Source organism: Brachyspira innocens ATCC 29796 (assembly GCF_000384655.1).
Classification (GTDB): domain Bacteria; phylum Spirochaetota; class Brachyspiria; order Brachyspirales; family Brachyspiraceae; genus Brachyspira; species Brachyspira innocens.
This window is the reverse complement of the sequence record NZ_ARQI01000119.1, coordinates 1-57,671: the sequence shown is the minus strand read 5'-3', so window position 1 is coordinate 57,671 and position 57,671 is coordinate 1. Positions and strand designations below refer to the sequence as shown.

46 protein-coding genes, 4 tRNA genes and 1 pseudogene are annotated in these 57,671 nt (G+C 26.5%); 26 read left to right on the top strand and 25 right to left on the bottom strand.

The genetic code is table 11. The annotated features are described in order from the left end of the window. Positions 1-117: 117 nt before the first annotated feature. A complete protein-coding gene (locus tag F811_RS0110235; RefSeq protein WP_020005151.1) occupies positions 118-2,298 on the bottom strand; it encodes an ATP synthase subunit B family protein in 2,181 nt (726 codons plus the stop codon). A 75-nt stretch (positions 2,299-2,373) separates the two neighbouring features. On the opposite strand from F811_RS0110235, the gene F811_RS0110230 reads away from it, so the two are divergent. After that, positions 2,374-2,844: a hypothetical protein gene (locus tag F811_RS0110230; RefSeq protein WP_020005150.1), complete on the top strand. Its 471-nt coding sequence runs from the start codon at positions 2,374-2,376 to the stop codon at positions 2,842-2,844. A gap of 81 nt (positions 2,845-2,925) precedes the next feature. Next, complete coding sequence (locus F811_RS0110225; protein ID WP_020005149.1) at positions 2,926-3,426, top strand: type 1 glutamine amidotransferase domain-containing protein; 501 nt, start codon at positions 2,926-2,928, stop codon at positions 3,424-3,426. A gap of 85 nt (positions 3,427-3,511) precedes the next feature. On the opposite strand, the gene F811_RS15740 is transcribed toward F811_RS0110225, so the two are convergent. The 4 genes from F811_RS15740 to F811_RS0110205 form a co-directional block, all read right to left on the bottom strand. Continuing rightward, positions 3,512-3,940 (bottom strand): hypothetical protein, encoded by a 429-nt coding sequence (locus F811_RS15740; protein ID WP_020005148.1) that lies wholly within the window; start codon positions 3,938-3,940, stop codon positions 3,512-3,514. Between the two features lie 100 nt (positions 3,941-4,040). Next, positions 4,041-4,826, bottom strand: coding sequence for a hypothetical protein (locus F811_RS0110215; protein ID WP_020005147.1), 786 nt, complete (start codon positions 4,824-4,826; stop codon positions 4,041-4,043). A gap of 68 nt (positions 4,827-4,894) precedes the next feature. Further along, a complete protein-coding gene (locus F811_RS16080; RefSeq protein ID WP_020005146.1) occupies positions 4,895-6,547 on the bottom strand; it encodes a hypothetical protein in 1,653 nt (550 codons plus the stop codon). Between the two features lie 798 nt (positions 6,548-7,345). Continuing rightward, positions 7,346-7,720 carry a hypothetical protein gene (locus tag F811_RS0110205; protein ID WP_020005145.1) on the bottom strand — a complete coding sequence of 125 codons (375 nt, stop codon included), beginning with the start codon at positions 7,718-7,720 and terminating at the stop codon, positions 7,346-7,348. Positions 7,721-7,853: 133 nt separating this feature from the next. On the opposite strand from F811_RS0110205, the pseudogene F811_RS17150 reads away from it, so the two are divergent. Continuing rightward, a pseudogene (locus F811_RS17150) lies at positions 7,854-9,255 on the top strand (phage terminase large subunit). Positions 9,256-9,496: 241 nt separating this feature from the next. On the opposite strand, the gene F811_RS0110195 reads toward F811_RS17150, so the two are convergent. Continuing rightward, positions 9,497-11,437 (bottom strand): fructose-bisphosphatase class III, encoded by a 1,941-nt coding sequence (locus F811_RS0110195; protein WP_020005144.1) that lies wholly within the window; start codon positions 11,435-11,437, stop codon positions 9,497-9,499. A 150-nt stretch (positions 11,438-11,587) separates the two neighbouring features. Between F811_RS0110195 and F811_RS0110190 the strand changes: the two genes are divergently transcribed. The 6 genes from F811_RS0110190 to F811_RS0110165 all read left to right on the top strand — a co-directional run bounded on the left by F811_RS0110190 (position 11,588) and on the right by F811_RS0110165 (position 14,053). Next, positions 11,588-11,661 (top strand) — tRNA-Pro (locus F811_RS0110190). Positions 11,662-11,663: 2 nt separating this feature from the next. Continuing rightward, a tRNA-Arg gene (locus tag F811_RS0110185) sits at positions 11,664-11,737 on the top strand. An 81-nt stretch (positions 11,738-11,818) separates the two neighbouring features. Further along, positions 11,819-11,894, top strand: a tRNA-His gene (locus F811_RS0110180). Positions 11,895-11,977: 83 nt separating this feature from the next. Then, positions 11,978-12,694, top strand: a complete 717-nt coding sequence (locus F811_RS0110175) for an outer membrane beta-barrel protein (protein ID WP_020005143.1) — start codon at positions 11,978-11,980, stop codon at positions 12,692-12,694. Positions 12,695-12,735: 41 nt separating this feature from the next. Beyond that, a tRNA-Arg gene (locus F811_RS0110170) sits at positions 12,736-12,809 on the top strand. A 74-nt stretch (positions 12,810-12,883) separates the two neighbouring features. Continuing rightward, positions 12,884-14,053 carry a tetratricopeptide repeat protein gene (locus F811_RS0110165; protein WP_020005142.1) on the top strand — a complete coding sequence of 390 codons (1,170 nt, stop codon included), beginning with the start codon at positions 12,884-12,886 and terminating at the stop codon, positions 14,051-14,053. 3 nt (positions 14,054-14,056) lie between these two features. On the opposite strand, the gene F811_RS0110160 is transcribed toward F811_RS0110165, so the two are convergent. From F811_RS0110160 to F811_RS0110115, 10 genes are all read right to left on the bottom strand, one after another. Further along, entirely contained in the window at positions 14,057-15,232 is a 1,176-nt protein-coding gene (locus tag F811_RS0110160) for an AAA family ATPase (protein ID WP_020005141.1), read from the bottom strand. Positions 15,233-15,432: 200 nt separating this feature from the next. After that, positions 15,433-16,098, bottom strand: a complete 666-nt coding sequence (locus tag F811_RS0110155; protein WP_020005140.1) for a flavin reductase — start codon at positions 16,096-16,098, stop codon at positions 15,433-15,435. A 140-nt stretch (positions 16,099-16,238) separates the two neighbouring features. After that, positions 16,239-17,612, bottom strand: coding sequence for an alanine/glycine:cation symporter family protein (locus F811_RS0110150; RefSeq protein WP_020005139.1), 1,374 nt, complete (start codon positions 17,610-17,612; stop codon positions 16,239-16,241). Between the two features lie 72 nt (positions 17,613-17,684). Next, positions 17,685-18,794, bottom strand: coding sequence for an alanine racemase (alr, locus tag F811_RS0110145; protein WP_020005138.1), 1,110 nt, complete (start codon positions 18,792-18,794; stop codon positions 17,685-17,687). Positions 18,795-18,972: 178 nt separating this feature from the next. Further along, the gene (locus tag F811_RS0110140; RefSeq protein ID WP_020005137.1) at positions 18,973-21,846 is read right to left on the bottom strand and encodes a methyl-accepting chemotaxis protein; all 2,874 of its coding nucleotides are present in this window, start codon (positions 21,844-21,846) and stop codon (positions 18,973-18,975) included. A 114-nt stretch (positions 21,847-21,960) separates the two neighbouring features. Beyond that, complete coding sequence (gene flgF, locus F811_RS0110135) at positions 21,961-22,809, bottom strand: flagellar basal-body rod protein FlgF (protein ID WP_020005136.1); 849 nt, start codon at positions 22,807-22,809, stop codon at positions 21,961-21,963. Between the two features lie 20 nt (positions 22,810-22,829). After that, complete coding sequence (murA, locus tag F811_RS0110130; RefSeq protein WP_020005135.1) at positions 22,830-24,107, bottom strand: UDP-N-acetylglucosamine 1-carboxyvinyltransferase; 1,278 nt, start codon at positions 24,105-24,107, stop codon at positions 22,830-22,832. A gap of 202 nt (positions 24,108-24,309) precedes the next feature. Next, the gene (mcrC, locus tag F811_RS0110125) at positions 24,310-25,368 is read right to left on the bottom strand and encodes a 5-methylcytosine-specific restriction endonuclease system specificity protein McrC (RefSeq protein WP_020005134.1); all 1,059 of its coding nucleotides are present in this window, start codon (positions 25,366-25,368) and stop codon (positions 24,310-24,312) included. Between the two features lie 171 nt (positions 25,369-25,539). Continuing rightward, positions 25,540-26,847, bottom strand: a complete 1,308-nt coding sequence (locus tag F811_RS15725) for an AAA family ATPase (RefSeq protein WP_020005133.1) — start codon at positions 26,845-26,847, stop codon at positions 25,540-25,542. Positions 26,848-26,900: 53 nt separating this feature from the next. Beyond that, complete coding sequence (locus F811_RS0110115) at positions 26,901-29,039, bottom strand: tetratricopeptide repeat protein (RefSeq protein ID WP_020005132.1); 2,139 nt, start codon at positions 29,037-29,039, stop codon at positions 26,901-26,903. A gap of 234 nt (positions 29,040-29,273) precedes the next feature. Between F811_RS0110115 and F811_RS0110110 the strand changes: the two genes are divergently transcribed. From F811_RS0110110 to F811_RS0110100, 3 genes are all read left to right on the top strand, one after another. Continuing rightward, positions 29,274-30,557, top strand: a complete 1,284-nt coding sequence (locus tag F811_RS0110110) for an adenylosuccinate synthase (RefSeq protein ID WP_020005131.1) — start codon at positions 29,274-29,276, stop codon at positions 30,555-30,557. 88 nt (positions 30,558-30,645) lie between these two features. Continuing rightward, positions 30,646-32,367 carry a DUF262 domain-containing protein gene (locus F811_RS0110105; protein ID WP_020005130.1) on the top strand — a complete coding sequence of 574 codons (1,722 nt, stop codon included), beginning with the start codon at positions 30,646-30,648 and terminating at the stop codon, positions 32,365-32,367. Between the two features lie 274 nt (positions 32,368-32,641). Then, positions 32,642-33,073: a PepSY-like domain-containing protein gene (locus F811_RS0110100; protein ID WP_020005129.1), complete on the top strand. Its 432-nt coding sequence runs from the start codon at positions 32,642-32,644 to the stop codon at positions 33,071-33,073. A gap of 148 nt (positions 33,074-33,221) precedes the next feature. Here F811_RS0110100 and F811_RS0110095 read toward each other — a convergent pair whose 3' ends face one another. The 6 genes from F811_RS0110095 to F811_RS0110070 all read right to left on the bottom strand — a co-directional run bounded on the left by F811_RS0110095 (position 33,222) and on the right by F811_RS0110070 (position 41,262). Then, a complete protein-coding gene (locus F811_RS0110095) occupies positions 33,222-34,013 on the bottom strand; it encodes a hypothetical protein (protein WP_020005128.1) in 792 nt (263 codons plus the stop codon). Positions 34,014-34,064: 51 nt separating this feature from the next. Then, positions 34,065-34,871, bottom strand: coding sequence for a HinfI family type II restriction enzyme (locus tag F811_RS0110090; protein ID WP_020005127.1), 807 nt, complete (start codon positions 34,869-34,871; stop codon positions 34,065-34,067). Then, complete coding sequence (locus F811_RS0110085; protein ID WP_020005126.1) at positions 34,864-35,946, bottom strand: DNA-methyltransferase; 1,083 nt, start codon at positions 35,944-35,946, stop codon at positions 34,864-34,866. The genes F811_RS0110090 and F811_RS0110085 overlap by 8 nt, the downstream gene beginning before the upstream one ends. 151 nt (positions 35,947-36,097) lie before the next feature. Continuing rightward, positions 36,098-37,279: an AGE family epimerase/isomerase gene (locus F811_RS0110080; RefSeq protein WP_020005125.1), complete on the bottom strand. Its 1,182-nt coding sequence runs from the start codon at positions 37,277-37,279 to the stop codon at positions 36,098-36,100. 206 nt (positions 37,280-37,485) lie between these two features. Continuing rightward, positions 37,486-38,073, bottom strand: coding sequence for a thymidine kinase (locus tag F811_RS0110075; RefSeq protein ID WP_020005124.1), 588 nt, complete (start codon positions 38,071-38,073; stop codon positions 37,486-37,488). A gap of 135 nt (positions 38,074-38,208) precedes the next feature. Further along, positions 38,209-41,262 carry a tetratricopeptide repeat protein gene (locus tag F811_RS0110070; RefSeq protein WP_020005123.1) on the bottom strand — a complete coding sequence of 1,018 codons (3,054 nt, stop codon included), beginning with the start codon at positions 41,260-41,262 and terminating at the stop codon, positions 38,209-38,211. A 167-nt stretch (positions 41,263-41,429) separates the two neighbouring features. Here F811_RS0110070 and F811_RS0110065 point away from each other — a divergent pair, with 167 nt between their 5' ends. Together F811_RS0110065 and F811_RS0110060 are read left to right on the top strand one after the other, a co-directional pair. Next, positions 41,430-42,383, top strand: coding sequence for a CobW family GTP-binding protein (locus tag F811_RS0110065; protein WP_020005122.1), 954 nt, complete (start codon positions 41,430-41,432; stop codon positions 42,381-42,383). Positions 42,384-42,567: 184 nt separating this feature from the next. Then, positions 42,568-43,905, top strand: coding sequence for an NfeD family protein (locus tag F811_RS0110060; protein ID WP_020005121.1), 1,338 nt, complete (start codon positions 42,568-42,570; stop codon positions 43,903-43,905). An 86-nt stretch (positions 43,906-43,991) separates the two neighbouring features. Here F811_RS0110060 and F811_RS0110055 read toward each other — a convergent pair whose 3' ends face one another. Continuing rightward, positions 43,992-44,228, bottom strand: a complete 237-nt coding sequence (locus F811_RS0110055) for a hypothetical protein (RefSeq protein WP_020005120.1) — start codon at positions 44,226-44,228, stop codon at positions 43,992-43,994. Between the two features lie 291 nt (positions 44,229-44,519). Between F811_RS0110055 and F811_RS0110050 the strand changes: the two genes are divergently transcribed. From F811_RS0110050 to F811_RS0110040, 3 genes are read left to right on the top strand one after another with little or no spacing between them, the layout of a single operon-like run. Then, entirely contained in the window at positions 44,520-44,723 is a 204-nt protein-coding gene (locus F811_RS0110050; RefSeq protein WP_020005119.1) for a hypothetical protein, read from the top strand. A gap of 37 nt (positions 44,724-44,760) precedes the next feature. Then, positions 44,761-45,357 carry a hypothetical protein gene (locus F811_RS0110045; protein WP_020005118.1) on the top strand — a complete coding sequence of 199 codons (597 nt, stop codon included), beginning with the start codon at positions 44,761-44,763 and terminating at the stop codon, positions 45,355-45,357. Positions 45,358-45,404: 47 nt separating this feature from the next. Beyond that, positions 45,405-45,896, top strand: a complete 492-nt coding sequence (locus tag F811_RS0110040) for a hypothetical protein (protein ID WP_020005117.1) — start codon at positions 45,405-45,407, stop codon at positions 45,894-45,896. Positions 45,897-45,999: 103 nt separating this feature from the next. Here the strand turns inward: F811_RS0110040 and F811_RS0110035 are convergent, their stop codons facing one another. Next, a complete protein-coding gene (locus F811_RS0110035) occupies positions 46,000-47,574 on the bottom strand; it encodes an aryl-sulfate sulfotransferase (protein WP_020005116.1) in 1,575 nt (524 codons plus the stop codon). Positions 47,575-47,861: 287 nt separating this feature from the next. Here F811_RS0110035 and F811_RS0110030 point away from each other — a divergent pair, with 287 nt between their 5' ends. The 9 genes from F811_RS0110030 (at position 47,862) to F811_RS0109990 (ending at position 55,738) form a co-directional block, all read left to right on the top strand. Beyond that, positions 47,862-48,914, top strand: a complete 1,053-nt coding sequence (locus F811_RS0110030; protein WP_020005115.1) for a methionine ABC transporter ATP-binding protein — start codon at positions 47,862-47,864, stop codon at positions 48,912-48,914. Further along, a complete protein-coding gene (locus F811_RS0110025) occupies positions 48,895-49,575 on the top strand; it encodes a methionine ABC transporter permease (protein ID WP_020005114.1) in 681 nt (226 codons plus the stop codon). The genes F811_RS0110030 and F811_RS0110025 overlap by 20 nt, the downstream gene beginning before the upstream one ends. Positions 49,576-49,631: 56 nt before the next feature. After that, on the top strand, positions 49,632-50,600 hold the full coding sequence (locus F811_RS0110020; RefSeq protein WP_020005113.1) for an L-lactate dehydrogenase: 969 nt from the start codon (positions 49,632-49,634) through the stop codon (positions 50,598-50,600). Between the two features lie 67 nt (positions 50,601-50,667). After that, positions 50,668-51,465, top strand: a complete 798-nt coding sequence (locus F811_RS0110015; RefSeq protein WP_020005112.1) for a MetQ/NlpA family ABC transporter substrate-binding protein — start codon at positions 50,668-50,670, stop codon at positions 51,463-51,465. 28 nt (positions 51,466-51,493) lie between these two features. Beyond that, positions 51,494-52,291, top strand: a complete 798-nt coding sequence (locus F811_RS0110010) for a MetQ/NlpA family ABC transporter substrate-binding protein (protein ID WP_156821997.1) — start codon at positions 51,494-51,496, stop codon at positions 52,289-52,291. A 17-nt stretch (positions 52,292-52,308) separates the two neighbouring features. Further along, a complete protein-coding gene (locus F811_RS0110005; RefSeq protein WP_020005110.1) occupies positions 52,309-53,118 on the top strand; it encodes a MetQ/NlpA family ABC transporter substrate-binding protein in 810 nt (269 codons plus the stop codon). Between the two features lie 21 nt (positions 53,119-53,139). After that, on the top strand, positions 53,140-53,964 hold the full coding sequence (locus tag F811_RS0110000) for a MetQ/NlpA family ABC transporter substrate-binding protein (protein ID WP_020005109.1): 825 nt from the start codon (positions 53,140-53,142) through the stop codon (positions 53,962-53,964). Positions 53,965-54,037: 73 nt separating this feature from the next. After that, positions 54,038-54,838: a MetQ/NlpA family ABC transporter substrate-binding protein gene (locus F811_RS0109995; RefSeq protein ID WP_020005108.1), complete on the top strand. Its 801-nt coding sequence runs from the start codon at positions 54,038-54,040 to the stop codon at positions 54,836-54,838. Positions 54,839-54,928: 90 nt separating this feature from the next. Next, on the top strand, positions 54,929-55,738 hold the full coding sequence (locus tag F811_RS0109990) for a MetQ/NlpA family ABC transporter substrate-binding protein (protein ID WP_020005107.1): 810 nt from the start codon (positions 54,929-54,931) through the stop codon (positions 55,736-55,738). A 103-nt stretch (positions 55,739-55,841) separates the two neighbouring features. Here F811_RS0109990 and F811_RS0109985 read toward each other — a convergent pair whose 3' ends face one another. Further along, positions 55,842-57,227 (bottom strand): MATE family efflux transporter, encoded by a 1,386-nt coding sequence (locus tag F811_RS0109985; protein WP_020005106.1) that lies wholly within the window; start codon positions 57,225-57,227, stop codon positions 55,842-55,844. Positions 57,228-57,671: the final 444 nt, after the last annotated feature.

Genomic DNA, 57,671 nt, shown 5'->3' with positions numbered 1-57,671 from the left:
ACCCATAGGTAATTATTTATAAATTCATTATAGGAAATAATTATAAATATCTCCTTATTGGTACAGCGATGTACCTAATTAAAAAGTGAATTTTTTTTAAAAAATTTTTTTGAAATTTTATTCTACTGAAGAAAAAAGTACTTTGGCTAATTCTATATCATTAAACATAAATACATAATGATATGTGTATATAAAAATATTATTATAATCTATCATTTTATTATGAACCAAATAAGATGTATAAGACTGTAATTTGTATAAATACTCAATATTTTTTATAAAATTTTCTTTAATATTATCTTTATAAAAATATTTTGTTATCATCATAATCATAGAATTATTCATTTTGAAGAATGCTTCTATTTTTAATTTAAAATCTATTTTGTATCTATCATTATATCCATTAAAATCCTTCTCTAATTCATCAAACATTTTTTTAGTAAATATATCCAAATTATCATCTGAAAGATTTTCTAATTTTTTGTTTATAAATATTTCTTTGACTTCATCAATTATTTCTGATTCATTTAATGAGAAATTGGAAGTATAATCATCAATAATTTTTTTCTCTTTTATAATCTTTTTAGAAAAATAATAGTCTACAGGAGATAATAATTTATCTGTTTTCATACTATCATAAAAATCTATAATACTATTAAAAATATTATCATAGCTTTTTAATATTCTCTTTTCATCTTTAATATAATTTTTAATAGTTTGTGTATGAGTATATGCTAATTCTATAAGCAAATCATTTAATAAAGTATTTATCATTCCGTATTCTTCTAAAGTTATTAATTTAAGAAAATAAAATCTCTCTGCTATTTTTCTAGCTATTTTTGTACCTTCTATTTGAATAATAATATTATTAATTGTATTATCTGATTTTTTAAAATTCTTTTCTTTATATTCATTAATAAATATATTTTCCTGATAATCTGCTAAATTAAAATATATTCCAAACTTTATTTTGTTGCATAAAAATAAAATAAAATTATAATAATCTTTATCATCTTCAAAAAATAAATCTCTATAATCATTATATTTATCAGTAAGATGCAAATAACTGTCATTTTTTAAATAATCATCATGGTTTAGATTTTTTAGCTCATACTTCTTTGCTATATCTGAATTATATGCTTTGTCAAATAAAGAAGATTTTTCTTTTTTAAGAGTATTATATTTTTCTATATATAAATTAATAATCTCTTCATACTCTTTATTATCAAGTCTTTTTTTATTATTAAGAGTGTATATTATGAATATAAAATAATAAAAATGCAAATCATAGTATATAATGTTTTTATCTAAATAAATATTATCAAATAAATTATTAATTTCTTCTCTTTCAAATATATAATAAAGACAAAGTATATATTTCTTTATTGTGTAATAGTTTATATAATTAAGTTCTTTAGATGAGCTTATAAGCAGATTTATATTTTCTATAGCTTTTTTCAATTCATCAAATCTCATATTTTTTATATAATCTTCGTCAGTGTGAATTGATTCTTTTTTTAATATTGGAAGTAAATCGGCATGTAATTTTAATTGTTTTTTAGTTTCTTCTAATTCTTTTTCTGCTTCTGATTTTTCTATTAAAATATTATTCAATTCTTTTTCAGTATTATCTTTTTCAATCGAAACTTTTTTTAATTGTTTTTTAGTTTCCTTTAATTGTTTACTCGCTTCCTTATTCCTTTCAATATTTTTTATATAGTCCAAATGTATTTTTGCTTCAGCATCTGTACCATATAATATAGCTTTTATATCTTTAAAATCTAATTTATTCTCATAATAATAATTTATATTATCTGCTATGATGAGCATTTCTAATTTATAATATATTGTATTTCTAAAAAGTTTATAACCTTCAAAAAGTTTATTTTTATGATACTCTCTATACTTTCTCACTTCTTCCCTAACAGATTTTTTATTATGAAGAAGTTTTTCATTATCATTTATTAGTTTTATTAAAGTTCTGTATTTTAAATCTTTGTTTTCTAATTCTTTAAAAATATTATTATATACATCTATAAATAAACCTATTTCAAAAAGATAAATATTTTTACTGTTGAGTTTAATTTCTGAAATATATTCTTCTTCTTTTTTATCAAACTTTCCATTTTCATAAGTTAATTTTGATATAGAAAAATCTTCATTCTTTTTACCACTTCTAGTTTTTTGAATTATATATACATTTTCTTTTTCTTTTTTTAAAATAGTCTTTATATCTTCTTCACTTGTATAAGATATTGTTTTTATTTTGCCGTTTACATATATTCTTACTTCTTTCATAATTAACTTATATTCGCTTATATTTTTTGATTATTTTATATTATAAATTTTATTTTAAAAAATTACAGAGGCATTATGAACAAATATAATATAAAAATAGAAAATCAAATATATGACCTTATAAAAAAAGAGAATCTCACATTTGAAGATATAGCTAAAAAACTAAATATAAATTATGATGATTTAAAAGAATATATTAATAAATCGAGTAAGAAATATAAAAAGAGTTTGGTTAAAAAAATAAGAAAGGCAAGAGTAGAATATTTTAATGATGCCAAAATAAAAATAGAAAATGCTGTAATAAAAAAAGCATTAGGCTATTATAGTAAAGATATTGTAAGAGAAATAAAAACCGATAAAGAAGGCAGAGAATCCAAAACCAAAAAAATAGTTTATAAATATAATCCTCCAAGCGAGAGGGCTGTTATAGTATTTTTTGAGATATTAAAAAATAGGAAAAATAAAAGACTTGAGAGAGAAGAATTAAAAAGAAAGGTTCAGGAAGAAGAGAACAGAATAAATATCAGAGTGGGATTTGATAATTAGATTATATTTTTACTTCTGGTAATAATTAAAAAAATGTTATATTATTATACGCATACTAAAAATTATAAAGGAATTATAAAAATGAAAGCATTAATTATTACAGACAATTTCTTTGAAGATTCAGAATTGTTTTATCCATATTTCAGACTTATAGAAGAAGGCATTGATGTTGATATAGTAGCTCTAAACAAAGGTGAGATTAAAGGAGAATATTTCTTCAAAGTAGAAGCAAAATTAAATTTCTCAGAGGTTGATCCTTCAAATTATAAAGCATTAATAATACCGGGCGGAAGAGCTCCTGAAGCTATAAGAGGAAGTGACGATGTAAAAAGAATCATAAAATATTTTGTTGATAATAATCTCACTATAGGAGCAATATGCCATGGACAGCAGACTTTGATATCAGCTAAAGTTTTGGAAGGCAAAGACGCTACCTGCTATATAAGTATAAAAGATGATTTGATAAATGCTAAAGCTAATTATAAAGATGAAAAAGTAGTGGTATGCGGTAATATTGTAACTTCAAGATGCCCAGACGATTTGCCTTATTTCGCTAAAGAGATAATAAATAAACTCAAATAATATTTTGATATTATAAAAAAACCTCATGCTTAAAAAACATGAGGTTTTATTATATGATTAATCTTTAATTAAAAGAAAGTCATTTTCATTGTCTTTTTAAAGTACCAGAACCGCCTTCATATTTATTTCCATCTGGTGATGAAACAAATATTTTGAAACTTCCGCTATTATCACTACTGAATGTAAACTCATAAATCATACTATATTCTGACATATTAATTTCATAAGTTTCATTTCCTCTGTCTGTTATTTTGTCTTTGGTGATAGACTGTCCTTCACCAATAATACCTTGTACATTTCCTGTTATAGTGCCGTCTGAAGATATATTAATGGTTCCGCTTACAGTTTGTCCGCTTGCATCTTTGCCTTCAACTTTCCAGTTACCCTGATAAGTTTGTATTCCCTTATTAGGTGTAGGAGGCGTAGGGTCTGTGCCTTTCTTATCTCCGCAGCTTACTGCAAATATGCTTATTAAAATTAAGAGTGAAATAATTGATAAAATTTTGTTCTTCATTTTTATTTTCCTTTTTTATATTTTGAATATTATTAAATAAAAAATAATAGACATGAATATTTATTGAACATGTCTATTAATTTTATTTGCTATTAAAAAATTAATTAAAAGCCTTTGGTCCGAATCTGAATCCTAATTGCAAACCTATATCATAGCTGAGTAATGGTGCTTCGCTATGAGCTCCCTGATTTAATGATGTATTATTAATAGTTGTATTTATAGAACTAATAGCATCAACTCCTGTGTATAAACCTATATTCATTGCTATTTTTTCTGTGAAGAATATTGAATAATCAAAAGTTAATTTACCATAAAAACCTACAGAACTCATAAACTTTGTACTAGCATTTTGAAATAAAGTTTTTGCAGCTTCATCTTTCCAATTTTGTGTTATAGCCATAGGTATTATAACGCCAAGTCCAACACCTATAGAAAATGCTTTTATATTAAACTTTGGAAGTATACCTATTTTTAGATTATGAGTATAGAATGAAGCACTTCCTAATTTTTGGGTACCCTCTGGAGCGTCAATTTGTCCTGTGATATCATTTGGATTTTCTATTTTTGCTGTGTCAAAATTAGCATTAAAGCTGTCAAAACTATATCCTAATTCTCCTAAAAGACTTATTCCAAAATTATCCTTTATCTGCCACATATAACCTATTTGAGCAGAGGCTCCAATATCAAAACCCACTTTATTGCCTGAATAATAGTAGATTTTATCTTTTGCTTCTTGAGTTGCATACATGTGATATTGAGGAAGTAAATTTATATTAAGTCCGAAAGGTACATTAAATATAAACTCAAATCCGCTTGCAGCAAATGCTCCTGTACTTAATGACATTATCATAATAGAAGCAAAAATTATTTTTTTAAAGTGTTTCATAATAAACCCCTTATATATTTTTTATTTATAACAAATGAAGTTTTTTATTCTTCAGTTAGTTATCATTTCTATACATTTTTTATGTCTTTTATATCTTTTGATAAGTCAGCAGTTTTTAATTTTTTATACCTTTCTAAATGGATTTCGCTTTTTTTATATTGATTAGTTAAGTTGGCATTATTAATTATCAAATATTCTTTGTAGTATGATACTCTGTACATATACTCAAGAGCATTTATAAAAGACTCTTCTATATATTTTTTATCATATTCTTCATGTTCTTTTAGTCTGATGTCATACATAACCGCTTTATATATAGTTTTATAATTGGCGTCAAAAAATATTTTTCTCTCCCTATTCTCTTCTTCTTTAAATTTTATTTCTTCATATTCAATTTCTTTCACTTTCTCTTCAAGCCTTTTTTCATCTTCCTCATTATAAATATTTTCCTGATTATAAAAGAATAAAGCGTTATTAATAAATATATCCTCATACTTTTTTACATCTTTCACATCAAGATTTTTTAATTCATTTAAAAGGTTATAGTCTTTTTTATTTTCTTCTGCTGAGCGGTATAAATACATTAAAGATGAATGCAAAGAATCAAGTATATCTTTGTAGCTTTTTGCCATATAAGGATTAAAAAAGTACATGCTCTCTGCTATATAAAAAAATGTATTTATATCATCTATAATAGAATCTATATTATGCATTTTTTTCTTGCCGTATTCTTTACTTTCTATATTAGAAAATACAATATCCTCTCCACTTTCAACAATATCATAATCAATTCTAAACCTTATAAATGAGCATAAAAACTTTAGAAAATCATAATTTTTTAGAATTAAACTAACATAATGATGTCCGTAATTTAAAATGGATTTAAATTTATTTTCATTTTCAAAATAATTTTCATGATTTAAATTATGCATTCCATATATATTATTATTTGAATATAGTTCAGAAAATAATTCTTTTAATTCATTTTTCATTTCATTGTACTTATCTATACATAATTTAATAACTTCATCATACTGATATTTTATTAACTCTTCTTCTGAAAAATCTAATCCTATAGAAAAAATATCTGTATACCCTTCAAGATATAAATATTTTATTTTTTCTGCAAAATGATAAAACATCTTATCAAAATATATAGCATCATTAGAGAAATATTTTGATAATGATAAATACTCTTTAATTTCTGTATCTAGTATTATACTAATGGAACTAATATAACTGTCTTTTAATACGCTATCATGATGAAAAACATAATATAAAGAGAATATATGTTCTATTATTTTAGATAATGAAATCTCTTCAAGATATTTAAAATTATCTATTCTTTTTGTTAATTCAGTATAATTTAAATGCTTAATACTTTCTTCTATTAATTTTATTTTATTAGAAAGAATCTTTTTTAATAAAGATTTATCAATATTTTCATTATTATCATCATTATCATCACTAAAGAAAATATCTGCTATGTCTTTTAAATTTAATTTACAATTTTCAAAATAATATATCTTCTCAAGCACTGGAAGATGATATACTGAGTAAAGCACTTTATTAGAAGGTTTTCTATCTTCTTTTATTATACTATCTTTGATTATACTATCCTGAACTTTATAAGAAGGAAGTATGCAGTTTTTATTATCATCATAATAGTTCTGCATTCTTTTTATAAGTTTATCTTTCTTTATAGGAAGTTTATCAAACACATTATCTTCAATATTAGAAATATCTATTTTTCCGTCATCTGAAAGATAGTTTATTATATCAAGTTCAAAATGACTTCTTAAATAGCTGTATAAATCGGCAAATACTCCTATTTCAAAGAATAGTATTTTATCCTTATAATTAGTTATTATACCTTTTATATCTTCCTTTACTGCCTGAAAATCATTAAACTCGTATGTGAATATACTATCATCTTCTAAAATTACTGCTTTCTCTACGCTGTATGGTTTATCCCCTGATATTTTGGAAACTATAAAGCATTCTCTGTTTTCTGATATTAATGTTTTAAGTGAAGGAAGTACGTAGTTGTATCTTGCATTTTTATCTGAATTACTATAATATATTATATTATATTATATTTTCTGTCGGCTATATTAATGCTTTCTTTTTTCATATAATATTATCCTTAGTTATTCTTGCATATAGATACTTACTATTATAACAGAATTATTAAAAATAATTTGCTATGTCTTCCGAAAGACACCATTAATTTTTGTAATTTTTTTTTAAAAACATGTTTTTTATGTAATTATTATATTAAATAAATACACAGTGTATTATTTTTATTAATGTATTTTTTCAAAAATTTTACCCCCGCACGTAGAATAGTATAAAAATATAATTGTTTAGTCATAAATTTAAACTTTATTAACAAATAAAAATACTCTAAACGTGCGGTTGTATACATGCCAAAATACTAGAAACTTGGATTATGTATTATTGAAGCAATAAATTATAAAGAGTGTTGAGTTGGAATAATATTAAAAATAAATTTAGTATTAATCTTTTGTTAAAATTCCTATACCTAAATTGTCATCTTCAATAGTGCCTTCAGTATCAGATTTGAATTTAATTGTAACTGAAAATGCTTTATCTGAAATTATATCTATTTTATATCTGTCATTACCTAAATCTTTTATAGACGAAGATTTTAAATTATTATATAATATATTTTCTGTATTTTCTACTATAATATCAAAACTGCTGTTATTTGCAAATTTTGCTTTCCAATTTCCTATATAATTTGTAATACCTTTGCTTTCTCTTTTAGGCTCTATATATTTGGCAGAAGCTGATGTAGTGCCGTCATTAGATGCATTGCAGGAAATTAAAAGTATATTAAATAGTATAATAGCAGCATATTTATTTATCATAACATTATCCTAATTTATATTTTTTATTATATAGTAATTATTATTTATAGCAATAGTTTTTATTAATAATCACTAATAATTTTTAATATTTATTAGTGATTATTTATTTTTATAATGGGTAATAAAAAATACTATGGAAATAAAGTTTAATATATTAAAACCATTTGAGAAATGGGCTAATACTGATAAGCGTTTAAAAATAGCATTCGGAGGCAGAGGCGGCGGAAAAAGCGAATCTATTGCTAGGATACTTATAGCTAAAAGTTTTGAGATTAAAGGTGTTATACTTTGTTCTAGAGAGATTCAAAAGTCAATAGCATATTCTACTTATCCTCTTCTTGTGAGTATTATTAAAGAATTAAAACTTGAGAGTTTTTTTAATATAAAAAGAAATGAAATTACTAATAAAATAACTAATAGTAAATTTATATTTTTAGGCATAAGAGAATGTTCTATTGAAGATATAAAATCTATTTACAATGTGAGAATATGCTTTATAGAAGAAGGTCAGACTCTCACACAAAGAAGCTATGAGATATTAGAGCCTTCCATACGTGCTTTAAAAAGTGAGATATGGATAGCATTCAATCCTAGATTTGAAACTGACTTTATTTATAAAATGACAAGTAAGTTTAATTTAGAGAGTTTATTTTACACTGATAAAAATAATAAAAAATATAATTATAGAGAATATGAAGATAATAATATTTTAATAACTTTTATTAATTATGACGGAAATTATTATTTCAGCGATATATTAAATAAATCAAGGCTTTCTACTTTAAGACTTCTTCCTAAAATGTATGCTCATATTTGGCTTGGTAAAATAAAAAATAAACAGGGAAAAGTTTTTCTATATTCAAAATTAAAGTTTTATGATGATAAGAATAATATTAATAATATTTAAGAATAATATTAATAATATTATAGAAGAAATTAATTCGTCTGAACATAAAGCTGTAATAGATCCTGCATTTGGAGAATATAATTGCTTTACTTCGGTTATAATTTATACACAAATAGGTGAGAATATATATTTAATAGATTCTGGTCTTATGCGTAATGATGAAAACTCCACAACAGATGAGAGTATAATTAATTTTTTAATAAATAAAAAAATTAAAAAGGTATTATGCGAAAGTAATTTTGCTCAAAAAGAATTGGTTAAAAGATTAGAGAAACATTTTGAAGTAACACCATTCTATGTGCATAAAAATAAAATAGAGAGAATAGTCAATGCAAGCTATTTGATATATGATAAAGTTTATTTTCCTAAAAGCTGGCAGGAAGTTCCAGAGAGTTCGGATACTGATAAATGGCTTAATACAAATGAAGGAAGAGGATATATTGCTTTAAGGCAGCTACTAAATTTTAATGATTCACTTTCTCAAAGTAATATTAAAGGTGATATGTTCAGCTATTTAGATTTTCCAGACGCTTTATCAAGTTTAATATTTTTTGGTATTGAAGATTTTGTTTCTGAAGATGAAAGTGATAATAAAATAAATATCATAAATTCTATTTTCGGCGAATAAAATTTTTTATAATGCCAGTTATACTGAAAACCTTAAAAATGCAGATCTTCGCGTCTGAGGGCTGTGCATGGGTCACCACCGAGTAGGTGCCTTGCCTACGGCACGCAGAACGGACGGCAAAAGAAGTGTGGGTATTGGCAAAGCAGCACAAACAATAAATTTGAAAAACTAACGTTTGACAAACTTAAAAATTTTCAGTATATCTTAAATTAAATATTACTGTTTGCTTGAAATACACAAATTACATCTTTTCTTTTACTATACCGCTTCTGTATGCTGATAAAAGTTCATGCAAATCATCAATACGTTTTGAAAGCTCTTTGCCTATATCGGTTTCTCCAACAGTAATACGTCTTATAAAACGCTCCACAATTATAGATCTAGGACTTAATTTAAATCCAGATTCTACAACCTCATTAAAAGGTCTATGCTCAGCTATCATCATCATATTTGAATTTGATATTAAAGTATATCCTCCTATTCCAGTGCTTTTATGATATGCCTTTGAAAGTCCGCCGTCTATAACTAAAAGATGTCCGCCTCCTTTTATAGGGCTTTCTCCTTTATGAGTTTTTACTGGAACATGCCCATTGACTATATGCGACATCTCAATATCAAGGTCAAATTCTTTTAATATATTCTCACAATATTCTTTTTTATCTATATGATAATAGTATGGATTATAGCTTTCTTTATGTATTTCTTTATCATCTATAAAATACCTTTCAAAAGTAGTCATTTTATTTTTACCAAAAAGAGGGGATTTAGGACCGCACCATAAATACCAACAGTAATCAAGTGCATTTAACTGCTCTTCGCTTCCTACTTCACAGTAAAATGCTTTTCTTACTTTATCCTCTACTTGTTTTAAATATCTTCTTCCAGATAAATACTGAGAATCTATATAAACCTCATCAAAAGATCCGTCTTCTTTTGTAGGTATGCAGCCATGATAAAGAAGATTGCCGTTAAATATTTTGTATATACTTCCTTTAGCATACATATAATTAATATGTCTTTGTAAAGTAGGACTGTTCGCAAAAGAGAATGCAAGAGTCTGTATTAATGTATTTTCACCTTCACTAAGTTCAAACGGATTATTTTTATCTATAGTAGGGAAATTTTTATCTTTAAGCTCATAAGTTTTTGAGTTTATTGTAATAGTACCTTTATCATAATCTATTTTATCAAGCAGTATTCTGTCATCCATTCCATAATTAGGGTGTCTTTTTATAAGCTGACATTCTAGTTTAAATTGTATTACAGATATAGCCTTATGCATTTTAGCCGCTAAATCTTTATCAACCTCATCATAAATATTTTTGTCTAATGTATTAGGCTTAAATACTTCGCAGGGATCATCTTTATAAACATCATTTGCAAAAGAAGATAATGATCTCAAATTAATTCCATAGCTGTATTCAAGCAAATCAAAATTATTATATCTTATAGCCAAACGCACAGCATTAGCAACACAGATTAAACTCCCTTTAGCAGCTCCCATCCAATGTATATCATGATTACCCCAAGCAATATCCACTTCATTAAAAGTCATTATACTTTCCATTACCTTATCAGGGTGAGGTCCTCTGTCGTAAATATCGCCTACTATATGAAGTCTGTCTACACTGCATTGACGTATGAGCTGACAAAGTGCTAATATAAACTTATCAGCTGCTGCAACTTCTATAATGGAATTTATTATAGAGAAGTAGTAATTTTCTTTATTTTCTTCAGAATCTGTCTGAAGCAGTTCATCTAATATGTATGCAAAGTTTGCAGGCATTTTCTTACGTATTTTGGATCTTGTATATTTGCTTGTAACGAGCTTGCATATTCTAATAAGCCTATATATAGTAATTCTGCACCAATCAGCAAATTCTTTTTCAGATGCTTTATTATTAATCATATTTTTTGTATCTACAATTAATATTTGCAGCTCTACCCTATCATGTTCAGGCAAAGTATTTTTAAAAAGAAGCTCTATTTTTTCACGTATAACCCCAGAAGAAGTTCCAAGCAGATAATCAAAACCGTCCGATTCTCCATGAATATCACTTAAAAAATATTCCGTTCCTTTAGGGAGTTTAGAAATAGCTTCTAAATTTATAATTTCCACAGAAGCATCATCTATAGTAGGATACTTTTTTGATAATAATTCTAAATAATCTCTATCTCTCATACAATATCTCCAAATACTTACTATACATATAGTAGTATATAAAAAAAGAATGGAAAATCTATAATTAAAATAAAATTAATAAGGTTAAAATATATAAAATATGTTGACAAAAAATTATATTGATATATAATAGCTAAACATAAAAGTTTACGGGATGTAGCGCAATTGGTTAGCGTACCTGCTTTGGGAGCAGGGGGTTGTGAGTTCGAGTCTCACCATCCCGAATGCGCTAGTAGCTCAATTGGATAGAGCAACTGCCTTCTAAGCAGTAGGTTACAGGTTCGATTCCTGTCTGGCGCGTATATAAACGTCATTATCCCTTTTGTCAGCGTTTATAGTTTTTATATGATAAAAAATAATAACTCTTTTTAATGTTTAAATGGCGAATGTAGCTCAGTTGGTTAGAGCGCCAGATTGTGGATCTGGATGTCGCGGGTTCAAGTCCCGTCTTTCGCCCTTATCTTTCTCATAATATATATACTTGATATTTTCCTATTATTAATGTACCATATATGTAATTATTATTTACAGAGGTATTATATGAAAAAAATAATTCTAATACTTATTTTAGCGGTATCATTGAGCAATATCAACGCATTTGCCGCAAGCGGTTTTGAAGCCATATTAAATGTGCCTTTGGGTCTATCCGCAGGAATACCTGTTGGAACTTATAGTGATGTAGAATCAATAAAAGGAAAAGCTGGTTTTGATTCTGGAATAACTGCTCAGCTTGGTTATATGATTGGTTTAGGTAAAATAGGTATTAGTATTTTGGGAGAGCTTGGATACAGCTACGACAGCTATAGATATTATTCTAAAGAAAATTTTGGAAGTTTAGCAAGTTATGAATATACTTCTGGTTTGCATACACATAGTTTTCAAATCGGACTGCTCCCTAAAGTGAATATCGGAGCATTTGCTGTAGGTGTGGGTTTTGGTGTAAAAATTCCTGTATCTGGATATTCCACTTACAAAGCAGAAGGTTCTGTTGCAGGAATAGAAGGAAGCACTTCTACTGAAAAACTATCTCTAAATAGGGATAATTTTGAAAATTATGACAGAAACGTTATTCCATATATAAAAGCTACTTTTGACTACTCTTTCTTCTTCACTTCTAAAATAGCTCTAAATGTGGGTGCTTATTTAGGATATGATTTTGGATTGGCTAGTAAAAGTCCTATAGATGGAGAGTATACTGGAATAGACAGTTTTGATATAGGTTTGCAGTTAGGATTAAGATTTGCCCCTAAATTGTAAACTATAGAGTATAATTGCCGATTATATATAAGTATATATTAGCGTCTGTGGCTTAATTGGATAGAGCAGCGGATTTCGGTTCCGTCGGTTGGGGGTTCGAGTCCTCTCAGACGCGTTTTAAAATATATTTGATTATTTCCTAAATTGTGATAAAATTAATTATTATATGGAGATAAAGGTATTAATGGAATGAAAGAAAAAACTTTGAAAAAATTTAATTTTGCTATTTTGATATTATTTCCTATAATACTTTTAATATTCTCAGTTACTTTCAATGTATATAGTGTAGGCACAAAAAACCGAATAAATAAAGAATTAGAAAACTTCACCAATTCACTCTCTTTAAGAATGGAAAGCAAATATATGGATATGATGACGCTTTATTTTAAAGATGAGTTAAACAATTATGCCATAGCAAATGAGTTTACTAATCTTGTAAAAGAACAGGTAAGATTAGGGGTTACTCCTCATTTTAATTCCCTTAAATTTTCAATAGACTATACAATCAGAACAAATATAAGAAATACTACTTACGGACTTTTATTTATATCTGTTCTTATGTTTATACTGACATTAGTACTTAATTTTACAAATAATAATTTCGTAAGCAGCAATAGTGCAGTTTCAGCATCTGATAATACTAAAACAGATGATAAACCTCAGGCAAAACCTATAAATAATGTAATAGATTCCTCTTCAAGCGATAATATTAAAGCTGAAATTGAGGCTATGTATAAAAATCTTGTCAAAGAAATTAAAAGCTCAAGAGATGAGCAGGCTTTGGAAATATTAGAAAAAATGTTTCAGTTAGATGACAGAAATTATCTGGCTTTAAATGGGGCGGGTGTTCTTCATACAAAAATATACAGCAGAGATAATGAAGAAGAACATTTTAAAAAAGCTGATAAATATTTTGAATATGCTCTATCTTTATATAATCATAATGAAAATGTCTCCAATAATAAAGCTATACTATACTCTATAAAATATGAACTCAAAAAACTAGAAGATGATTATGAAACTGCTTTGATAATATTTAATGATGCCTTATCTTCAAATCATTTAGACCCTGAACTTCTTAACAATAGGGCTACTTTATACTCTGTAAAATATAAAATAAGCGGAGATGAAAATTTATTTGAAAGGGCTTTAAATGATTATGATAAGCTTATAAAAATTGATTTTAATAATATTTATGCCTTAAACAACAGAAGTGCTATTTATTTCAATAAATATAAAAACTCAGGAGATAAAAAATATTTTGATAAGTCAATAGAAGACTGTAATACTGCTTTTAAGATTAATTCTTCTGAAGCTCTATATGATAACAGAGGCTCACTATATATATATAAATTCTAATTATTATCTTGATATACCCAAATGGTTTTTTCTATATTCTTTCTCTAAATTACTAATATTTAAACTCTCATTAATATTTTTAAGTTTATCAGTTCTGTATATGCTTGACATATTATTTTTTTTATTTATTAAAAAATAGTTAAAAAGTTCAGTATTATCAATGCTCATAAGTGTTATATCATGGGTTGATAGTATAAGCTGCGAGGTTTCTCTCTCTATATCATGAAATGCACCATTTTTAAATAGTCCGATAGTAAACTCTAATAGTTCAGACTGCACTCCGTTAAACTCATCAACTATAGATAAAGTACCGTTTATAATGGAGCTTAATATATATATTAAATTAATAGCGTATACTTTACTTCCTTCCGATTCTACCTCATCAAAATCATTGCTGTAGATGTCATGCCTTGAAATTAATCTCTTATTATCAAATACAGAAGAGTCAGCTGTATTTATAGTATCAACTATATTTAAATCATCGATATCTGTCATATAAAGCAGTTTTTTATAAGTATCCCATATATTACACTTACTAAAATATTCAAAAATATCTGCTATGGCATAAGAAGAAAAATCTGCCTCATTTGTAAATGGAAATAAAAAACATAGATTTTTGAATAATGATATATAATAATTAATTTCTTCTCTGTATTTATCTGCTTTTTCATTTATATTGTTTAACTTATTATTAAAAAAACTTAAAAAAGTATTTGTATCTGGTATACTATCATTATAATGAAATATACCGTCTGATATAGTATTGTTTTTTCTTTCAAATATTAAAGTATTATTTTTTGTAAATCTTTCTAAATATATTCTTTTATTATTATTATCTAATACTAGTTCATAGCTGCATATCTCATAATCATCATAAGAATAAAACTCCAAATAAAAACGGCTGTTTTCATTTTTACCGTAAATCATATTTGGCTCTAAAAGCCTTTTTATACTGTCATCGCTTGATATAATATGCCCATTATTGGAATAAAAAATATATTTTAAAGCATTAAGCAAATTACTCTTACCGCATCCGTTATAACCATAAAGAAGACATAATTTTGATATATACTCATTATTTATTTTTTTGGTATATATAGTATCTTTATCAGCCGTTAAATTAAGTTCTGCTTCATCATAGAATGATCTGTAATTTGAAATATTAAATCTTTTTAACATAATTATTTAATTATCATTATTTATTTTCTTCATAATTTAATAACAAAAATAAAAGATTTTTGTAAAGCATTATTAAATAAATAAACTCATTTTAGCACTATTTTAATAATAATTGAATTTAATAAAATAGATATTCAAACAAATAAGGCAGTACATAAAAATGCACTGCCAATTGGGGTAAAAATTAGTTTGATTTATTATTATGAGATTTTTTCAAAATTACTTTTAGGCTCTCCGCATATAGGACATACCCAATCGCTAGGCAAATCCTCAAATGGAACACTGCCCTTATATTCAAATCCGCAGGTTTTACATCTGTAAACAGCTTTAAACTCTTCTTTTTTTTCTTCTTTCTTCTCTTCTTTGTATGCATTAGCAGTGGAAGCATTAGGAGGAGTTTTACCTTTTACTACATTGTGATAATAGGCATATGTCATAGAATTAGCCTCATTATCAAATATATCCGCATCGATTAATTCACCTATAAATATAGTATGAGTATAAACTTCTAAAGTATTAACTACTTTGCATATTAAATAGGCATTAGCTGATTTTATTACAGGAAGCCCTTCTTTCATTTCATAGGAAACATTTTCAAATTTATTATTATCCCTAGAACTTCTAAAACCAAATCCACCTATCAAAACAGAATCACTTTTTTCAGAAAGAATAGAAAGTGCAAATTTCCCAGTTTTCTTTATACATTCATTTGTGTAATTATTTTTATTAACACTAATCATTATAGTAGTAGGTTCAGCAGTTATTTGAGTAGAAGTATTAATAGTACAGCCTACAGGTCTCTCTCCGTCAAGAGTAGTTAAAATATACATTCCGTATGAAAGTTTAGTTAAAGCAAAAGTATTCATCTATAGCTATCCTTATTGATAATAATTACTAATTATATATTAAATTTATAAAAAATCAATACTAAATAGTAATTTTAAAATAAAAAATAATAAAAAACCCCGCTCATAATTTAAGCGGGGGAGTTTTTTATTATAAATTATCAATCTTTCATTCTAGTAGAATTAGGATCATTCATATAATCTTTAGTAAGCTTAGCAATTTTTGGAGAAAGGATTAAAAGCCCAATTAAGTTAGGTATAGCCATAAGTCCGTTTAAAGTATCAGCTATAGCCCAAATTAAATCTAATTGGCTTACAGCTCCAACTATTCCAACTAATAAAAATATTATTCTATATGAAATGGAAGCTATTTTATTTCTTTTTGTAAGATAACCTAAAGCAACAACTCCGTAATGAGACCAGCCCACAAAAGTAGAGAAAGCAAATAATATTAAAGAAATAGTAAGTACTACAGAACCAGCATGTCCCAAATTAGCACCGAAAGAAGCAGAAATTAATTCAGCACCATTTAATTTAGTACCTTGATTCATTTCTAAGAATATTATAGCCATAAGACCAGTTAAAGTACAAACGAAGAAAGTATCGATAAGTACTTCAAATATACCCCACAAACCTTGTTCTATAGGGTTTTTAGAGTTGCTTGCACCATGAGCCATAGGAGCAGTACCTAAACCAGCTTCGTTAGAAAATACACCGCGTGCGAAACCGAATTTCATACCCATCATAATAGTATATCCCATAAATCCTGCACCTACTTGTTTTAATGAAAATGCTTCCTGAAATATACGTTGGAAAGCATGAGGAATTTTATCTGCATTCATAACAAGTATAACTATACCAGCCAGTATATATATAACACACATTACTGGAACTAATTTTTCTGTAACAGTAGCTATCCTTTTAATACCGCCTATGATTATAACAGCAGTTAAGGCAACCACTACGATACCTGTTACTATATGAGGAACTCCGAAGTTTTGATTAACAACTGCCGCCATAGCATTAGTCTGAGTCATGTTTCCAGCCCCGAAACAAGCCAAAGCAGCAAAAGCAGCAAATATACTTCCAAGCCAAGGAAGATTAGCACCTTTAGATATATAGTACATAGGTCCTCCATGGTGATGACCTTCGCTGTCTTTTACCCTATAATGTACAGCTAAAAGTACTTCCGAGTACTTAGTAACCATACCAAAGAAAGCAGCAAACCACATCCAAAATAATGCACCTGGTCCGCCTGCTACAATGGCAGTAGTAACGCCTGCAATATTTCCTGTTCCTACAGTACTAGCCAATGCTGTACTAACAGCTTGGAAAGGGGTAATATTATCGTCTGGGTCTTGTTTTTTTGCCAATGCTCCAAAAGTATGCTTTACCCATAAAGGAATTTTCGTTATTTGCAAAAAACCTGTCCTAATGCTTAAGAATATTCCAGTACCTACCAATAATGTAAGCATTACTGGACCCCATACAAAACTATTAATGATGCCGTTAATTTTTGCTATCATTTCTACCATAATACTCTCCTTTTTTATTTATTTATTTTTATGTATTTTGTATGACTCCTTAAAAGATATTATTATTTTTTATCAGTTATCTTTATAAACTCTTATAACTCTCTCCCCTATATTAACTAATACCTCATGACTTATACTATCTATTCGTTTAGCTAAAGTATTAGCATTAAGCCTTTTATCATTACCAAATATTAAAACCTCATCTTCGGTTTTTATATCATCATTACCTATATCTATAATGATGGAATCCATGCATACTCTTCCACGCAGCGGATAATATTTACCGTTAATTTTTACCTCCCAATTATTAGATAATTTTCTTGATACCCCATCTGCATAACCTATAGGCACCACAGCTATATTTGTATCTCTGTCAGCCTTCCAAGTCATACCATATGAGATACTTTCTCCTTTTTTTATTTTTCTAGTTAAAAGAACTCTTGATTTCAAATTAAGTATAGGTTTAATGCCCAAATCATAAGATTCATCACAAATATACCCGTATAATATGATGCCTGCTCTTACCATATCAAAATATGTATTTTTATATGATACCAAAGCTGCAGAGTTGGCTGTATGAGCATTATTTATTACTATTCCATTATTTTTTAAGGTATTGATTACATTATTAAAAATATCTATTTGTCTTTTAGTAAACTCAATAGAATAATCATCCTGCATATCGGCAGCTGCATAATGCGTATTTATACCTTCTATACTTAAAGTATTGTAAGATAAAACTTTTTTGGCCAAGCCCAAAACATCTTCAGGTCTAGCCCCCATTCTGTTTAATCCAGTATCCACTTTTATATATAATTTCAAAGAACCGCCGTATTTTTTTAAATATCTGTCATAATACTCCAAACATTCATCATTACTTATAATAGGAATCAAGTCATATTTACATACCAAGTCAGATTCATGTTTAAAATGCTGGAATAATACTATTATGGGTAATTTGACTCCACTTTCTCTTATTTTTATACCTTCTTCTACAGTAGCAACCCCCAAAGCATCTGCCCCAAATCGCTCTGAAGCCTTAGAAATTTCTACTATACCATGTCCATAGGCATTAGCCTTTACTATATTAAGTAATTTTACTCCGTTTGCTATAGAACGTATGATTTCAATATTGTTTTTTAATACAGATAAATCTACTTCTGCTATAGTGTAATTAATCATGATTACTTTCCATAATAATTTTATATTTTTTAGTATAACTATTTTTTATCATTTTGTCAATAAAATAGTTTTTAATCAATAATTTATTGTGATTTTTAAATCTTATATATTACAAAAAAAGTGAGATATTATATAATATCTCACTTTATAAATTTTTATAAAATATTATTAATATCTTTTACATTGTAAACATCTCTGGATTTTTATAATCGTCCTTCAACATTTGCAAAACGTCTTCATCACTTTTGAACTCTTCATTATCCTTTTTAAATTCCTCTTCAAGACTTTTTAACTCCATATCCATTTTCTTATCTACTGAAATATCCTCACTATCATCAGATTTTTTATTGTTTTCTTCTACATTATCAGCATTGGTAATAAATTTGCTCATAAGATCATTAAACTTACTGAATATCTCATTTAACTTACTTGTAGCATTATAAAACTCTTTATTACCTTCAACAGTTTTTACAGAAAGCTCATTCAAAAAACTCATAGCATGTACAACTTCCTTTGCCCCAGAACTATTAGCTTCGATAATATCAGAAACTTCTCTTGTAATCTGGTCAAGCAAAGTAATTTGACTGTCTACCACATCACCGCTGTTCATCTGTTCTTTTACACTTTCTTTTACACCTGTAGTAATATTATTCAAGTGTCTTATAGTTTCAAGTATATCTCTTCCGCCAACTTCAAGCTCACTGTTTGCAGTATTTATCTCAGAAACAACCCTAGCAGTATTTTCTGACATATCAAGTATATTGTCCAAAGACTTACCACTATTGCTTGCAAGCTCAACTGTTTCTTCTATTCTTTTAGTAATAGCTTTAATGATGTTTGTAATAGATTTAGTATTATCAGCTGTATGTTCCGCCAAAGATCTAATCTCATCAGCAACAACAGAGAACCCTCTTCCCTGCTCTCCAGCATGTGCTGCCTCAATAGCTGCGTTCATAGCTAGAAGGTTAGTCTGTTCAGCAATACCTTGAATAACGTTAACGATTTCTTTAATTTGGTCAGAGCTTTCCTCAATACCCCTTACAGCCTCAATAACTTCATCTACTGTATCACCGCCATCATGAGCATCAACAAGAAGTTTCTTAGAGAAACTGTCCGCCTTATTAACACTTTTGGCAACTGATGTAATATTTGATATCATCTCTTCTATAGAAGCAGAAGTCTGTTCTACAGCTGATGACTGACGCTCCATGTTATCATTAATTTTATAAATTGTTTGAAGTAATTCTTCTACAGCAATAGAAGCTGATGAGAATGCATGTCTCTGCTGGTCTGTAGAGCTTGTTACATTCTGTATAGAAGTAATGATATTATTAACACTGGCTACACTCTCTGTAATACTTGAGCTTTGATCATTAATCCTATTAGTATTCTCATCTATAACTTTTTCTATTACTTTTATTTCATCAAAAACTTTATAACTTTCTAATTTTAATTCGCCTATAAGATTATCCAAACTTGATAAGAATAAATTAAAATTATAAACCAAAAGTCCTACTTCGTCATTATTTTTTGAAGGAATTCTTTTCCTCAAATCTCCGTTTTTACCTATAAGATCTCTTGTAGATACATTTGCTTTGCTTACAGATATTAAAAGAAGCTTTAATATAATCAAATATATAGCAAATAATAATATAAATAAACATATATGAATAGAAGTATACCAAAATATATTTCTGTCTATATTAGATTCTTTAACTATAGTACTAATATCTTTATAAAAGAAAGCCACTACATTAAGTTCTGGAATATAAGAAGCTATAACTATAGATCTGCTGCCGTCTACAGAAACTACAGGAAATATTTGAAATATTTTAGTACTAATTGAATTTTCAAAGTTTGCAACATTTGTGCTTAATTCTGATGATGATGATAGTATTGAAGAAGAACTTTCTGCTATATATCTGCTGTCTGAACATAATATTATATCTTTATTTTCTAATCTGTATAATAAATGAGACCATTTAGAAAGTACATCATTATTTTTTATAAGTCTTGAAATGCCTGCTATATTGTTTTCAGCTATAAAATATCCTATATCATTTCCAAATAATCTTAATGTAACATAAGATGAAATAAATATATTATTTCTGTCATATACATTAACATTCATAACTATATCATTATTTTCAATTTCATTTTCGAGGAAATTATGCATATATAATGCATCAGAACTTCTTGTTGTATATTTATCTGTACCTGCATCTTTAGAAATAGTGACAGAATAAGGTAGATCTGTATTAAGATATTCTGCTTTTATATTTAATGAAATACTGTCATATATATTTTTAAGGGTATTATTAAAATATGTAAGCCTATTAAGGAACTCGTTTTGAATTATTTCTTTGCTTATAACATCTCTGCCGTTATACATATTCAAGATAAACTCTTTATAAGCATTCATGTCATTTTTTATATTATCATTAAAAGAACTAATTCTGCCATTTAAATATAAGACTTCATTTAAAGTATCATTGCCAACCTTATCAAGATATGATTTTTCTTCTAATGTTATATAATTGAGAAGGAATGCAAATATCAAAATCGAAAAGAATATATATACTATAAAGCCTAATTTTGCTATAAGAGGTATATAAAAAGTAACAACATTTTCCTCTAATTCAAAATTAAGAGAAAACATTTTAAATATGAGCATAAATACACATACTAAAATAGAGGCATTAATAGTAGCGGCAAATACAGCCATTACGGCAGTATAAAGGAAAAGTTTATTAATAATAGAATAAATACCAATTTCTATAATACTTCCAGCTAATGAAACTACAAAAAATACTAAAATCAGTCTAAGTGCTAATTTTACTTCTATATTAGATTTCCATCTCTTTAAATATTTAAAAAAGAAAATAAAGGAAACTATAGCAAATATTATTTTTATTCCATAAATCTGCGGAACTTCTTTATATATAAAGAACAATATAATATTCCAAGCTACAATATCTATTAATAAGTAGATTGGAATAGCAAAAACTTTAAGTCTGCTTATAACATGTTGTTTAAGTTTATCTAAAACCATAATATCCTCTATTGTCAAATAATAATATAGAAAAAACGCTTCTATACAGAATACTATTATATATTATCGTTTATTTTTTATCAAAATTTATTTACCAAAAAACAAGTATAAAAACTACACTCTTCCTACTTCATTTATTACCCTGCCTACTAAAGTATCATGAGTGGATATAGTTTTAGAGTTTAATTCATAAGCACGCTGTACTTCTATCATTCTAACCATCTCATTTACTGGATTTACATTGCTCATCTCTAAAAATCTTGATAATACTTTAGGTCTGTCTACACCTTTCTGTGCTATATATGCAGGACCGCTTATATCTGTATCTACCCAGAAAGATTCACCTTCTTTCTTTAAATATCTCTCATTATCAAAACGCACTATTTTTAAAGTATCAAGTATCTCTTCATCTTCCCATTCATTATCATTGAACTGTACAAATGTATTGCCGTCCTGATATCTTCTATTGATACTTACTCTGCCGTCTTCATCTATATTAAAGTTATTAGTTTTTATCTGTATATATCCGTTTTCACCCATAACTTTATAGCCATGTTTAGTTACAAGATAATGATCTTTATCTATCAAAAAACTTCCGTTTCTTGTATATCTCTCACCATGAGGAGTCTCTATAGCAAAAAATCCTTTATCACCCAATGCTATATCTAGCTGATTTCCTGTCTCTCTTAATGAGCCTTGTTCCCATTCTGTGAAAACTTCATTTACTTCAACACCTGTTCCCATTCTTCCCACATAAGGTCTTACATCTGTTGAACCAAGCGGAAATATTACTACTCCGTCATCTTCTGTTCTTGCTGCCATCATCTCTGGAAAAGATTTGAAACTTACTGTATCTCTTTTAAATCCAGGTTTATCAACATTAGCCAAATTGTTAGCTACTACATCAAGTCTTGCCTGTTCGGCCATCATGCCGCTTGCACCTGTATAAACGCCTCTTACCATTTTATAATCCCCCTAATTTATTATAATATATCGTCTTTTTCTCTTTTTGTGTTTATATTAATAGTTTTTAATTTTTCTTCTAAATTTTCATAGCCTCTTTCTATATGATAAATTCTATGAACATTTGTAACGCCTTCAGCTATAGCCCCAGCAGCAACCAAAGCAGCACCCGCACGTAAATCGCTTGCCTGTACATCAGCTCCTGAAAGTTTCTTTCCGCCATTAACCACTATATCAGAAGTATTTAGCTCAATATCTGCTCCCATACGAATAAGTTCTGGAACATGGCTAAATCTGTCTGGATAAATACCTTCTATAAGTTCGCTTTTTCCATTAATTGTACAAGCTAATGTTGTATATATTGCCTGCAAATCGGTTGGAAATTTTGGATAAGGCAAAGTTTCAACTTTAAAAGGCTTTAATTCTCTATTAGATGCATCAATCTCTATAGTTGTATCTGTAGTTTTTATATCGCAGCCTATATCTGAAAGCAAATCTAGTACAAAGCTCAAATGTTTAGGCTCTGCATTTTCTAGTTTTAATTTTCCTCTTCCAGCTGCTGCTATTGCTAAAAAAGTACCTGTTTCTATTCTGTCTGGTATCACTGTAAACTCAGCACCATGAAGATAATCAACTCCTTCTATGGTAATAGTATCAGTGCCTCCGCCTGTTATTTTCGCCCCCATAGCATTAAGCAAATCTACAAGATTAACACATTCAGGTTCTTTTGCCGCATTTCGTATAATAGTAGTTCCTTTTGCCAAAGATGCTGCCATCATAACATTATCTGTTCCCAAAACTGTAGGTCCGAACTTACCAGACAAATCCATATCAGCACCTATAAGATTATTTTCTACTTTGGCATCAATATATCCAGCTGTTATATCTATTTTAGCTCCTAATGCCTCCATTCCTTTTAAATGCAAGTCTATTGGTCTCGGCCCGAAAGCACAGCCGCCCGGATACGATACTCGGCAATGCTTTCGTTTGGCTAGAAGAGGCCCTAATACTATGATAGAGCCTCTCATCTTTTTTACAAGTTTATAAGGAGCTTCTTCACTTTTTCCATTATGAGATATTATTACAGTAGTATTATTCTTAAAATCTACTTTCTTACCTAAAGGCTCTAATATATCTATAAGAACATGAACATCAACTAAATCTGGTACATTATGAAGTATTATAGGCTCATCTGTTAAAATAGAAGCCACAAGCAGAGGTAATGATGCATTTTTAGATCCAGACACCCTTAATACTCCCCCAATATTCTTTGAACCTTCTATAACGTATTTATACATATATTTTCCGCCTTTAAACTTTAAAAAGAATAAAAATTCTACTTCCTATATTTTCGGTATTATACAAAATTGCTTAATAATTTTTTGATTATATATTATGTAAATTATTATCTACTTATAATTAAAAATTGTAAAAAAGTATTAAATGTTGCTGCTTACTTTCGATAAGTAATTATTCGATAAATAAGGATCATTATATTTATTAAAAATAATTTTTTATAATATATATTAACTTACATTTTATAATATAAAAATCAGAGTTCAAATCTATTGTATTAACTGCAAAATATTTATCATTTATTTTGTATTCTTTGTTAATATTATCATCGCACAACGGATAAAGTAAAATACCTTTGATAGTTTTAAACCTTTTGTAAAAATTATGAACATTAGACATATAAGAAAATATTTGATATAAATGACTGCTTCTTAAAGAAACTTTATCATTATTTTTTATTAATATATTTTTATAAAACTTTGTATCTATTATTAAACATTTTTCTTTATTATAAATCATAATATCTGTTTTCATTATAGGTATATATTCATTATCATTTATATTCCATTTTATAGTTTTGTTTTTTACTTTTATATTTATATTATTTCTAAAATGCATCTTATAAAAGTTTAAAACAAATTTCTCATAGAGCATATGCATTCTTTTCTCTTCATAAAAATCTATAAATGAATATTCACTGCTGTTTTTATTAACTAATAAATTTTTATGTATGAATTTGCATATATTGATTATAATCTTGTAATGCATATTGTTTTTATTATATTTTAATAATTTGAAAGTTCTGTTATTAACATTTATATTTTTTATTTTTATAAAGTAATGATTTAATTTTATTAATTTTTCTTTAATATCATTATCTATATTTTTGTAATTAATAAGTTTATTCAAAGTATATTTTATTATTTGATTAAAGAGTATATCATTAGAGAGTATATTATAACTGCATACTAGCTTTTTATAATTAAGAGTATTTCTTTTTATAGATTCTGAGAAGTTAATTTTTCCTTTTAATACTGATAAATCTTCTTCTAAAGTAATATAGCCTCTATAAAAACCTCTTTTAATTAATTTTTCTAAAAAGATACTAATAATATATCCCATAGCATTATAAATATTATCAAACTTTTCATCGCCGAATATTTCTTTTTTATCATTATCTTCATCAATGATATTCCAAATATTCCAAGCATAAGAGAGCATGTAATATATATTTTTAACAGGTATTTTTATATTATTATTCATTTATCAAAAAGTAATTTTTTATTTGCAGGGCTTTGGCACCCCAGTTCTTTTTGCGGCCCAGGCGAAGCCCGCATACGGCGAGAACCAAAAAGACTGCAATTTTACAAATCTAAAATTATGAGTTATTAATATATAAAAAATTATAATTATGATTTAAAAATAACAGTATTATTATATATCCAATAACTTTTTTATTTCCTTCTCTGCTTTCTCTTCATTATCAAACCAATATTCTCTTAATGTAGGAGCTATTTCATATTCTATAATATTTTGGTATTCTGTCTCATCTATTTTATCGCAGAAATAGCTATGCCCTATAGTACAGCCTCTGCCTAGGGTTTTATCATTTTTTATAATATTATTTAAATCAATAAACTTTGTATTTATTTTATTTATAAGATTATCGTTTATATTCTTTTCTTTCAAATAGTTTATAAACTTTTCATTTCCAAAAGCAGGCTCAATATCTATAAAGCAAAATCTTCTTCGCAGTGCATAATCAATAACGGCAATGCTTCTGTCTGCAGTATTCATCATACCTATAATATACAAATTATTAGGCACGCTGAAACTTTCATTATTGTAAGGAAGTATAATTTCAGCATCTCTATTGTCAGCCTCTATAAGCATTAAAAGTTCTCCAAATATTTTAGATATATTTCCGCGGTTAATCTCATCTATTATAAAAAAATAATCATTATCCATATCGGAAGATGCTTTCTGACAAAAATCATAAAACACACCATTTTTTAATTCAAAGTTTTTATCTGTAGGCTTATAACCTATAATAAAATCTTCATAAGAATAGCTTTCATGAAACTGCACCATTTTTATTTTACTGTCATCAGCTTCTCCAATGATTGAATAAGCTAGTTTTTTGGCAAGAAAAGTTTTACCAACCCCGGGCGAGCCTTGAAAAATAATATTCTTCTTTCTCATAAGTAAATTATAAATAGTATCGTACTTTTCTTCGGATATAAAAACTTCATTAAGGAAATTTTCTTTACTATATGAATTATCCGATTTATCATTAGTTTGTGTAATTTCTTCATCGTCAGTTTTTTCTTCTTCAAACAAATTATCAAATGATATATCTTTAATATTATTTTTTTCAATTATTTCTTTACATACTTTTACTAAATTATCAGATTTATCTTTATTAAATGGATAATGATATTTTATATATTCTTTTGTTGAAATTAATGATTTTTCTAGTTCTTTAATTCCATGTAGTTTTCCTATTTTTTCAATGATAAATTGCAGTACATTTAATTTAAAACTTCTTTTAAACCCTACACCTTTTCTCATACACCTATATATTCCGTATAAAAAATTAAATGAACTATATTTGTATATTCCTTTAACATCTATTTTCAAACATTCATTAATTCCTTCTGTTCTTTTAATTTCACCATTATATATTTGCTCCATTACATCATATATTTTTTCTAACTGTTCGTTATTTAATTCTTCTTTCATTTTTACTCCAAATAAATAATATAATATTAGTTATTTCATTAGTACAATAACAATTATCTTAAAGGTGCTTCTGATATTCTTACCTTTATATCATCTAATTTATTAGCTTCAGTATTTTTTAAGTGAAGTGCCTTTCTTATATATTCGGCAACTGCCTCATTGTTTTCTACTTTTGAGCCTATTATTATTTCTTTTATATAATTAGTATTTTCATCAAAAAGTTTTATATAATCAATATAAAGTTTTTTATTATCATTGTCAATTAATATTTCATCAGATTTATAATCATTTGTTACAAGCATTCTAAGTTCCTGTTCTTCAAAGAATGCTTCATGTTTTATTATGTATTTTATGTTTTCAAATAAATAGCTGTATAATTGATTTTGAATATTTTTATAATTTTCATTTCCTTCTATTTGTTTTTTAATTTCTCTTGTATAATAAAATATTTTTGCAAATGCATATTTAATCATATCTTCTTTTTTATCATCTTCTTTTAATTCTAATTTATAATTAGGGTTATTTAAATCATTTAAATCAATAATATTGCTTGCATATTTAGATTTTTCTTTATTGTATATAAGCTGATTTTCTTTTTCATTATAATAAAGTACCCAATATAGATTTCTTTTATTTGCTTGGAATTTTTCTTTATTAATTTCATTCGTATCAATTTTACAATTTTTCAATTCTAATTTATAAGAATAAGGCGAAGTATATGAATTATTAAAATATTTATTATCTAAAACCAAACATATGCCTGTAGCTTCTTTATTTTCTTTTTTTCCGTATAGTCTAAACATTGTAAGGGAATCTTTATTTCTTGAATATGATGTCTGAAGAGTTAAAGCTTTTTCATCATTTTCTATTTTTATATCTATATTATTTTTATTTAAAATTCTTTCTAAAATTTTACCTTCTTTAGGGTCATTAGCAGTTGTGATATTATTTATTCTTATATTTCCGCTTTCTTTTGTATTTTCTTTAACATTTAATAATAAAGTTAGAATATCCAAAGATGTATAATGAGATATTTCTATATTATTATTGTCTTCTTCTTCAGTATCAAAAGTTAAAAGTTTAAGTAAAAAATATTCGTATAGCAAAAGATATTTTATATTTTCTTTAAGCTCATCATTAAAATTTTTACTCTCATCAAAACGAGAAATTAAATTTGTTATTGGTTCATTATACCATAATTCATTATTTTTTATATCAACTATAAATTTAAATAACTTTTCAATATTGGTATATTCTTCAAATAATTCTAATATTGTTATTATATATATATTATTATCTTGATTAATTTTAAAAAAACTTCTTAAATCTTCTATAGCATTTTTATTTTCTAAAAAAATTTTGCAAATAGCTCTTAAAAAATATGTATCTTTATAATTAGGGTTTAATTCTATGGATTTATTATAATCTTCTATAGCTTCTTTATATCTTTTCAAATTGAAATTTGAAAGTCCTATATTAAAATATACATCATTAGCATTTGGATTTAGTTTTATAGCTTTATTGAAATCTTCTATAGCTTCTTTATATTCTTTTAAGTTAAATTTTGTGATACCTCTATTAGTATAGGCATCTTCATAGTTGGGATTTAATTCTATAGCTTTATTATAATCTTCTATAGCTTCTTTATATCTTTTCAGATTGGAATTTGAAATAGCTCTATTAAAATATATATGTTCATCATTTGGTTCTAATCTCATAGCATTATTAAAATCATTTATAGAACTTTCATATTCTTTTAAATATCCTTTTAAAGCACCTCTATTAAGATATGCATCACTATCGTTTGGAGCTAATTCTATAGCTTTATTATAATCTTCTATAGCTTCTTTATATCTTTTTAAATTTGATTTTGACAAACCTCTATGAAAATATGCATCTTCATTATCTGGGTTTAATTCTATAGCTTTATTATAATTTTCTATAGCTTTTTCATAATTTTCTAAATATGATTTTGAAATTACTACATTATTAATATAAGCATCACTATTATTTGAATATAATTTTATAGTTTCATTATCATATCCTAAATCAAAATATATGTTTCCTTTTAGAAAATATGCATCCTCATCTTTATCATCTTTTTTAATGGCTTCATCGCATAGCTTTATTGCTTCTTCATAATTTTTTTCTTCTATTAATTTTTGTATTTTTGCTTTTAATTCTTCAGTCATAAATAACCCAAAATATTTTTAATTATTATAAAGCATTATAAAAATATTAAAACAATATATAATTGTATTACCGATGTTTAAAAATTACTGTATAAATAAAACATTATCTTTAATAGAAATTTCTATTAAAAGTAGCTTGAAATTCTTACAAAATATTAATATAATAGAAGCCGTGTGTTTTTTATAAGTTTTTTCAATCTTATATTTTAGCATAATAAAACAAGGAGTTGAAAAATGGCTTCAGTAATTATAGTAGGAACTCAATGGGGTGATGAGGGCAAAGGTAAAATAGTGGATTATCTTGCCGAAAACTGCGAATATGTTGTTCGTTCTCAGGGCGGAAGTAATGCAGGTCATACCGTTGTGGTGGATAATGTGAAATATAAATTAAGACTTTTACCTTCTGGCATACTTTATAACGATAAAGTTTGTGTTATAGGAAACGGTGTTGTTATAGAGCCTAAAGTTTTTTTAGGTGAAATAGATTCTCTTATAGAAAAGAAAGTTAATATATCCAATCTTAAAATTTCTAACAGGGCTCATGTATTAATGCCTTATCATAAACTTCTTGATGAGCTTCAGGAAGAGGATCTCGGAGAAAATAAACTAGGTACTACTAAAAACGGTATAGGTCCTTGCTATATGGATAAATCCAGCCGTTTGGGTATAAGAATAGTTGATTTGATGAATAAAGAAGTTTTTGCTAAAAAATTAAAGTTTAATCTTGAGCTTAAAAATAAACTCCTTAAAAAAGTTTATAATCATGACGGATTTGATTATGATGCACTTTTAAAAGAGTATTTGGAATATGCAGAAAGATTAAAACCTTATGTTGCTGATACTACTACAATATTAAATAAGGCTATTAAAGAGAAAAAGAATATACTATTTGAAGGAGCTCAGGCTACTATGCTTGACTTAGATCATGGTACTTATCCTTATGTAACATCATCTTATCCTGCTGCAGGAGGAGCTTGTACTGGTTCTGGAGTAGGACCTAGAAAGATTGATAATGTTATAGGAGTTGTAAAGGCTTATTCTACAAGGGTGGGAGAAGGCCCTTTCCCTTCAGAGCTTCATGATGATATAGGTCAGGCTATAAGAGATAAAGGCGGAGAGTACGGCACTGTTACTGGAAGACCAAGAAGATGCGGTTGGCTTGATGCTTGTGTTGTAAAATATGCTTCTTATGTGAACGGACTTGATTCTATTGCCGTAACTAGACTTGATATATTAGATGATTTGGATAAATTAAAAATATGTGTTGCCTATAAATATAATGGTGAGATATTAGAAGGGTATCCTGCAGATTTGGATATACTTTCAAAAGCTGAGCCTGTATATGAGGAGTTTGAAGGCTGGAAAACTAGCACTAGAGAAATAAGAGAATATGATAAACTCCCAGAAAATGCTAAAAAGTATTTAAAAAGATTAAGCGAAGTAATAGAAACAGATATATCTATAGTATCTGTCGGTGCCAGCAGAGAAGAGACTATAATAGTTAAGAAGATTTTTTAATAAATATTGTTAGATAATTTTAGAGGGTTTGTATTATTAATAAATATAGACCCTTTATTTTTTATAATTAAAATTTATAGGAGATTACATGTCATATAAATCTAATACAATAAAAAATATTATAGATGGTATATATGAAAGAAATTATGTGCTTCCTGCCATACAAAGAGAGTTCGTTTGGAAAACAGAACAGATTATTAAACTTTTCGACAGTATCTTAAGAGGATATCCAATAGGTTCATTTTTATTTTGGAATATTAATAGTAATAATATAAATGATTATGTTTTTTATGATTTTATAAAAGATTATCATGAAAGAGATTTCAAACATAATCCAAAACATAATGTTATACAAAATAAAAATATTATATCTATATTGGACGGACAGCAAAGATTAACTTCCTTATATATAGGATTAAGAGGAAGTTTTGCTTATAAAGAAAAACATAAAAAACATAATAAAAATGCCTCATATCCAAAAAGATTTTTATACATAAATATTTTTAATGATATAGAAAATAATAATATAGATATATCAAATAATGAAATATTATATGATTTAAAATTTATGACAGAAGAAGAAGCTAATAACAATGATGATAAAAATTATTGGTTTAAAATTTCAGATATATTGAATATGAATAGTGAAACTATATCAGAATTTTCTATTGATGTTAGTAGTAATAAAAATAAACAAAAACTTTCATTAAGATATTTAAACCTAATACATAACTATATTTGCCAAAAAGAAATAATAAATTTTTATGAAGAAACAGAGCAGGATATAGAAAAGGTGTTAAACATATTTACTAGAATTAATAGCGGAGGTACAATATTAAATTACTCTGATTTACTTCTATCTACTGCTACAGCTTTATGGGAACATCATGATGCAAGAGATGAAATAAATAATTTAACTGATGAAATTAATAAAATTGGAATAGATGTAAATAAAGATTTTATAATGAAATCTTCTTTAGTATTATCAGATTTGGATATTGCTTTTAAAGTTAAAAATTTTAATAAATCAAACACTCAAAAAATAGAAAATAATTGGAAGAGTATAAAAAAATTTTTACTTTTAACTTCCCAATTAATAATAAATAATGGATATAAAGATGAATTTATAACATCATATAACGCTTTAATGCCTATAGCTTATTATTTGAAAAAAATAAATGCCGATGATAGTTTTTTAACTTCTACAAAGCATAGAACAAATAGAGAAGTTATATTAAAATGGTTTTCTAGAGTTTTAATATCAAAATCTTTCGGAGGTTCAAGTGATTCTATTTTGAATCAATACAGAGATATTATAAATAACTCAAATTCTGATAATTTCCCTATAAAAGAAGCTATTGATAAATTTAAAAATACAAATAGATCTATATACTTTGATGATAATAGAATTAATACACTAATAGATGAAAGCCATTTTGGAAATAAGCAAACATTTTCATTACTCATGCTTATTCAGGATAATATACCAAACAATATTGATTTGAGTATAGATCATATACACCCTCAAAAATTATTTAATAATAAAGTATTAAAAAACTTATTTAAAGATAATGAAGATGATATGGAATACTATAAGCATAATATAGTTAATTTGCAAATTTTATCTTCCAACATAAATTCATCAAAGGGAGACAAACCTTTAGAAGATTGGGTTAATACATCTGATTGTAAACAATATTCTTTTTTAATACCATCTAATTTAAAAGATTATAGCATTAATAATATATTTGAATTTTATGAAGAGAGAAGAAACTTATTAATAAAAAAGCTAAATGAAAAGTTAAGATAAAATTGTTAGCCTGTGTTTATTTTCTATAAATGCGGGCTTTTTTGTATGTAACAGGTCTTAAAGTAAATAAATTTTACTTTATTTTGGTAATTTAATACACAATCAAAATAAAATGTGTTAAATGTATAATATAATTATAAAAATTATATATTTTAAGTAAATTTTTTGTAAATTTATAGTAAAATATATTGACAAAATCTGCTTTTAGGCTATACTTATAATTGTAAAGATAATTTACAAGAACATATGAAAACAAATTAAAAGGAGATTTACTATGACTAAAAAATTATTTGCTTTATTAATAACTTTAACTATTATTTCTACTTCAAGTGCCTTTGCTGATTGGATAGTACCAGCTTCTTCACTTCCACAGAATGCTAGAAACTTTATACAAAGAGTTTATCCTAATGCTCAGATATGGAAAGCAGAAAGAGATGACGGAAAATTTGAAGTAAAATTATCAAACGGTTCTAAAATAGACTTTTTGTATAATGGAGAATGGAACAGTATAGACGGAAAATACAATACAGTTCCTTTTAGTGTTTTACCTCAATCAGTAGCAAACACTATAAAAAATACTTATCCTAATGCTGTTATAATAGAGGCAGAAAAAGAATGGGGCAATTACAAAATAAAATTAAATAACTTTATGGAATTGTTTATAACTTCTGACGGACAGTTAATGGGACAAAAATTTGACGACTAATTGTATATATATCTTATTAATAAAGAGAGAGAGTTTTTTACGGCTCTCTCTTTTTTATTATATTTATAAAAAATTTTATAATCAATATTGTTGTTTTCACAGATTAATATATTTTAGCGTATAAAACAATAAATACAGAATTTTTTAATTACTCTTCATCTGTTTCATCATCTTCATCATCATCTGACTGAGTACTGCTTATATAATCTCTGTTTAAGAAAAATAATGATATTATTATTTTGAAATAAATATCAAATATATAAAGTACTATCATAGCAATAAAATATGAAAGAAGATTTTCTCTGCTGTTTATAGGAGATGACAAAAAAGTTATAGAAAATACATTTTGAAAGAAAAATATAAACAATAATATGAATAATGTTTTAAAAAATTTAGGCTTCACAAGATAATATGAATATCTCAAAGCATTTATTCCCCAAGTATGCCTCAAAGCACAAATATTTTTTATAAATACAAAAAATACAATCAACGCTATACCAGGAACTATAAAAAATGTAAGACCTAAAAACACCAATACAAAATATATAAATGATGTAACTAAAGCAGGAAATATAAACCTAAAACTTTTAACAATAGCCCAAGTAGCACTTTTTATTTTTTTATAGACCAATCTCTCTGTCAATAATGATACTGATATCACAGAAAGTACATCTAAAAACCAAGAGAGAAAAATATTTATATAAAATCCCACACTTACTTCAGTCTTAAATAGATAAGCCAAATCTTCAAAAGTTTTTACATCTGATGCTTTAAAAATTTTCACAGGGAAATATATGCTGCTTAATATTATAGGAAGAGAGCATATTAATGATATTATAAAAAAATTTTTAAAGTTGGCAGTAAATAGAGAAAAAGAAACAGTAAATAAATCTAGAGTTTCAAACTCTCTTTCTTCCAGTCGTTTTCTTAATGAAGCCATAAAATTCCTTAAATATAGAATATATTTTTTATTATCGTATATAATTAATCATTATTTTAATTTCATAACTTTTTTGTATAAATTATCAAACATTTCTATTACTTCATCACTTTCTGATAGATTTTGCAAATAATTATCTACATCATCATATTTTATCGATAAAAACTCATCAAAAAATTGTTTTCCTCTTCGTATGTTTGTATTTTCTGGTATATAAATATTTCCTTTCATTCTCTTATTATTAAAAAAGAATAGTATAGGTACAATTTCTTTTGTATTAAACTCATTTACAAGATAGGCAAAAGTTTTTATAAATTTTCTATTTATATCAACAAATTTACCAGTATCATGATCATCATTATATTTAATTTCAAGATAATAAATAATATTGGTTTCTTTATCTTCAAAAAGTAAATCTATATCATGTTTAAATGAATTATTTATATTTTCTTTATTATTTTTTATATCATTTATGATTTCTTTTTGCAGATTTTTAAATGAAAGTTCTAAATGTTCATCAGTATTTGAAGTAGTTTGACAGTTAGTTATATAATTATCTATTCTAGTTTCATTAGACTTAGAAATAGAAAAATTATTGCTTTTTTTGCCGCTGTATTCATCTATAATATTATATCTTTTTTCATTGGATATAATTACTTTCATAAGCTCTTCAATAAAATTACCAAATTGTATATTCATACTTTGAAGTAATCCGCCGAATATTCTATATCTTTTTGGTATAAAGTGTATTTTAACATTATGCTTTTTATTTAATTCAGTTATCTTATTATCTGAGGCAGAATTATTTATAATATTATATACAGCCTGATTTATAATATCTTTAATATTATTATTCATGATTATCTCCAATATAAATATATCTTAATTCATCTATAGATATAAATTTATCTTTATAATATGTATAAAAATAATTCCAGCCATTATATTTAGATAAATTTTGAAGCTTTGCACTCATTTGATGTATAGAAAAATTTCCAAGTTCATTTTCTACATTTCCATTCCCATTTAATTTACAAACTTCATCACCTTTTTTACTATATAAAGCCTGATTAGCTTTTAAATATCCTTTTTCAATAAGGTTCTTTATAGGAACTTTAGGAGGTTTTACTTCATAATCAAGATTTATTAAATCTGTCATTTCTACATACGTATTTTTTATACGTTCTTTTGCATAGTAAATATATTTATCTTCTCTTTCTATTCCTATATAATTTCTAGAAAGTCTTTTAGCAACTGCCCCTGTGGTTCCTGTTCCAAAAAAAGGATCTAAAACTATATCATTTGGTTTTGAAGAAGAAAGTATTACTTTAAATAAAAGTTCTTCTGGTTTTTGTGTAGAATGTACTTTATTTCCATCTTTATCTTTCAATCTTTCATTACCTGTACAAAGAGATATATTCCATATACTTTTATCCTGCTTATCATTATTTAAATGTTTCATAGTTTTATAATTAAAAGTATATTTAGTACTTTTGTTTTTTCCACACCAAATTAAAGTTTCATGAGCATTGCAAAATCTAGTTCCTCCAAAATTGGGTACTGGATTTGTTTTGCTCCATATTATATCATTGAGTATCCAAAAACCTAAATCCTGCATTATTTTACCTATGCGAAATATATTCTGAAATGACCCTATAACCCAAATACTTCCTGTAATTTTTAATACTCTTCTGCATTCTTTCAGCCAATTTATAGAAAAATTATCATAATCTTCAAAACTTTTAAACTTATCCCATTCATCATCAACACCGCTGAATTTAGTTCCGTTAGTTCTTAAAAGTTCACCTTCTGTCTGCATATAATATGGGGGGTCTGCAAATATTAAATCTATACTATTATCTGGTATTTTTTTTAATTCTTCTAATGCATCACCTTTTATAATTGTATTTTTTATATCATCAATAATATACATTAAAAACCTTTAAAATTAAATATAATTTAAATATTGTAACCTATAGCAGTTAAAATTACAAATTTTAATATAATTTTATTAAGTAATGTCAAATAAAAAAGGCTAGACCTCAATTAAAGAGCCTAGCCTTAAATTAACCATATTTTAAAAATTATTTTGCATTAATAGCGTCTATTATTTCAGCACATTTCATGTACATTCTAGGTATATGGAAAGGTCCTTTATACATATTGCCTTTTAAGTCAGTAGATATTCTTCCGTCTCTGTGAAGATATCCGAACCATTCGCCGTATTCTGTATCTATGAATTTTTTAGTATATTCTTTTACTGTATCATGCTTTTCTAAATATTTATCATCTTTAGTAAAATAATAGCAGTATAAAGCAGCAATAGCAGCTTCAGTTTGAGGCCACCAGAATTTCATGTCATGATGATATTCGCTTTTAGGTTTTCCAAGTACGTCCATATATTGAATAATACCGCCGTACTCTTTATCCCAGCCCCATTCCCACATCCAATCAAATATTTTTAGTCCTAGGGCTTTTAATTTTTCATCATGATTTCTTTCTATAGATTCTCTTAATATAAACCAAGATGATTCTATAGCATGTCCAGGGTTTAATAGTCTTCCTTCAAAGTGATCTTGTAAAGTACCGTCTGGATTACATTGTTCTAATACTGCTTTTTTCTCTTCATATAAAAATAATTGTATATTAGATAAAAGATTATCTATATATTTGTTATAATAATCTTTATTTTCAGGGTCAGCTTTTCTTAATTCCTGAACAGTAGCAAGCATTATCATAGGAGGTCCGAAAGCTATAGTAGGTCTGTTCACCGCATTAAATTTTGGTATAAGAAGTCCTTCTCTCTGATATCTGTCTATATCATCTAATATTTTTCTTGCCTTTTGAGCATAGCTCTTATCGCCGCTTGCTCTTGAATATGCTGCCATAGCTATAAGACAGAATGTTTCTGAGTAGTAGTATCTTAATCTTTTTATGATTGGTTTACCGTCTTCAGTTACTCTGAAAAACATTCTTCCGTCACCATCTTTATCAAAACAGTATTTCTCCAAAAACTCTATTCCCAATTTTGCAGCTTCTAAATATTCCTCTTTCTTTTCAAAATCAGCATAAAGAGTAGATAGTACCCAAGCAAATCTTCCCTGAAACCATACAGATTTATCGCTTTCTATAAGTTTTCCCTTCCTGTCTAAAGCTGTGTAGTATCCGCCATGCTTCTTATCAAGACCGTTTTTAAGCCAAAATGGTATGACATTGTCTTTAAGCATATGAAGATACTCATTTTTTACTTCGTTTAAATTGCTCATAAAAATTCCTTAAAATCAAAATAAGATTTTATTAATAAAATGTTAATATTAACAGATTGATATTATAAAATCAACAATAAAAATAAAATTTTATTGTGTTTTTAATATTATTCTAAAGTATTGCTGATTATATTTTAGAATATCATAAAATAAGTTGGTATAATATAACGATGAATTATTACATCATCTTTTAATTTTATTGATTATCATAAATCAAATTTCTCTTCATCTTCTCCTTCATAGCAGTACCTACAAACACATTTATATATATCATCTCCGATTACAACCCTATCAACATCTTTTGCTATTCTTTTTGAATATATACCTTTTCTTCCGCATTCGCATTTACCAAATACTTTGGTATGAATATCTATTAAATCTTCCTCTATAAGATTTGATACACTTTCCCAATAATTCCTTTTATAATCCATATCAAGAGAAGCTACGCAGAAGTCTATATTATCATTACTGCATCTCTTCATCAAATCAGCAAATATATTAGGTTCTTTTAAAAAGCAAAACTCATCTATACCTATAACATTATACTTTGAAATATATTTATAAATACTTTCTATATTATTTCCCAAATCTTTTTCTATTTCCTCTTCAGTAATTATATCGATTCTTTTATCTAAATATACATTCTTATCTCGGCAGAAATATCCCCTGAAAGAAATAGCAGGATATATGAACAATATTTTTATATCTTTATTTTCCATTAAGAGATAGTCTAATGTTTTTATTAGATATTTAGACTTTCCTGCAAACATTGGTCCTGTGATTAAATGATTCATATAAAGAAAAATCCGCCATTTATTATGATTAAATAATTTTTATAAAATTAGTTATAGTCTTTTATTATATCATTTAATTGTGTATATATCAAATTATTTATATATACCTAAACAATTTAAATTATCAATATAACGCTAATTAGAAGAAGGAGGAAGTCTCTTCACTATTTGAAGATATTTTATAAATCTTTTTATTTTTATGCTTTTATTATTTATGTTCAATGCCTTTTTGTAATACTCAAATGAATTAATATAATACTCCTCAATATCCTTATGATCTTTATATTTCAAATAATAGCAAAGCCCCAAAGAAAAATAAACCTCATATTCATTTCTTCCATAATATTGATTTTTTAAAGATAAATTATAATTGTTAATCGCTTTATCTAAATAGTCTTCATCTTTTTTATATTTTTTATACATAATTAAATAAATATCGCCTATCAAACTATATGCTTTTATATTTCCAAGTTTTACAGACTGATTCAAATTATCAAATGCATTTTCTATATAATCTATTTTCAAAGTCTTATCATATAAATGTTTTAATATAAGAGCCTTATAATAATTGCATTCTGGATAAAGAGAGTTTATATCCAAAACTCTGCTGAAACAGTGAAAAGAATGTATAATATATTCATAGTTTTTAGTTTTCAAATATACTTTATAATAAAGAAGTCCAATCTCAAAATAATAATCTATATTGCTTCTTTCAATGCCTGATATATACTCTAAATAAAATAAAGTAAGCAAAGCATATCTGGTATTTTTTGTAACATAAAATAAATATCTGAAAAACTCTATACATAGCCTTATAGAAAATATATCAGTCTCTAAACTGCTTAAACATTTTCCCGCTTTAATTAAATACTTATTATTTTTATGAATATCATACATAACATTATTGAGTATAAATAAATACTTATTTGCCAAACTTCTGTTTATTGATAAAAGAGAATTATATTTATCAAAATAATCATCTATAATAGCAGTATCCGAGTATTCATTAAATAATATAAAATACATACTCTCTAATTTTTTATAAACAGTATTAATTCCTATACCAAAAAACAAAGCCTTTTCATAATATTCTATGCTTTTTAATATATAATTATATCTAGTTATATTATCAAAATGATTATTTGCAATTTTTATGCTGTATAAATCTCCTATTGCCTCCAAAGCTATTAATGAACTCTCATCATTGAAAATAACAGTTTCAAAACAAGATAAAGAATTATTAAATATGCCGTCAACATTATAAACACTGTATACTATATAATATAAAAAACCTAAATTCTCTATAGCCTTTAAATATGAACTGTCTAACTCTATAGCTTTAAGATAATTCTTTTCAGCCTCCTTATAATCTTCAAATCTGCTTTCTGTAATCCTATAATGATAAAGAAGTGCCGAATTATAATATAAAGTCTTATCATATTTATTTATATCATAAGCATAATCAAAATACTCCAAAGAACTTTCAAAATATTTTATATCCTTTGATATTCTGTATTTCTCATAATAAATGACAGCCCTCTGTGATAAATTATGTATATCATATCTAAATAAATCAACATTCTTATCAACATATGATAATGCCAAATCAAAATATCTGTCATCATTATGCTCATCTATATATTTAAGTCTGTATAAATCACTTATAGCAATAAAAGACTTTGAAGATTCAAAAAATGCTAAAGCCTTATTAAAAAACTCATCTTTAAGATTATACTTTGAACATATATTTTTATCTTCCAAACTGTCTAAATACAAATTATAATAAAAAGAGCCTATATTATAATTAATATAGTATGAAAGCATTTTATCATTATTAAGCTCTCCTTCATTAAATAAAGTCTCATAATCATTAATAATCAAAGTAAAATAATTGCTGTCATCAAAATAATAAAATGCCAGTCTGTAAAGCTCAAATCTATTAATATATGTATATAAATAATCTCTGTCTATCGCTATTGCTCTATTATAATAATACACAGCTTCATCAAAATCTTCTTTATGCTTTGTGATTTTAAATTTGCATTCATAAAGATATGCCAAAGAGTTTAATATATCAGTTTCATCTGTATCCAAATGATTAAATGAAGAAAGAGAAGCATTAAAATATAGATTATCTTTTGTATAATCATAGCATATAATATATAAATGCCCCATAAAATAATACTTATAATTATAATCGATATTGTTATAATAATTCAAGGCAAGTTCAAAATCTGTTTTATTTTTTGTAATACAGTATTTAATTGTATACAAATATCCAAATAAATTATACAAAATAATATCATGTTCTTTAGATTCTTCTGCTTGTTTATATAATGAAGCTGCCTCCTCATAAAAATTAAAATCACTGCTGTATTTAAACATCAAAGTATACAAAAAACCCAAATTAAGCATAATATTAATATCTCTGCTTATATATGATATCTCCATATAATAATTAACTGCTTTCAAATAATAATCAGAATTTTTTGTAAGTATAAATTTATCTCTATAAAGTTTTGCTAAATCGCATAATGCAAATATATTTTCATTATCAATATTGAGTATTTCTGTATATGCTTCTGCTGCTATATCAAAATATTTCTCTTTTTCTATATTCTGAAATTTAGCTTTATATAAAAGATATATATCATAACTTAAATTTATATCATTACCATTTGATTTTAAAACTTCTTTATATGCATACAATGCATTTTTGAAATATTCATTGTCTTTAGTGTTTAGATATTTAAATTGATATAAAAGTGCTAAAATAAAATAAGTAATATCATTCTCATAATGAAGTACTTTATTTATATTATCCATTGCTATATCATAATAAATATCATCAGAATCATAAATATATCTGGTATAGTATAAAAATGCCGCCTTATTTCTTGCATATATATTACTGCTGTCTTTAATCATAACAGCATTAAGACTTCCTATAACATTTTCAAAGCTCTCATTATCTCCAGTATAAGCACATTCATCTATATAAGAATCTATAATCTTTTGCAAAACGGCAATATTATATTTTATATTTAAGCCTTTATTATGATTTTTTACTTTATCTGTATAATCATAATAAAAATATGTATTATCTTCAAAAGTTTCAAAGTTAAATTTTTTAAGAAATGCAAACTCAGCATCAGCTTTCATATTATGAATAAAATTGTAACAATTCATAATCAATCAACTCAGTAATCTCTAATTAGTTTTATAAAAAATATTATACATAAAAATAATAAAAAATACAGCAATTTAAATTATAATTCTACTATATTTATAGCTTTAATATATAAACTATTATATAATAACACAAGCTCATCAAATAGGAATAAATAGGAGTAAAAATGAAAATACTTATAGTTTCTGGATTTCTCGGTGCAGGAAAAACAACACTTATTAAAGAAATGGCAAATAAAACTAAAAGAGATTTTGTAGTGATGGAAAATGAATACGGTGATGTTGATATAGATTCTAATATACTTAAAGATGAAGGCATGAATATTTGGGAGCTTACAGAAGGCTGTGTATGCTGTACTATGAAAAAAGATTTTGCCTCTTCTATACTAACTATAGCAAACTCTCTTGACCCTGAATATTTAATTGTTGAACCGACTGGAGTTGCTAAATTAAGCAATATTATTAATAATATAAAACAAATTCAGTATGAGAGAATAGTTCTTCTAAAACCTATTACAATTATAGATGCAAATGCTTTTGACAGTTTTGTAAGTTCATATGATGATATATACGCTGACCAGATTTTAAATACTTCTAAAATAATTATTTCAAAAATAGAATCCAAAGAAAAATATGAAATAGATAATCTTATAAAAAAAATAAAATCATTAATAACAAAAAATAATGTATCATTAGATAATATAGAAATATTAGAAGAGCATTATTCTAATAAAAATAAAGAATGGTGGGAGAGTATTTTACAGTCATTTTTAGATGATAAGTATAAAACTAAAGAATTAGAAAATATGCAGAATGAAGAGATGCCTGATTCTATAAGTATGAAAGGCTGCAATGTAATAAATGAGAATAAATTTATTATGCTTCTTGAAGATATTATACATGGCAGATTCGGACATATTGCTAGGTCTAAAGGCGTTATAAAATGCGGTAATAATTATTTAAGATATGATGTTGTAGACGGAAGATATGCTGTTACTGGGGCAAATGAAAACGATGAGCTTGAGATTGTATTTATAGGAAAAGATCTAAATAGAACGCTTCTTAGAAAAGAGTTTCAGCCTGTTTATAGAGATAATATAAAACATCATCATAATTTATAAAAAATAATAAAACTTAAAAATTTTAAGTATATAAAATTATTATAACGATAAAAAAACGCATTTTCATATATTAATTAAAAATATTTTTTGCAATTAATTTTGTAATTAATAAAGTTGAAATTCTTTTTTAGTTATACTAAAATAAATATGTGATTTTAGAATATATAAAAACGGAGAATGCATAATGATGAAAAATTTAACAAAAATTCTTTTACTAAATATTTTTATTATTCTAATATCTTCAGGTATTGCCTACTCAGAAAATAATAAAGTATATGTAATAAAAAGCCAAGATTTTCAGGAGGTTGACCGCTGGTATGCAGGTTATATAAAAAAGGCAATAGACAAAGCGGCTGAAGATAAAGCCAGCTTAATAATATTAGAACTTGATACACCTGGCGGACTTCTCTCTTCTGCCTTATCAATAAAAAACTATATTATAGAAAGCAAAGTTCCTGCAGCAGTATATATTAATAAAAATGCATTATCTGCTGGAGCTTTAATATCATTAAGTGCCAAAGAAATTTATATGTCTGACGGCAGTGTAATAGGAGCAGCTACTCCAGTATACTTAAATGGAAATGAAAGCAGAAAAGCGTCTGAAAAAGAAATAAGTGCTATGCGTGCAGCTATGAGAGCTTCAGCAGAAACTACTAAAAAAAATACAAAAGCAGCTGAAGCGATGGTTGATGAAACTATCGTTTTAACAAAAGAAAATGACGGTATTGATTTGGATAATAAAACACTTCTTACTTTAAGTGCTGATGAAGCTGTGAGAATAAATATTGCAGATAATAAGGCTAACTCTATAGAAGAGATTATAAAATTAAAAAATATGAATGATAATTATGAGATAATCACAGTTGAAGAAGAAGGATACGATACAGTATTGAAGTTCTTATTAAATCCTTTTGTATTAAGTATATTAATATCAATAGGTATAGCTGGAGTATATTTAGAAATAAAAACCCCTGGGTTTGGTGTTGGAGGCGTAACGGCAATAATAGCTTTTGCAGTATTTTTCTTTGCTCAGTTTTTATCAGGAGACAGTAATTTTCTTGCACCTGCAATATTTGTATTAGGTATAATACTTCTTGGTGTTGAAATATTTCTTATACCAGGATTTGGAATTACTGGAATACTTGGTATAATTGGTATATTTTCAAGCATATTTATATCATTTGGTATTCAAAATATAGCAATATCTGTCATAGTTATATTTGCCTCTTTGATGATTGATATTATACTTATAGTTTTAATAGCTAAATTCGTAGTAAAATCTAAATCTATGAAAAGAACTGTAATACTTACAGATGATACATCTGGATATAATACAAGTGTTTCTTATAAAGATTTACTTAATAAAGAAGGTATTGCTGATACTTATTTAAGACCGTCTGGATTTATTATAATAGATGATAAAAAATACGATGCTATAAGCGATGGTGAGTTTATAGATAAAAACAGTAAATTAAAAGTGATACTAGTAGAAGGCAGCAAAATAGTGGTAAAAAAGATTTAATAATTAATTACTTTTTTATTTTTAGAATACAAAAATATAAGCTGGAAAATATTAAATTTCCAGCTTATTTTTATATAAAAATATATTTAAGCAAGAGAACTAAAAGCTCTAACTGAAGAAATATCTATTCTAAGCTGAAGTACATATCTTTTACCATCGCGTCCTATAGCATAAGTATATCTGCTTGATAAAGGTGATATACCGCTCATATTCTGACTCATTTTTTGTGTATTAACTGCATTCTGAGGTGCTGTATCTACTCTTTGAGGATTTGCCTGAATCTGCTGTAAAGATTGAGCATTATTAATTTTATTAACTGTCATACCAATACTCCTTTATTTAGTACTTTAGTTACTTGCATTAACGGTAATATAAAAAAAACCTTAACGATTTTATTTTAGCATTAGTTTTATTAAGTGTTAGTAATAAAATTATAAAGATTGGCAGCAAAACGTATAAAATGTATAAAATATTACTTTACATTTTATTTACATAAATACTTTTTTTGTAAAATTTGTTTATATAATATTTACAAAATAATAATATTATGCTATACTATATTATATAGAGATAATATAGCTTATATATAAAAATTAATATAAGGAGGAAACAGAATGAAAAAATTAGGTTTTATAACATTAATAACTATGTTTATTGTCAGCATTAATTTATACTGTTTTGACTTAATAGAAGATACATTTGATTTTATATTTGATGATTTAGCCAAAATAATAGGTATAGTTGTAATAATAGCTCTGGGGCTTTATTTCTTTAAAAAGTATATAAAAAAAGATAATAGTTCCAACAACAAAGAATAGAAGTATTAAGAGAAAATAAATTGGAGAAAGTAATATAATGAAAAAGTTATCAATTTCGGGCTTAGTGTATGCTTTTATTATTATGCAAAATAATCTGTACTGTTTTGATTTGATAGACGATGCTTTTGATTTTATAGAAGATATTGGAAAGCTAGTTGGAATAATACTTATGATAGCTGCTGTTATGTATTTTATAAAGAAGTTTTTAAAAGATGATAGAACTTCTGGAAATATAAAAAGAAATGATGATGACAGAAATTATAGAAGAAGACGTGATTACTATGATGACGATGATTACGAAGATGACAGAAGAAGAAAAAGAAGATATGATGATGACGATTATGATGATAGAAGAATGAGACGATACGATGATGAAGATGATAGAAGGGTAAGAAGGTATGATGATGACGATTATGATAATAGAAGAATGAGACGATATGATGATGATAATAGAGATGTAAGAAGAAGATCATCAGATACTGTATCAGAGCGTCAGTATGAATATGATTTAAGAGATTATGAGAGAAGAGAAAAAAGACTTCCAAATAAAATTGATGATGACCCTAGATATGAAAAAGTATATGAACTAAAGCCAGAGTACAAATTAAAATCAAACATCAATAAAAAGAAATAAAATAAATAATAATTTAAGTAGCTTATAATTATTTAAAGGAGTAGTGTATGAAAAATAATGTAATATTAAAACCTGCGTTAATTGCATTGTCATTAGGTGCTTTAGCTATTCTATCAATAATCATTGCTGCAGGATTTTTCGGCATACCTTATAATGCTTTTTATTTATTACATAATTTAGAGAATATAGCTGAAGTATTATTATTATTATCAATAACAATAGTGGCATTTGCTTTTTTAATATACTTTATAAAAAATGTTTATGATAAAAAAAATAATAAAGATGAAAATAAAGGGAACGATGAGAATATAAAGATAAAAAATAATGAAAAAAATAAAAAAGCTGTAATTATTGTTTTATCTGCTTTTGCATTATTATTAGCTGCTGCTTTATTTATATTTTCTGGAAGATTTTTCGGTGTATATTATATACTTCACAATTTAGAAGATATTTTTGAAGGCATATTTAAGTTAGCATTTACTGCAGCTGCTTTAGTATTTTTAGCTGTATTTTTCAAAAAAGTTTGGAATAAAATTTAAAAGTTAACAATTCATTAAAAGGCAGTGTTTAAAAAGCATTGCCTTTTTTATTTAATTACATTTATAAATAACAAAAACTATATTAAAAAAACTAAACACTTCTCTATTCTAAAAAAGAACATTCCTCACTAAATTTATACCCGTCAGAATAATAGAAAGGCATTTTATCTATTCTGTATATTCCCCAAGTTTTTATACCAAATTTCAAGTGATAATAAACTTCCTTTGTTTCTTTATTTACTTCCATTATTTGAGAATTATTACCAAAATCAAGGAGCATATTACCATTGCTTAAAAAATCTATATCGGATATATAGTGAGAATATAGTTTATTATCTGTTTTATATTCATAAATTTTTTCAGCTTTCCAATTTCCATGTGAACCAGTAATTTTATATTCAACGTATCTTGAACCATTAGGATTAATATCTTCATCTCCCTGATTATCAAACATCGCTATTATATTAGTAGATATCAAAAATAAAGCATGCTGGCTTTTAGGTCCGTCTGTATTTCCGTCACCTAAAACTTTATAAGGATCAAATGATTTTAAATCTTTTAAATATCTTCCGTATGGGTTGTATGATTCCATAGTATTCAATGTATCATCTGCCATATACCAAATAAGCTCCCATTCGCTGTAATCAATAGCCATAACTGCCAAACTTCTCACTGATAAATAAAGTATATCATTATCATCATCATAAACTAAAGAATTACAATGTGCCCAGTCCATAGGAAAATCTCTTTTTCTTCCTATACTGTAGTATTTATTATCTTCATCAAATATGAGCTTTTTTAAATACTCTTTCTCCGCCTCATTGCCATTTTTATTCACTATCTTTTTTATCAAATCGCCTACGTACAAATCTCTTATTAAGTTTCCATTATTATCAACTTCGCAAATCCTATCTTCAACACCCCAAGCAGAGTTGGCAAGCATTATATAATTACTGTCAGATTTTTTTCTTATGGTGTCATGATGAACGCCTATATCAAGTTTTGTAACATCAAGTTTTGCATTTCCAAGCAAGTCGCTAACTCCCATAGTATCATAAATAACAATATCATTATCTTCATTAATAACCTTTGCTATTTCATTAGTAAGATAGAAGTTGGAATAATTAACATACCGCAGATTTCCGTTTCTGCTTACTCCCATTAAGAAAAGCCCTTTCCAGCTTCTGTTTATAACTGGGCTTGCAAAATATATCTCTTCATTATTATCAGTTAAATTGCTTATTGAACTTTCATCATTTATACTAGAAAAATATATATTTTTTTCAGGTACTAAATTTTTTATCACTCTGTTTGTAGCTGGTATATATATTCCATCAATATAAAGTTTATCTACTATTATATTAGTAGATATTCTGTTAGTGCCGTTAATAATATAAATAGTATTTGTATTTTCTGAGTACATGCCATGAATAGCAAAATTAGAGCTGTAATTTTTAGGGTAAGTAAATATGATATCATTATCACCAAGCATTCCCTTTGTTATCACTGTAACTGGATAATTATTATTAGTTTCTATTTTATAAACCAATGATAAAGGGGTCTGACCATTAGGGTTTAGTACAAGCTCCCCTATTTTATCATCAGGAAGATACATTTCTTTTTTTGAACATGAAAATATTAAAATCAATATAAAAATATTAAATAAAAACTTTCTCATAAATAAAATACCAAATTAATTATATTATTAAGTTATTCTAAATAATAATCTCTTTTTATGCAACAAAAAAAATTAAAATACATAGTATTATAATTGCTTTAATTAACCCGCCCGCCCGCCCCACATACTCAATAAAAAATATACTAATGAATAAAATATAATTTGATATAAAACAATTACTATTGACAGATATATTTTAAAATTATATAATAGTTCAAAGTTTTTATATATAATAATTTTTTTAATTGTATGCAAACTTAATCATTATAACTTAATGCGGGACATATATGATAGTTTTAGAAAATGTCAGTAAAATATTTAAAACTGAAAAAAATAAACAGCTTAATGCCGTAAATAATGTTTCTCTCAAAATAGAAAAAGGCGAAATATATGGAATAATAGGATTCTCAGGAGCTGGAAAATCTACGCTTGTAAGATGTATAAACTTACTTGAAAGACCTACATCAGGAAAAGTATATATTGACGGCGAAGAGATTACAGCATTAAAACCAAGAGAATTAAGACAGAAAAGAAAAAAAATCGGAATGATATTTCAGCAGTTTAATCTATTTGCTTCAAGAACAGTATTTAAAAATGTAGCTTATCCTTTAAGATACAGAGGACTTTCAAAAGATGAGATAGAAAAAAAAGTAATGTCCTTGCTTGAGCTTGTAGATATAAAAGAAAAAGCGTATGTTTATCCTTCTCAGTTAAGCGGCGGACAAAAACAAAGAGTAGCTATTGCAAGAGCTTTGGCCAATGATCCGCAAATACTTTTATGCGATGAAGCTACCAGTGCATTAGATCCGCAGACTACTTCTTCTATTTTAAAATTATTAAAAAAATTAAATGAGAATTTGGGTATTACTATAGTGGTAATAACTCATGAAATGAATGTAGTTAAAGAATTATGCCACAGAGTAGCAGTTATGAATAAGGGTAATTTGATAGAAGAAGGCGATATATTTGAAGTATTTTCGCACCCTAAAAATAAAATTACTCAGGATTTTATAGATACTACTTCAAATCTTTCAAAAATATATACGCTTGTAGAAGAAAAAGACAATATTACAAAAATTAAAGCGGGTGAATGTATAGTAAGATTAAAATACAAAAAAGAAAGTGTTGGAGAGGCTTTAGTTTCTTATGTATCAAGAAAGTTTAATGTAGACCTTAATATAATATTCGGTAATGTTGAAATTATAGATGACAGCCTTTTGGGAGGGCTTGTTGTTATAATGCATGAAAAAGAAAAAGGCGGCATAACAAATACTCTAAACTTTCTTCATGAACAAAAAATAGATGTAGAGGTAATTAGCGATGCTAGATATGATGAATAATTTAATGCCTAATGTTATGGCTGATTTGCCAAGACTTTATCAAAGTATAATACAGACATTTGTTATGCTTCTTTATTCGGGTATAATATCATTTTTTATAGGTGGTTTTTTGGGGGTATTATTAATAGTTACCAAAAAATTCGGTATTATGGAAAATATATTGGTGTATGAAGTATTAAGTAAGGTTATAAATTTTTTCAGAGCTATCCCTTTTATTATACTTCTTGCCATGCTTGTACCTCTTACAAGATTTATAATGGGTACTGCAATTGGAGTAAAAGGAGCTATAATACCTTTAATATTTGGAACAGTGCCTTTCTTCGCAAGACAAATAGAGAGTGCATTATCAGAAGTTAATCCTGGTCTTGTAGAGGCTGCTCAGTCTATGGGGTCATCTCCTATAGCTATAATATTCAGAGTATATTTAAAAGAAAGTATTGCCCCAATAGCTAGAGGGACTACTATAACAGCTATTAGTTTAATAGGGCTTACTGCTATGGCTGGTGCTGTAGGTGCTGGCGGACTTGGTACTTATGCCATACAGTCTGGATATTATAGAAATAAACTTGATATTATATATGTATCTGTAATACTTTTAGTTATATTGGTAGGTATTATACAGGCTATAGGAAACTTTGTGGTAAAAAAAGCTACACATTAAAAAATTATTTAAATTTTATTAATAAAATAATTTAATTTATAAAAGGAAATTTATTTATGAATAATACTATAAACAATTCTATCAAAAGAAGAAAATTTGTTTTAATAGGAGCAGGTCATGTAGGCTCGCATGCAGGATATGCATTAGCAGCACAGGGACTTGCTGAAGAGATAGTTTTTATTGATATAGACGAAAAGAAAGCATTTTCTCAGGCTTTGGATATATTTGATTCTACAGTATATCTCCCTCATAGAGTAGAAGTTAAAGCAGGAAATTATAGCGATATTGATGATGCTGATATAATGGTAGTATGTGCTGGTCCATTGCCTAATATGAATCAAACTAGAATGGATACTTTAGGTGCCACTATAGAAGTGATGAAAGATATAATATGGAAAATAAAAAATACTAAGTTTAACGGTATAATAATAAATATATCAAATCCTGCTGATGTTATCACGCACTATATTCAAAACAAATTAAACTATGACCCAAAAAGAATAATATCTACAAGCACAACATTAGACTCAGCAAGATTGAAAAGAGCAATATCTGAAGCTATTAATATAGATCAAAAATCAATATATGCTTATGCTTTGGGTGAGCATGGAGAAAGCCAAATGGTAGCTTGGTCAACTGTAACTATAGCTGGAAAACCTTTATTTGAGCTTATGAAAGAAAAAGAAAAATATTCAAAATTAGATTTGAATGAACTAGCTAATAAAGGCAGAAGAGGAGGCTGGGAAGTTTTAGGAGGCAAAGGATCTACTGAATTTGGAATAGGTACTTCTTTAGCCGAAGTTGCACGTGCTGTACTTTCTGATGAACATAGAGTGCTTCCAGTATCAGTTTATTTAAATGGCGAATACGGACAAACTGATGTTTATGCTTCTGTACCTGCTGTACTTGGAAGAGACGGAGTTGAAGAGATAATAGAGCTTAACATGAACGATGAAGAGAAAAAACTATTTAATGCTTCATGCGAAGTTATGAAAAAAAATTATGAATTAGCTTTAAAAATGTAATGATGTAATAAAATAATATTTTAATTAAAAAAACAGTTAATGAATTTATTTATGGAGAATCAAATACATGAAAAATATAATTATATTTTTGAGCATGATATTTTTAGCTTCATGCTCATCTGGCAGTAAGAATGAAAATGTCGTAAAGGTTGGGTATATAGGAGAGTCTGACAGAGTTATTTGGGAAGAGGTTATGAGACAGGTTTCTAATGACAATATAAAGATAGAGCTTGTATCATTCGGTGATTATCTTCTTCCTAATCAGGCTTTAAATGACGGCGATATAGATATGAATAATTTTCAGCATTATGCCTTCTTTAATAATGAAGTAGAAACTAAAGGATATAAATTAACTGCTATAGCTGATACTTGTCTTGCTGCTATGAATATATATTCTGACAATATAACAAATATTAATGAAGTAAAAGAAAATGATAAAATAGCTATACCTAATGACCCTTCAAACGGAGGAAGAGCTTTAAAAGTTTTGGAAGCTGCTGGTCTTATAAAATTAAGAGATAAGAATATAGCAAATCCAGTATTAAACGATATATCAGAAAATAAACTTAATTTGGATATAATAGAAGTTGATGCTGGAAGTATATATAGCCTTCTTCCAGATGTGGCTTGTGCTGTAATTAACTGTAATTTTGCTCTAAACTTCGGACTTAATCCAGATAAAGATTCTATATATAAAGATAATCCTACAAACTATGCAGATAAAAACTATATAAACCTTATAGCTGTGAGAGAAGAAGATAAAGATAATGAAATATACAAAAAAATAGTAAATGCCTATCAGTCAGATGAGGTTAAAGAAATTTACAGTAATGACTTTAAGGGAGCTTATATAGCTGTTTGGTAATTTTTGTAATGAATATAGGTTTTTTATTATGATGAAGAAATTTTTTATGTTTTTTTTATTAATAAATATATCATATTCATGCAGCGGCAAAGACAATGTAGAAATTATAAAAATAGGACATATAGGCGAGTTTGACTATGATATATGGAATCAGATAGATGAAGAGATTAAAAGGGATAATTATAAATTAGATATTGTTTATTTTAATGATTACGAACTTCTAAACAAGGCATTAAATGACGGCGATATTGATTTGAATGCTTTTCAAAATTATATTTATTTTGTAAATGAAACGAATGAGCATAATTATAAATTTTCTGTTTTGGAAAAAACTTTTATAGCACCTATGCATATATATTCAAAAAGTTTTACAAATATCAATCAAATACAGTCAAATGCTAAAATAGCTATTCCTCTTGATAAAGTAAACTTATCAAGGGCATTGCAAATATTAGAAATGGCATCCTTGATTAAATTAGAAAGACATAATAATAACTTTTATTCCTTGAGCAATATTTCTGAAAATAATTTAAACTTGGAAATTATACCTATGGAAGCAAGTACAATATATTATAATATGGATACATTAGATGCCGCAATAGTTAATTATGTATTTATATCTGACTATCATAATTATAATATAATATATTATGATGATGTAACAAAATATTCATCTCAAGGAAAAAAATCATATGTGAATTTAATTGTATGCAGAGAAAAAGATAAAGATTATAATATTTATAATTTTATAGCTGTAAGCTACAAACATAAAATTAAAACTTATATAGAAGAAAATAAATTAAAAGGGCTCATAGTTATTGATTAATAATTGAGGTGCAAATAATGAATAATAAAATATTAAAAATATTTATAATAATGATTATATTATTATTTTTGATTATTTCATGCAGTAAAGAAAATAAAAAAGATATTACTGTAAAGCTAGGCTGTATAGGTGAGTTTGATATAGCTATATTAGAATCTTTAACAGGAAAATTAAAAGAACAAAATATTATTTTAGATTTAATAACTTTTTCAGATTACAGCGTATTAAATAAGGCTTTAGTAAGCAAGGCAATAGACTTAAATCATTTTCAGCACTACGCTTATTTTGTAAATGAAACCAATAAAAACGACTACTACTTATCTATTATAGACAAAACATTTATAGCTGATATGAATATGTATTCGGATAATCTTACCAATATAGGACAAATAAGACTAAAATCAAAAATAGCAGTACCTGAAGATGATATAAATCTCTCAAGAGCACTTAAAATATTGGATTCTATAGGTTTTATAAGATTAAAAGAAAATAATAACAAAAATTATAATTACACATTTGACGATATAAGAGATAATCATTTACTGCTTGAGTTTGTGCCTATAAAATCAGTAAATATGCATTCTATTATGTCAAAAGTTGATGCCGCTATTGTAAATTACCATTTTAATTTTGATTTTAGAAACAGCAATATTATATATGAAGATGATCCAAGCAAGTATCAGTCAGATATGTATGTTAATGTAGTAGCAGCAAGGCTTGAAGATGAGAATAATATAACTTATAAAACTATAGCAAATCTTTACAAAGAAAAGGTATCAGAACTTATAAATGCAGGTAAAATAGAAGGCATTACAATGGTAGATTAACTTCTATTAAAAGGATATATAATGAATATAAAAACTATTAAAAATATTTTAAAAATTTTGCTGTTATTAACATTATGTGTTTTTATTTCCTGCTCTGATAATAAAAATGATAAAAAAGTTATAAAAATAGCACATGTAGGTGCTTCAGATACTATTATATGGAAACATATAATAGAAAAACTTAATAAAGAGGGTATAAAAATAGAACTTGTAGATTTTTATGATTATGATATACCAAACAGGGCTTTAAATGACGGCGAAGTTGATTTAAATGCTTTTCAGCACCATGCATATTTTGATAATCAGGTAAAAGAAAACGGATACAATATAACTCCTATAGCAGATACTTATATTTCAGCTATGAATATATACTCTAAACAAATTACAAATATTAATCAAATAAAACAAGAAGATACAGTTGTAATACCAAAGGATCCTTCAAATACGGCAAGAGCTTTAAAAGTACTTCAGGCTACTGGTATTATCAAACTTAAAGAAGAGGCAGGAGATTTTCCTAGTACCAATGATATAATAGAGAATACGCTTAATATAAAAATAATGGAAGTAAAATCTATAGATATATACAGCGTACTTAATGACGTTACTTGTGCTGTTATTAATGCCAATTATGCTATGGATATGGGATTAAATCCGGGAACTGATTATATATTTCAAGATGATCCTTCCATATACAGCGGAAACTCTTTTATTAATCTAATAGCAGCAAGAACTAAAGATAAAAATAATCCTATATACAAAAAAATAGTAGAAGCATATCAGTCTTCTGAAACAGAAAAAGTATATGAAAAATATTTTAAAGGGGCTTATCTGCCTGCTTGGAAATAATAATTAAATATCTTAATTTAAAAAAAATTAATTATTAATAAAAAATAAAATTTATCTTAAAAAAGGAGAAAAAATGAAAAAGATTTTATTATTCTTTATGACAATTATAATATTATCATGCACCGCTAATAATCAAAACGGTACCGTAATAAAAATAGGACATGTAGGAGAATCAGACAGAATCATATGGAAACCTGTTATTGAAAAGTTAGCTAAAGAAGGTATAACAGTAGAGTTAGTATCTTTTTCTGATTACACTTTACCAAATCAGGCTTTGAATGACGGTGAAATAGATTTAAATGCCTTTCAGCACTTTGCATATTTTAATAATGAATTAGCATCAAGAAATTATGATCTTACAGCAATAGGAACTACATTTATATCATCTATGAATATATATTCAAAAAATATTACAAATGTAAGCGAGCTTAAAAATGATGATAAAATAGCAATACCTAATGATCCTGCAAATGGAGGAAGAGCTTTAAAAGTTTTGGAGGCTGCAGGTGTTATCAAAGTAAATCCAGAAGCTGGAGATTCTCCAAGCATTGATGATATAACAGAAAATCCTCTTAATATAGAATTAGTAGAAATAGATGCGGGAAGTTTATACAGTCTTCTTCCAGATGTTGCTTGTGCTGTTATTAATGGTAACTATGCTATTGACTTCGGACTTAATCCTGGTTCTGATTATATATTTAAAGATGATCCTTCTATATACACAGGTAACTCTTTTTATAATTTGATAGCTGCTAGAACTGAAGATAAAGATAATGAAATATACAAAAAAATAGTAGAAGCATATCAGTCTCCAGAAGTAGAAAAAGTATATGCAGAAGATTTCAAAGGTGCATACTTACCTACTTGGAAATAATTTTTTTTTAATAGTAATTATTCTTGAAATTATTATTAAAATAATATAATCTAATATGAAATTATTACCTAATAAAAGGAGAAAATAAAAATGAAAAAGATTTTATTATTAATATTGTCTATGACATTTATAATATTATCATGTCAAGGTTCAAAAACAGATGCTGATAAAACTGTAAAGGTGGGTTTTGCTGGGGAGTCTGATTATCAAATTTGGAATCCTATAGTGGAAAAATTAGCAGAAGAAGGTATTACTGTAGAATTAGTATCATTTTCTGACTACACTATACCTAATCAGGCTTTAAATGACGGCGAAATAGATTTAAACGCTTTTCAGCATTATGCTTACTTTAATGATGAAGTATCAAATAAAAAGTATAATATTACTGCTATAGCCGATACTTATATATCTGCTATGAATATTTATTCTACTAATATTACAGATGTAAGTCAGGTAAAAAATGGTGATAAAATAGCTATACCTAATGATCCTTCTAATGGCGGAAGAGCTTTAAAAGTACTTCAGGCTGCAGGTCTTATTAAAGTAAAACCTGAAGCAGGAGATACTCCTTCTGTAAGCGATATTATAGAAAATCCTCTTAATCTGGAAATAGTAGAAATGGATGCTGGTGCTATTTACGGAGTGCTTCCAGATGTTGCTTGTGCTGTTATAAATGGTAACTATGCTATTGACTTCGGACTTAATCCTGGAAAAGACTATATATTTAAAGATGATCCTTCTATTTACAGCGGAAAATCTTTTGTAAACTTAATTGCTGCTAGAACTAAAGATAAAGATAATGAATTATACAAAAAAGTTGTAGAAACTTATCAGTCTGATATAGTAGAGAAAGTTTATAATGAAAACTTTTTAGGTTCTTATCTTCCTGCTTGGAAATAAAAATAAATTATTTTAAATAAAATTAAGCCCTATATGAAAAATATATAGGGCTTTTTAATACATTATAATCATGAATTACTAGGCATATAAAATAATAAAAATATTATGCTGTCTTTTCTTCCTGCATCTTCTTTAATTTCTTTATTTCTTTACTTACCAATATTACAGTTACTATCAAAGCAGCTCCGTCAGCTACAGGTCCAGCATACATTACTCCGTCTATACCAAGTATTCTAGGAAGTATAATTATAAGCGGAAGTAAAAATATTATCTGCCTTGTCATCGATATAAAAGCTCCTTTAAATGCTTTGCCCAAAGAAGTAAAGAATGTTCCAGTTACTGGCTGAATACCGTTTATAACCATTAATGCCATATATATACGCATATACTCTTCTGCAAAATGAAAATATAAATCGCTTCCGTCTCCGAATATTGCTACAATCTGTCTTGGAAATAATTGAAATAATAAAAATGCCGTAAAAGCCATAATTGTAGTAATTGTTATAGTAAGTTTATATGTTTTTATAACTCTGTCATAATTTCTAGCTCCGTAATTAAAACCTATTATAGGCTGGCTTCCCTGAGATGAGCCTATTATAAAAGCCATTACAAGAGTATTAACCTTTGCAATAATGCCTGCTACTGCCAAAGGGATATTGCCTCCGTATATGGAATTAGCTCCGTAATAGCTAAGTACATTATTCATTGTAATTTGTACTATCATCATAGCTAATTGATTAAAGCCCGGTGATGAGCCTAATGAGTATATTTTTAATATGTTTTTAGGGTCAATTAAAAAATTATCTCTTTCAAATTTTATATGTTTGAATCTAAATAAATATCTTATAACCATAATAAATGAAACAAACTGCCCTATTATAGTGGCAAGTGCTGCTCCAGACATACCCATATCAAATGTAAATATAAAAATCGGATCTAATATTGTATTTATAATAGCACCTGCAAGTACGGATGTCATAGAATACTGAGGACTTCCGTCTGCCCTTATTATATGGCTCATCATTGTGGAAAATATAAAAGGTACAAATCCTAATGCTGTTATATTAGTGTATTCTACGGCATAAGGCAATACTTCTTGAGTAGAGCCGAACATCATCATTAATTTTTTATTAAAAATTTTCACTATCACTGTAAATACAATACCGAATATTAAAGCTAATACAATAGTATTTCCTATAATTTTGGCTGCCTTTTTATTATTGCCCTGACCTAACAATATACTGTAAAACGAAGCACAGCCAAATCCATGAAACAATGCTATAGACATACAAATAATAGTAAGAGGAAACGCTATATTTGTAGCAGCATTACCATTAATACCTACTCCTCTACCTATAAATATTTGGTCTACTATATTATAAAGAGAGCCTACAAGCATAGAAATGATACTAGGTGTTGCGTATTTAAATAAAAGTTTATATGGTTTCTCATAATAAAGAGGATTGGAAGTTACTGAATTGTTATCCATAAAAATTACACCCCATATACAATATTAATCTTTTAAGTATAATTTTATTTTATTATTTTTTCAAGCCATACATTTCAAACAATAAATTTAAATAACGCTTGGGTGGGCAGCCAGAGTAACAGTAAAAGCTAAAGAATAAAAAAATCATTCATAAATAACAAATAGAATTAAAAAATTTAAGGGGTGGGAGTTAAAATTATTTCCAAAACTTTATTTTAATCCCACCCTTTTAGATTTTAAAGCTTTGTTTTTTAATTTGTTTTGATTAAATCTATAAGCCTATTATATTTTAGGTGCACCCGCCCAAAGCATTATTTAAATTTAAGGCTTTCCTAAACGCACGTAGAGCGGATTTTTTAAATATTGATTAATTTATAATTCTAATTTTTATTACTTATAAAAGCCAAGTTAACCGTGCGTTGAATATATCATAAATTTAAAAAC

Excerpts from the sequence above, each read along its gene's own strand:
- F811_RS0110100 (WP_020005129.1), top strand. The coding sequence starts at position 32,642 with ATGACTAAAAAATTATTTGCTTTATTAATAACTTTAACTATTATTTCT.
- mcrC (WP_020005134.1), bottom strand. The coding sequence starts at position 25,368 with ATGAATAATAATATAAAAATACCTGTTAAAAATATATATTACATGCTC.
- F811_RS0110080 (WP_020005125.1), bottom strand. The coding sequence starts at position 37,279 with ATGAGCAATTTAAACGAAGTAAAAAATGAGTATCTTCATATGCTTAAA.
- F811_RS0110030 (WP_020005115.1), top strand. The coding sequence starts at position 47,862 with ATGATAGTTTTAGAAAATGTCAGTAAAATATTTAAAACTGAAAAAAAT.
- F811_RS0110085 (WP_020005126.1), bottom strand. The coding sequence starts at position 35,946 with ATGTATATTATTGATGATATAAAAAATACAATTATAAAAGGTGATGCA.
- F811_RS0110160 (WP_020005141.1), bottom strand. The coding sequence starts at position 15,232 with ATGTTAAAAAGATTTAATATTTCAAATTACAGATCATTCTATGATGAA.
- F811_RS0110205 (WP_020005145.1), bottom strand. The coding sequence starts at position 7,720 with ATGATAAATAAATATGCTGCTATTATACTATTTAATATACTTTTAATT.
- F811_RS15740 (WP_020005148.1), bottom strand. The coding sequence starts at position 3,940 with ATGAAGAACAAAATTTTATCAATTATTTCACTCTTAATTTTAATAAGC.
- F811_RS0110225 (WP_020005149.1), top strand. The coding sequence starts at position 2,926 with ATGAAAGCATTAATTATTACAGACAATTTCTTTGAAGATTCAGAATTG.
- F811_RS0110010 (WP_156821997.1), top strand. The coding sequence starts at position 51,494 with ATGATGAAGAAATTTTTTATGTTTTTTTTATTAATAAATATATCATAT.
- F811_RS0110215 (WP_020005147.1), bottom strand. The coding sequence starts at position 4,826 with ATGAAACACTTTAAAAAAATAATTTTTGCTTCTATTATGATAATGTCA.
- F811_RS0110090 (WP_020005127.1), bottom strand. The coding sequence starts at position 34,871 with ATGAATAATAATATTAAAGATATTATAAATCAGGCTGTATATAATATT.
- F811_RS0110230 (WP_020005150.1), top strand. The coding sequence starts at position 2,374 with ATGAACAAATATAATATAAAAATAGAAAATCAAATATATGACCTTATA.
- F811_RS0109990 (WP_020005107.1), top strand. The coding sequence starts at position 54,929 with ATGAAAAAGATTTTATTATTAATATTGTCTATGACATTTATAATATTA.
- F811_RS0110105 (WP_020005130.1), top strand. The coding sequence starts at position 30,646 with ATGTCATATAAATCTAATACAATAAAAAATATTATAGATGGTATATAT.
- F811_RS0110020 (WP_020005113.1), top strand. The coding sequence starts at position 49,632 with ATGAATAATACTATAAACAATTCTATCAAAAGAAGAAAATTTGTTTTA.
- F811_RS0110165 (WP_020005142.1), top strand. The coding sequence starts at position 12,884 with ATGAAAGAAAAAACTTTGAAAAAATTTAATTTTGCTATTTTGATATTA.
- F811_RS0110235 (WP_020005151.1), bottom strand. The coding sequence starts at position 2,298 with ATGAAAGAAGTAAGAATATATGTAAACGGCAAAATAAAAACAATATCT.
- F811_RS0110060 (WP_020005121.1), top strand. The coding sequence starts at position 42,568 with ATGATGAAAAATTTAACAAAAATTCTTTTACTAAATATTTTTATTATT.
- F811_RS0110005 (WP_020005110.1), top strand. The coding sequence starts at position 52,309 with ATGAATAATAAAATATTAAAAATATTTATAATAATGATTATATTATTA.
- F811_RS0110175 (WP_020005143.1), top strand. The coding sequence starts at position 11,978 with ATGAAAAAAATAATTCTAATACTTATTTTAGCGGTATCATTGAGCAAT.
- F811_RS0110035 (WP_020005116.1), bottom strand. The coding sequence starts at position 47,574 with ATGAGAAAGTTTTTATTTAATATTTTTATATTGATTTTAATATTTTCA.
- F811_RS15725 (WP_020005133.1), bottom strand. The coding sequence starts at position 26,847 with ATGAAAGAAGAATTAAATAACGAACAGTTAGAAAAAATATATGATGTA.
- F811_RS0110150 (WP_020005139.1), bottom strand. The coding sequence starts at position 17,612 with ATGGTAGAAATGATAGCAAAAATTAACGGCATCATTAATAGTTTTGTA.
- F811_RS0110075 (WP_020005124.1), bottom strand. The coding sequence starts at position 38,073 with ATGAATCATTTAATCACAGGACCAATGTTTGCAGGAAAGTCTAAATAT.
- F811_RS0110155 (WP_020005140.1), bottom strand. The coding sequence starts at position 16,098 with ATGAATACTTTTGCTTTAACTAAACTTTCATACGGAATGTATATTTTA.
- F811_RS0110070 (WP_020005123.1), bottom strand. The coding sequence starts at position 41,262 with ATGAATTGTTACAATTTTATTCATAATATGAAAGCTGATGCTGAGTTT.
- F811_RS0110040 (WP_020005117.1), top strand. The coding sequence starts at position 45,405 with ATGAAAAATAATGTAATATTAAAACCTGCGTTAATTGCATTGTCATTA.
- F811_RS0110065 (WP_020005122.1), top strand. The coding sequence starts at position 41,430 with ATGAAAATACTTATAGTTTCTGGATTTCTCGGTGCAGGAAAAACAACA.
- flgF (WP_020005136.1), bottom strand. The coding sequence starts at position 22,809 with ATGGTAAGAGGCGTTTATACAGGTGCAAGCGGCATGATGGCCGAACAG.
- F811_RS0110050 (WP_020005119.1), top strand. The coding sequence starts at position 44,520 with ATGAAAAAATTAGGTTTTATAACATTAATAACTATGTTTATTGTCAGC.
- F811_RS0110015 (WP_020005112.1), top strand. The coding sequence starts at position 50,668 with ATGAAAAATATAATTATATTTTTGAGCATGATATTTTTAGCTTCATGC.
- F811_RS0110115 (WP_020005132.1), bottom strand. The coding sequence starts at position 29,039 with ATGACTGAAGAATTAAAAGCAAAAATACAAAAATTAATAGAAGAAAAA.
- F811_RS0110195 (WP_020005144.1), bottom strand. The coding sequence starts at position 11,437 with ATGAGAGATAGAGATTATTTAGAATTATTATCAAAAAAGTATCCTACT.
- murA (WP_020005135.1), bottom strand. The coding sequence starts at position 24,107 with ATGTATAAATACGTTATAGAAGGTTCAAAGAATATTGGGGGAGTATTA.
- F811_RS0110110 (WP_020005131.1), top strand. The coding sequence starts at position 29,274 with ATGGCTTCAGTAATTATAGTAGGAACTCAATGGGGTGATGAGGGCAAA.
- F811_RS0109995 (WP_020005108.1), top strand. The coding sequence starts at position 54,038 with ATGAAAAAGATTTTATTATTCTTTATGACAATTATAATATTATCATGC.
- F811_RS0109985 (WP_020005106.1), bottom strand. The coding sequence starts at position 57,227 with ATGGATAACAATTCAGTAACTTCCAATCCTCTTTATTATGAGAAACCA.
- F811_RS0110045 (WP_020005118.1), top strand. The coding sequence starts at position 44,761 with ATGAAAAAGTTATCAATTTCGGGCTTAGTGTATGCTTTTATTATTATG.
- F811_RS0110055 (WP_020005120.1), bottom strand. The coding sequence starts at position 44,228 with ATGACAGTTAATAAAATTAATAATGCTCAATCTTTACAGCAGATTCAG.
- F811_RS0110140 (WP_020005137.1), bottom strand. The coding sequence starts at position 21,846 with ATGGTTTTAGATAAACTTAAACAACATGTTATAAGCAGACTTAAAGTT.
- alr (WP_020005138.1), bottom strand. The coding sequence starts at position 18,794 with ATGATTAATTACACTATAGCAGAAGTAGATTTATCTGTATTAAAAAAC.
- F811_RS0110025 (WP_020005114.1), top strand. The coding sequence starts at position 48,895 with ATGCTAGATATGATGAATAATTTAATGCCTAATGTTATGGCTGATTTG.
- F811_RS0110000 (WP_020005109.1), top strand. The coding sequence starts at position 53,140 with ATGAATATAAAAACTATTAAAAATATTTTAAAAATTTTGCTGTTATTA.
- F811_RS0110095 (WP_020005128.1), bottom strand. The coding sequence starts at position 34,013 with ATGGCTTCATTAAGAAAACGACTGGAAGAAAGAGAGTTTGAAACTCTA.